This is a genomic window from Streptomyces sp. NPDC058741 (assembly GCF_042746715.1).
Taxonomy (GTDB): domain Bacteria; phylum Actinomycetota; class Actinomycetes; order Streptomycetales; family Streptomycetaceae; genus Streptomyces.
Map to the genome: position 1 here is coordinate 178,982 of NZ_JBHYQH010000006.1, position 40,491 is coordinate 219,472.

The 40,491-nt window shown below is 71.4% G+C and carries 40 protein-coding genes, 2 rRNA genes and 3 pseudogenes; 29 read left to right on the forward strand and 16 right to left on the reverse strand.

The window, feature by feature from the left end; all coding sequences use genetic code 11:
- Positions 1–45 precede the first annotated feature (45 nt).
- From ACFW6P_RS07575 to ACFW6P_RS07600, 6 genes are all read left to right on the forward strand, one after another.
- Positions 46–825, forward strand: coding sequence for a response regulator transcription factor (locus tag ACFW6P_RS07575; protein ID WP_386347315.1), 780 nt, complete (start codon positions 46–48; stop codon positions 823–825).
- A gap of 126 nt (positions 826–951) precedes the next feature.
- A complete protein-coding gene (locus ACFW6P_RS07580) occupies positions 952–1,974 on the forward strand; it encodes a LacI family DNA-binding transcriptional regulator (protein ID WP_386347317.1) in 1,023 nt (340 codons plus the stop codon).
- Positions 1,975–2,140: 166 nt separating this feature from the next.
- The gene (locus tag ACFW6P_RS07585) at positions 2,141–3,172 is read left to right on the forward strand and encodes a S1C family serine protease (protein ID WP_386423160.1); all 1,032 of its coding nucleotides are present in this window, start codon (positions 2,141–2,143) and stop codon (positions 3,170–3,172) included.
- Between the two features lie 20 nt (positions 3,173–3,192).
- The gene (locus ACFW6P_RS07590; RefSeq protein ID WP_386347321.1) at positions 3,193–3,381 is read left to right on the forward strand and encodes a hypothetical protein; all 189 of its coding nucleotides are present in this window, start codon (positions 3,193–3,195) and stop codon (positions 3,379–3,381) included.
- An 87-nt stretch (positions 3,382–3,468) separates the two neighbouring features.
- A complete protein-coding gene (locus tag ACFW6P_RS07595; protein WP_386347324.1) occupies positions 3,469–4,206 on the forward strand; it encodes a response regulator transcription factor in 738 nt (245 codons plus the stop codon).
- The gene (locus tag ACFW6P_RS07600; RefSeq protein WP_386347327.1) at positions 4,203–5,669 is read left to right on the forward strand and encodes a sensor histidine kinase; all 1,467 of its coding nucleotides are present in this window, start codon (positions 4,203–4,205) and stop codon (positions 5,667–5,669) included. The genes ACFW6P_RS07595 and ACFW6P_RS07600 overlap by 4 nt, the downstream gene beginning before the upstream one ends.
- A 68-nt stretch (positions 5,670–5,737) precedes the next feature.
- Here the strand turns inward: ACFW6P_RS07600 and ACFW6P_RS07605 are convergent, their stop codons facing one another.
- The 3 genes and pseudogenes from ACFW6P_RS07605 to ACFW6P_RS07615 all read right to left on the reverse strand — a co-directional run.
- Complete coding sequence (locus ACFW6P_RS07605; protein ID WP_386347330.1) at positions 5,738–6,580, reverse strand: tetratricopeptide repeat protein; 843 nt, start codon at positions 6,578–6,580, stop codon at positions 5,738–5,740.
- A gap of 88 nt (positions 6,581–6,668) precedes the next feature.
- A complete protein-coding gene (locus ACFW6P_RS07610; RefSeq protein WP_386347333.1) occupies positions 6,669–7,172 on the reverse strand; it encodes an N-acetyltransferase in 504 nt (167 codons plus the stop codon).
- A gap of 122 nt (positions 7,173–7,294) precedes the next feature.
- Positions 7,295–7,483, reverse strand: a pseudogene (locus tag ACFW6P_RS07615) (DUF397 domain-containing protein); the annotation flags it as partial.
- An 83-nt stretch (positions 7,484–7,566) separates the two neighbouring features.
- Here ACFW6P_RS07615 and ACFW6P_RS07620 point away from each other — a divergent pair.
- Together ACFW6P_RS07620 and ACFW6P_RS07625 are read left to right on the forward strand one after the other, a co-directional pair.
- A complete protein-coding gene (locus tag ACFW6P_RS07620; protein ID WP_386347336.1) occupies positions 7,567–7,773 on the forward strand; it encodes a hypothetical protein in 207 nt (68 codons plus the stop codon).
- Entirely contained in the window at positions 7,770–8,045 is a 276-nt protein-coding gene (locus tag ACFW6P_RS07625) for a hypothetical protein (RefSeq protein ID WP_386347338.1), read from the forward strand. Before ACFW6P_RS07620 ends, ACFW6P_RS07625 begins: the two co-directional genes overlap by 4 nt.
- Positions 8,046–8,049: 4 nt before the next feature.
- Here the strand turns inward: ACFW6P_RS07625 and ACFW6P_RS07630 are convergent, their stop codons facing one another.
- A complete protein-coding gene (locus ACFW6P_RS07630) occupies positions 8,050–8,220 on the reverse strand; it encodes a hypothetical protein (RefSeq protein WP_386347341.1) in 171 nt (56 codons plus the stop codon).
- Between the two features lie 2 nt (positions 8,221–8,222).
- Between ACFW6P_RS07630 and ACFW6P_RS07635 the strand changes: the two are divergent.
- Positions 8,223–8,628: pseudogene (locus ACFW6P_RS07635) on the forward strand (pectate lyase); the annotation flags it as partial.
- A gap of 111 nt (positions 8,629–8,739) precedes the next feature.
- On the opposite strand, the gene ACFW6P_RS07640 reads toward ACFW6P_RS07635, so the two are convergent.
- Positions 8,740–10,557: a bifunctional metallophosphatase/5'-nucleotidase gene (locus ACFW6P_RS07640; RefSeq protein WP_386347343.1), complete on the reverse strand. Its 1,818-nt coding sequence runs from the start codon at positions 10,555–10,557 to the stop codon at positions 8,740–8,742.
- Between the two features lie 145 nt (positions 10,558–10,702).
- On the opposite strand from ACFW6P_RS07640, the gene mshD reads away from it, so the two are divergent.
- Complete coding sequence (gene mshD, locus ACFW6P_RS07645; RefSeq protein WP_386347346.1) at positions 10,703–11,629, forward strand: mycothiol synthase; 927 nt, start codon at positions 10,703–10,705, stop codon at positions 11,627–11,629.
- Positions 11,626–12,180, forward strand: a complete 555-nt coding sequence (locus ACFW6P_RS07650) for a GNAT family N-acetyltransferase (protein ID WP_386347349.1) — start codon at positions 11,626–11,628, stop codon at positions 12,178–12,180. The genes mshD and ACFW6P_RS07650 overlap by 4 nt, the downstream gene beginning before the upstream one ends.
- On the opposite strand, the gene ACFW6P_RS07655 is transcribed toward ACFW6P_RS07650, so the two are convergent.
- Positions 12,146–12,517 carry a hypothetical protein gene (locus ACFW6P_RS07655; RefSeq protein ID WP_386347352.1) on the reverse strand — a complete coding sequence of 124 codons (372 nt, stop codon included), beginning with the start codon at positions 12,515–12,517 and terminating at the stop codon, positions 12,146–12,148. The genes ACFW6P_RS07650 and ACFW6P_RS07655 overlap by 35 nt on opposite strands.
- Positions 12,518–12,825: 308 nt before the next feature.
- On the opposite strand from ACFW6P_RS07655, the gene ACFW6P_RS07660 reads away from it, so the two are divergent.
- The 7 genes from ACFW6P_RS07660 (at position 12,826) to pstB (ending at position 20,978) form a co-directional block, all read left to right on the forward strand.
- Positions 12,826–15,057, forward strand: a complete 2,232-nt coding sequence (locus ACFW6P_RS07660; protein ID WP_386347355.1) for an RNA degradosome polyphosphate kinase — start codon at positions 12,826–12,828, stop codon at positions 15,055–15,057.
- A complete protein-coding gene (locus ACFW6P_RS07665; RefSeq protein ID WP_386347358.1) occupies positions 15,038–16,126 on the forward strand; it encodes a CHAD domain-containing protein in 1,089 nt (362 codons plus the stop codon). The genes ACFW6P_RS07660 and ACFW6P_RS07665 overlap by 20 nt, the downstream gene beginning before the upstream one ends.
- Positions 16,127–16,160: 34 nt before the next feature.
- The gene (locus tag ACFW6P_RS07670) at positions 16,161–16,604 is read left to right on the forward strand and encodes an NUDIX hydrolase (RefSeq protein ID WP_386347361.1); all 444 of its coding nucleotides are present in this window, start codon (positions 16,161–16,163) and stop codon (positions 16,602–16,604) included.
- A 253-nt stretch (positions 16,605–16,857) separates the two neighbouring features.
- Positions 16,858–17,982 (forward strand): phosphate ABC transporter substrate-binding protein PstS, encoded by a 1,125-nt coding sequence (gene pstS / locus ACFW6P_RS07675; protein WP_386347364.1) that lies wholly within the window; start codon positions 16,858–16,860, stop codon positions 17,980–17,982.
- A gap of 104 nt (positions 17,983–18,086) precedes the next feature.
- On the forward strand, positions 18,087–19,094 hold the full coding sequence (gene pstC, locus ACFW6P_RS07680) for a phosphate ABC transporter permease subunit PstC (protein ID WP_386347366.1): 1,008 nt from the start codon (positions 18,087–18,089) through the stop codon (positions 19,092–19,094).
- On the forward strand, positions 19,091–20,161 hold the full coding sequence (pstA, locus tag ACFW6P_RS07685) for a phosphate ABC transporter permease PstA (protein ID WP_386347369.1): 1,071 nt from the start codon (positions 19,091–19,093) through the stop codon (positions 20,159–20,161). Before pstC ends, pstA begins: the two co-directional genes overlap by 4 nt.
- Positions 20,162–20,201: 40 nt before the next feature.
- The gene (gene pstB, locus ACFW6P_RS07690; RefSeq protein WP_386347371.1) at positions 20,202–20,978 is read left to right on the forward strand and encodes a phosphate ABC transporter ATP-binding protein PstB; all 777 of its coding nucleotides are present in this window, start codon (positions 20,202–20,204) and stop codon (positions 20,976–20,978) included.
- Between the two features lie 107 nt (positions 20,979–21,085).
- On the opposite strand, the gene ACFW6P_RS07695 is transcribed toward pstB, so the two are convergent.
- Both ACFW6P_RS07695 and ACFW6P_RS07700 read right to left on the reverse strand, forming a co-directional pair.
- A complete protein-coding gene (locus ACFW6P_RS07695) occupies positions 21,086–22,084 on the reverse strand; it encodes an anion permease (protein ID WP_386347373.1) in 999 nt (332 codons plus the stop codon).
- Between the two features lie 7 nt (positions 22,085–22,091).
- Positions 22,092–22,712, reverse strand: coding sequence for a DUF47 domain-containing protein (locus ACFW6P_RS07700; protein WP_020269925.1), 621 nt, complete (start codon positions 22,710–22,712; stop codon positions 22,092–22,094).
- A gap of 203 nt (positions 22,713–22,915) precedes the next feature.
- Between ACFW6P_RS07700 and ACFW6P_RS07705 the strand changes: the two genes are divergently transcribed.
- Positions 22,916–23,293, forward strand: a complete 378-nt coding sequence (locus tag ACFW6P_RS07705) for a metal-sensitive transcriptional regulator (protein ID WP_386347376.1) — start codon at positions 22,916–22,918, stop codon at positions 23,291–23,293.
- Positions 23,294–23,301: 8 nt separating this feature from the next.
- On the opposite strand, the gene ACFW6P_RS07710 is transcribed toward ACFW6P_RS07705, so the two are convergent.
- Positions 23,302–23,469, reverse strand: coding sequence for a hypothetical protein (locus ACFW6P_RS07710; protein WP_386347492.1), 168 nt, complete (start codon positions 23,467–23,469; stop codon positions 23,302–23,304).
- A 91-nt stretch (positions 23,470–23,560) separates the two neighbouring features.
- Positions 23,561–24,412, reverse strand: coding sequence for a hypothetical protein (locus ACFW6P_RS07715; RefSeq protein ID WP_386347379.1), 852 nt, complete (start codon positions 24,410–24,412; stop codon positions 23,561–23,563).
- 412 nt (positions 24,413–24,824) lie between these two features.
- On the opposite strand from ACFW6P_RS07715, the gene ACFW6P_RS07720 reads away from it, so the two are divergent.
- Positions 24,825–26,378: an FAD-binding oxidoreductase gene (locus ACFW6P_RS07720; protein WP_386347382.1), complete on the forward strand. Its 1,554-nt coding sequence runs from the start codon at positions 24,825–24,827 to the stop codon at positions 26,376–26,378.
- Between the two features lie 18 nt (positions 26,379–26,396).
- Here the strand turns inward: ACFW6P_RS07720 and ACFW6P_RS07725 are convergent, their stop codons facing one another.
- The 3 genes from ACFW6P_RS07725 to ACFW6P_RS07735 form a co-directional block, all read right to left on the reverse strand.
- Complete coding sequence (locus ACFW6P_RS07725) at positions 26,397–27,098, reverse strand: phosphatase PAP2 family protein (protein WP_386347384.1); 702 nt, start codon at positions 27,096–27,098, stop codon at positions 26,397–26,399.
- Between the two features lie 246 nt (positions 27,099–27,344).
- Complete coding sequence (locus tag ACFW6P_RS07730; protein WP_386347387.1) at positions 27,345–28,352, reverse strand: NlpC/P60 family protein; 1,008 nt, start codon at positions 28,350–28,352, stop codon at positions 27,345–27,347.
- Between the two features lie 369 nt (positions 28,353–28,721).
- Positions 28,722–29,654, reverse strand: a complete 933-nt coding sequence (locus tag ACFW6P_RS07735) for an oxidoreductase (RefSeq protein ID WP_386347390.1) — start codon at positions 29,652–29,654, stop codon at positions 28,722–28,724.
- Between the two features lie 89 nt (positions 29,655–29,743).
- Between ACFW6P_RS07735 and ACFW6P_RS07740 the strand changes: the two genes are divergently transcribed.
- The 7 genes from ACFW6P_RS07740 (at position 29,744) to ACFW6P_RS07770 (ending at position 37,924) form a co-directional block, all read left to right on the forward strand.
- Positions 29,744–30,346: a TetR/AcrR family transcriptional regulator gene (locus tag ACFW6P_RS07740; protein ID WP_386347393.1), complete on the forward strand. Its 603-nt coding sequence runs from the start codon at positions 29,744–29,746 to the stop codon at positions 30,344–30,346.
- Between the two features lie 393 nt (positions 30,347–30,739).
- Positions 30,740–31,048 carry a hypothetical protein gene (locus ACFW6P_RS07745; protein ID WP_386347486.1) on the forward strand — a complete coding sequence of 103 codons (309 nt, stop codon included), beginning with the start codon at positions 30,740–30,742 and terminating at the stop codon, positions 31,046–31,048.
- Between the two features lie 193 nt (positions 31,049–31,241).
- Positions 31,242–32,075 carry a hypothetical protein gene (locus ACFW6P_RS07750; protein WP_386347396.1) on the forward strand — a complete coding sequence of 278 codons (834 nt, stop codon included), beginning with the start codon at positions 31,242–31,244 and terminating at the stop codon, positions 32,073–32,075.
- On the forward strand, positions 32,065–33,417 hold the full coding sequence (locus tag ACFW6P_RS07755; RefSeq protein ID WP_386347398.1) for a hypothetical protein: 1,353 nt from the start codon (positions 32,065–32,067) through the stop codon (positions 33,415–33,417). The genes ACFW6P_RS07750 and ACFW6P_RS07755 overlap by 11 nt, the downstream gene beginning before the upstream one ends.
- A complete protein-coding gene (locus ACFW6P_RS07760) occupies positions 33,414–34,970 on the forward strand; it encodes an SCO6880 family protein (protein WP_386347401.1) in 1,557 nt (518 codons plus the stop codon). The genes ACFW6P_RS07755 and ACFW6P_RS07760 overlap by 4 nt, the downstream gene beginning before the upstream one ends.
- A gap of 6 nt (positions 34,971–34,976) precedes the next feature.
- Positions 34,977–36,386, forward strand: a complete 1,410-nt coding sequence (locus ACFW6P_RS07765; RefSeq protein WP_386347404.1) for an ATP-binding protein — start codon at positions 34,977–34,979, stop codon at positions 36,384–36,386.
- A gap of 11 nt (positions 36,387–36,397) precedes the next feature.
- The gene (locus ACFW6P_RS07770; protein ID WP_386423161.1) at positions 36,398–37,924 is read left to right on the forward strand and encodes a type IV secretory system conjugative DNA transfer family protein; all 1,527 of its coding nucleotides are present in this window, start codon (positions 36,398–36,400) and stop codon (positions 37,922–37,924) included.
- A 35-nt stretch (positions 37,925–37,959) separates the two neighbouring features.
- Here ACFW6P_RS07770 and ACFW6P_RS07775 read toward each other — a convergent pair whose 3' ends face one another.
- Positions 37,960–38,502 carry a GNAT family N-acetyltransferase gene (locus ACFW6P_RS07775; RefSeq protein WP_386347409.1) on the reverse strand — a complete coding sequence of 181 codons (543 nt, stop codon included), beginning with the start codon at positions 38,500–38,502 and terminating at the stop codon, positions 37,960–37,962.
- A 94-nt stretch (positions 38,503–38,596) separates the two neighbouring features.
- On the opposite strand from ACFW6P_RS07775, the pseudogene ACFW6P_RS07780 reads away from it, so the two are divergent.
- Together ACFW6P_RS07780 and ACFW6P_RS07785 are read left to right on the forward strand one after the other, a co-directional pair.
- Positions 38,597–39,518, forward strand: a pseudogene (locus tag ACFW6P_RS07780) (ATP-binding cassette domain-containing protein).
- A complete protein-coding gene (locus ACFW6P_RS07785) occupies positions 39,515–40,168 on the forward strand; it encodes a response regulator transcription factor (protein ID WP_386347412.1) in 654 nt (217 codons plus the stop codon). Before ACFW6P_RS07780 ends, ACFW6P_RS07785 begins: the two are co-directional and overlap by 4 nt.
- 49 nt (positions 40,169–40,217) lie before the next feature.
- Here ACFW6P_RS07785 and rrf read toward each other — a convergent pair.
- Together rrf and ACFW6P_RS07795 are read right to left on the reverse strand one after the other, a co-directional pair.
- Positions 40,218–40,334, reverse strand: a 5S ribosomal RNA gene (gene rrf, locus ACFW6P_RS07790).
- Positions 40,335–40,418: 84 nt separating this feature from the next.
- Positions 40,419–40,491: ribosomal RNA gene (locus ACFW6P_RS07795) — 23S ribosomal RNA — on the reverse strand; the annotation flags it as partial.

The window sequence follows — 40,491 nt, forward strand, 5'->3', positions numbered from 1 at the left end:
TGTGCCAACAAACGTCCTCGCAGGGACCGAGGAGGAACCAGACATATGAGTTCTCTGCTGCTCCTGACCAACGCCCTCCAGCCGTCGACGGAGGTGCTCCCCGCCCTCGGACTGCTCCTGCACAACGTGCGTGTGGCCCCCGCGGAGGGGCCCGCCCTCGTCGACACCCCCGGCGCCGACGTCATCCTCGTCGACGGCCGGCGCGACCTTCCGCAGGTCCGCAGTCTGTGCCAGCTGCTGCGCTCCACCGGCCCCGGCTGCCCGCTGGTGCTCGTCGTCACGGAGGGCGGTCTCGCCGCCGTCACCGCCGACTGGGGCATCGACGACGTGCTGCTCGACACCGCCGGCCCCGCCGAGGTCGAGGCGCGGCTGCGGCTGGCCATGGGCCGCCAGCAGATCGTCACCGACGACTCCCCGATGGAGATCCGCAACGGCGACCTGTCGGTCGACGAGGCGACGTACTCCGCGAAACTCAAGGGCCGGGTCCTGGACCTGACCTTCAAGGAGTTCGAGCTCCTGAAGTACCTCGCGCAGCACCCCGGCCGCGTCTTCACGCGCGCCCAACTGCTGCAGGAGGTGTGGGGCTACGACTACTTCGGCGGTACGCGCACGGTCGACGTGCACGTACGGCGGCTGCGCGCCAAGCTCGGCCCGGAGCACGAGTCGCTCATCGGCACCGTCCGGAACGTCGGTTATCGATTCGTTACGCCGGAGAAGGTGGAGCGCGCCACCGAGGAGGCGAAGGCCAAGGCCGCCGCGGCAAAGCCGGATAAAGCGGACGAGTCGGCCGTCGTGGAGTCCTCCGAGGCCCGCGCCCGGGCGTGACGAGGCGCTGGGGGGCTCGGGCGGGCATCACTTTCCCGGCCGGCGCCCCCGGACGGCGGCCGGGGCATGGTACGGCACCTCCTTCACGCCCTGCCCAGAGCGGGTATATCCGCGTAGACTCCGCGCGTGGCCAAGGTGACTCGGGATGATGTGGCGCGGCTGGCAGGGACTTCCACTGCCGTGGTCAGCTATGTCATCAACAACGGACCCCGGCCGGTCGCCCCGGCCACGCGCGAGCGTGTCCTCGCCGCGATCAAGGAACTGGGGTACCGGCCCGACCGGGTGGCGCAGGCCATGGCCTCCCGGCGCACGGACCTCATAGGACTGATCATCCCGGACGCCCGCCAGCCCTTCTTCGGGGAGATGGCGCACGCGGTCGAGCAGGCCGCCTCCGAGCGCGGGAAGATGGTCCTCGTCGGCAACACGGACTACGTGGGCGAGCGCGAGGTCCACTACCTGCGGGCCTTCCTGGGCATGCGGGTCTCCGGCCTGATCCTGGTCAGCCACGCGCTGAACGACCTGGCGGCCGCCGAGATCGAGGCCTGGGACGCCCGGGTCGTGCTGCTGCACGAACGCCCCGAGGCCATCGACGACGTCGCCGTCACCACGGACGACCTGGGCGGAGCCGAGCTCGCCGTCCGCCACCTGCTGGAGCACGGTTACGAGTACGTCGCCTGCATGGGCGGCATAGCGGAGACGCCCGCGGTCGGCGACCCCGTCTCCGACCACGTCGAGGGCTGGCGCCGGGCCATGGACGAGGCCGGCGTCTCCACGGAGGGCCGCCTCTTCGAGGCGCTCTACAACCGCTACGACGCCTACCAGGCGGCCCTGAAGATCCTGTCCGGGCCCGAGCGTCCGCCGGCGATCTTCTGCTCCACCGACGACCAGGCGATCGGCCTGCTCCGCGCAGCCCGCGAGCTGCGCATCGACGTCCCCGGCGAGCTGGCGGTGGCCGGCTTCGACGACATCAAGGAAGCCGCCCTGACCGACCCGCCCCTGACGACGATCGCCTCCGACCGCCCGGCGATGGCCCGCGCGGCGGTGGACCTCGTCCTCGACGACGGGCTGCGGGTGGCGGGTTCCCGCCGCGAGCGGCTGAAGGTGTTCCCGTCACGGCTGGTGGTCCGCCGCTCCTGCGGCTGCGACTAGGACGGCCGCGCCCAGGCGGCGCGACCAGGTCCTCCGCGCCCCCTCCCGGGCCCGTCTTTGTCGCGCCCCCTCCCGGACCCGTCCTTATATCGGGCATACGAGGTTCTGTCGGGCTTCTCAGCCGGCCCTCAGGAAGCTCTCATGGTCGGGCGACAAGCTCGGTGGCATGACCGAGAGCTTCCACCGCAGTGGCGAACACCAGAACCCTCACGAGGGTCAGCAGCAGGCCCCGGTGAACCCCGAGTGGCCGCCTCCGCCGGCGCACGCCCCGGCGCAGGCTCCTCCGGCACAGGCTCCGGGGAAGCGCGGCCGCGCCCCCCTGGCCCTGATAGCGGCCGTGGCGATCGTCGCCGCGGCCGTCGGCGGCGGCACCGCCTACGGCATCCAGGAGCTGACCGGCGGCGCGACCGTCGCCTCCAGCTCCACCAGCACCCACGTGGTGCCGACCGGACAGAAGGGCACGGTCGCCGGGGTCGCCAAGGCGGTCAGCCCCAGCATCGTCGAGATCAGCGCCGACTCCAACGCGGGTTCCTCCACCGGCTCCGGCGTCATCATCACCGGCGACGGCGAGGTCGTCACCAACAACCACGTCGTCTCCGGGGCCTCGCAGATCAAGGTGACCACCAGCGACGGAAAGTCCTACAGCGCCGACGTCGTCGGCACCGACAGCAAGAAGGACCTCGCGCTGATCAAACTGAAGAACGCCGCCGGGCTGAAGGCCGCGACGCTCGGCGACTCCTCCGGTGTGCAGGTCGGCGACCAGGTCGTGGCGATCGGCTCCCCCGAGGGCCTGTCCGGCACCGTCACCAGCGGCATCGTCTCGGCCCTCGACCGGGACGTCACCGTCCCGACCGAGCCGGGCCAGGGCCAGGGCCAGGGCCAGGGCCAGCAGGGCCAGGGGCAGGGCGGCGGCCAGTGGCCGTTCGAGTTCGGCGGGCGCCAGTTCAACGGCGACACCGGCAGCAGCACCACGACGTACAAGGCGCTGCAGACCGACGCCTCCCTCAACCCGGGCAACTCCGGCGGTGCGCTGATCGACATGAACGGCAACATCATCGGCATCAACTCCGCGATGTACTCGCCGACGAGCCAGGCGTCCTCGTCCTCGGACGCGGGCAGCGTGGGCCTGGGCTTCGCGATCCCGATCAACACGGTGAAGGCCGACCTCGCGAAGCTGCGGGCCGGTTCCACCGACTGAGGCGACCGAGGAGCACAGCGATGATCCAGAAGATCGTGCACCCCGCGACGGACACGGGCCCGGCGGGGACCGGGCTGGCCCTGGCCGTGGCCTACGCGCTGCACCCGCCGGTGAGCCGGGCGGCCGAGGTGGCCGCCGGTCCGAAGGCCCGGGCGGCCCGGCGAGCGGCCCGGGCCAAGGCCTCCCGCCGCCGCACCGCACGGGGCTGACACTCCTGCCGGCTCACCCCGCCGGCGTGCGAGGCTGAGAGCGTCAGAGCACCCCGTCCGCCCCTTCACCCCCGAGGACCCCGACGCATGAGCCCCGCAGACGGCGACCGTGACCCCCAGCGCATCCTGATCGTCGACGACGAGCCGGCGGTGCGCGAAGCACTCCAGCGCAGCCTCGCCTTCGAGGGGTACGGGACGGAGGTCGCGGTCGACGGCGCGGACGCCCTGGAGAAGGCCGCGGCGTACCGGCCCGACCTGGTCGTCCTCGACATCCAGATGCCCCGCATGGACGGCCTGACCGCCGCGCGCCGCATCCGCGCGACGGGCGACACGACACCGATCCTGATGCTCACGGCCCGCGACACCGTCGGCGACCGGGTGACCGGCCTCGACGCGGGCGCCGACGACTACCTGGTCAAGCCCTTCGAGCTCGACGAACTGTTCGCCCGGATCCGGGCGCTGCTGCGCCGCAGCTCCTACGCGGCGGCCGTGGCCGCGGCCGACGCGGCCGACGACGACGCGCTCACCTTCGCCGACCTGCGCATGGACCTCGCGTCGCGCGAGGTCACCCGGGGCGGCCGCCGGGTGGAGCTGACCCGTACGGAGTTCACGCTGCTGGAGATGTTCATGGCCCACCCGCGCCAGGTCCTCACCCGGGAGCAGATCCTCAAGGCCGTCTGGGGCTTCGACTTCGAGCCGTCGTCGAACTCCCTCGACGTCTACGTCATGTACCTGCGCCGCAAGACCGAGGCGGGCGGCGAGCCGCGCCTGGTGCACACGGTGCGGGGCGTGGGCTACGTGTTGCGGCAGGGCGGCGCCGAGTGAACAGGCTCGTACGCCGGTTCCGCGCCCTGCCGATCCGCTCCCGGCTGGCCCTGCTGGTGGCGGCGGCGGTGGCGTTCGCTGTGGCGGCGGTGTCGGTGACGTGCTGGTTCATCGTGCAGGGCAAGCTGTACGACGAGATCGACAACGACCTGAGGTCGTCGGTGGGCACGCTGCGCGCGGACGACTTCCAGGCCCTGACGGACGACTGCCGCCACACGCCCTCCGACGCGCTGGGCATGGGGTCGCGGCCCAAGAGCTACGGGCAGCTGGTCCGTTCCGACGGCACGGTCTGCCTCTTCCCGAGCTCCACGGCCGAGGTGGAGGTCACCAGCGGGGACAAGGCCGTGGCCAAGCACCCCGACCCGAACCAGGACGACATCCGCGACGGCACCGACGGCCACGGCAACAAGCTGCGCGTCCTGGCCACGGCGGTCGTCATCAAGGACGGGCCCCTGACACAGGGCGTGGCCGCCGACTACTCCCTCGTCATCGCGCTGCCGCTCAAGGGCACCCAGTCCACGCTCAACGAGCTGGCCCTGATCCTCCTCCTGGTCTCCGGCGTGGGCGTCCTGGGCGCCGGAGCCGCCGGCCTGGCCGTCGCCCGGGCCGGCCTGCGCCCCGTCGACAAGCTGACCGAGGCCGTCGAGCACGTGGCCCGCACGGAGGACCTCGACATCCGCATCCCCGTGGAGGACGACAGCGAGGACGAGGTCGCCCGCCTGTCCCGCTCCTTCAACTCCATGACGTCGTCCCTGGCCAGCTCCCGCGACCTCCAGCAGCAGCTCATCGCGGACGCGGGCCACGAGCTGCGTACGCCGCTGACGTCTCTCAGAACGAACATCGAACTCCTCACCCGCAGCGAGGAGACGGGCCGCCCCCTCCCCGAATCCGACCGCAGGGCCCTTCTGGCGTCGGTGAAGGCGCAGATGACGGAACTGGCCGCCCTCATCGGCGACCTCCAGGAACTGTCCCGCCCGGACACGGACCAGCACGCGGCCCGGACCCAGATCGTGGCCTGGCAGGACGTCGTCGAATCGGCCCTGCGGCGGGCCCGGCTGCGCGGCCCGGAGCTGACGATCACCGCGGACGTCCACCCCTGGTTCGTCCGTGCGGAGCCCTCCGCGCTGGAACGGGCGGTGGTCAACGTCCTCGACAACGCCGTGAAGTTCAGCCCCGGCTCGGGCACGATCGACGTGCGTCTGGCCGACGGCACCCTCACCGTCCGCGACCACGGCCCGGGCATCCCCGCCGACGAACTCCCCCACGTCTTCGACCGCTTCTGGCGCTCCCCCGGCGCACGCGCCCTGCCGGGCTCGGGCCTGGGCCTGTCGATCGTGGCCCGCACGGTGCAGCAGGCGGGCGGCGAGGTGACCCTGTCCCCCGCGGAGGGGGGCGGCACGGTGGCGACCATCCGGCTGCCGGGGGCGTCGGTGCCACCGCCGGAGGAGCCTCCTCCTTCATGAGGTAGGTGAGGAAGGAGGCACAAGGGGCGGCCCCGGCGCGTCGACCTTGTCGCCTCCGGGCGCTGCGCTCAGGGTCGACTGCCGTCGATCTGCTCCAGCAGCGTTCGGGCTTCGACGGTGCGGCGGTGGTCCGGGCCGAAGGCGGCCAGGCAGGCATCGTGAGCGGTCGCAGCCCGGCGGCGGGCCTCGGGAGCGCGGCCCAGCCCCAACAGGGCGGCAGCGGAAACCAGGTCGACTGCGCCCGTTTCGGGAAGGTGCTGGTCTTCGGGCAGGGCGCGATACAGCTCGTCGGCGCCCTGCGCCTCGGTGAGGGCGTCTTGGTGGCGGGCCTGGCCGTTGAGGCTGCGGGCCAGGCCGAGTCGCAGGACGAGGGTCACCCGGTCCCGTACGCGATAGGCGGCCAGGGCCTCGCGGGCGAGTGCCTCGGCCTCCTGGTGGCGCCCCTGCGCGTTGAGGGCGAAGACCAGCCCGTTGCGGGCGGCCGCCGCCAGGGACGACATCTCCGGGCCGGTACCGCGGCCCGCGGCCTCGGCGACGGCCGCGCACTCCGCCTCGCACTCTGCGTACCGGCCGAGCGAGATCATCTGCTGGGCGCGGTCCGAGCGCAGCTTCAGGGTCAGCCAGTGATCGGCCCCGAATATCCTCCTGAAGGCAGGCAGGGCTTCGTCGTAGGTGGCGAGTGCCTCGGCGTGACGGCCTTGGGCGCCCGTCGCGAGCGCGGCGATGTTGAGCGCCACGGCCCCGTACTCGTCGTCGCGTGGCCGCGACCGGGCCACGGCGCGGGCCTCGGCCGCCGCCTCGGCGTAACGCCCGGCTTCGTAGAGGGCTTTGGCCTCAGCCACAGGCATGGCCGTCATGCGTCGGGCGTCGTTGCGGCGGCGCGGCCGGAAGAATTTCATGGCCGGGAGCATACGGATCACTCCGCCCGTGACGCCTCGACCCCTCCGACGAACTCAGTTTCGATCGACAGCCTTCGAGATCGGTACGGGCGACAACCACTTACGTGTCGGGATGCTCCGGCAGGGCGAGCCAGTCCGACCAGGAAATCTCACGGCCGAGGAAGCGCGGCTGCTCGAACGGCCAGTCGGCGGCGATCCACTGCGGCACCAGCGCGTCGAGGGCCTGCTCGACCTCGCTGCCCACCAGCTCGTCCACCACCCACCACGAGATCTCGCCGTCCGCGCCGACCCTCTCCGGCGGGTCGATGTAGACACAGCCGAGCAGAGCTGTCTCCGCCGCGTCGAACAGCGCGTAGTTGAAGGACCGGTGTGCGGCGATCTCCTTTTCGTGCCGCAACAGGCCGGCCTGGTCGGCCTCGTAGGTGATGGTGGCCGCGGGCCAGCCCCAGGCCGGGCCGAAGATGGTCCACAGCCGCTCGCGCGAACCCATCACAGCCGGATAGTCGAGCGGGGTGTCCGCCTCCCGGATCGGCCGCAGGTGATGACCACCGCCCGGCAGCGGTACCAGGACGGGGTGGACGAAGTCATCGGGAAGCCAGCTCATTGCGCCCGACCGTAGCAGCGCGCGGCCGTCCGCTCCCCTGGCTTGTCCTCGTATACCGCCAGGCCCTGCTCCCATGCCGGGCAGGGCCCGCGATCACACGGAAGGGCCTCCTCCTCCTTCTTGAGGTACGTGAGGAAGGACGCCCAGGAACTCGCGCCGAACACGAGTATCGGGCCGCCGGGGAGCTTGCTGTCGCGGACGGGGACGATGCCGGGGTGGTTGTCGGCGCACTCGACGCAGTTGGTCTGACCTCCATCGCTGTACGACGACTTGCGTCATGCGGCGGCAGTGAGGTCGAGGGCTCGGTTCATGGTCTGCACTCCTCCAAGAGACGTTTCACGAACGCTGTCGACTCCTCGCTCGTCAAACCCCGGCCCCGGAAGGGAACACGCCTGTGCGCCTACGCCTCGCCGAGTCCTGCGAGTCGGTCCTGCTCGCCCTCGTACGGCTGCTGCTGCCCGCCCGAGGGCGCCATCGGGCCACCGCGCCCGCCTGGCGAACACCGCCTCCGCCCGCCCGCGACCCCCTCCCTGTCGAACCCCTCCTCATGGACACCCCCCTCGTCCGCCCCTACCTCCGCGCCCTGGAGGTCTCCGCATGAGGCTGCTGCCCTGGACCGGTGCCGGCGGCAAGCCGTGCTACCTCAGCAGCGACGACGCCGACAGCCCGCTCTCCCGGCTCGCCGACGACATCGAGGCCGCCCAACTCGCCTGCGCGGAGCAGGTACTCGAAGGGGCCAGGGCCGTGCTCCACGACGCCGGGGCCGGTGAGCACGCCGTGCGTTTCGCCCTGGTCAGAGCCGTGGAGTCACTGGGGGACGTGCTGCGCGTCGCGGTCAGCCGGGGTGAGCGGATCCGCGGAGGGGGCGGGTGACGCGTCAGTAGAACCCGAGCATCCCGGGGGAGTCGATGTCCACGGTGACCACGCCCGGTGGATACGCGTCCTCCCGGTCCGTGAGAAGAATCGACATCCCCGTGAACTCGGCACGCGGCAGCGCGCAGTACAGGGCGTGACACCTGTCCGAACCGCCGTAGCCGTCTCTGCTCATGGGACCAGTCCGTCATCACGCTGAAGAAGCGCTGGAACGGCACCTCGGCCGGGTACATCACGGCGCCGAGCACCGCGGCGAGCCGCAAGGGCATCCTGATCGCCGACTCCACGGTGACGGGGACGTCTCGGCCGGGAGTTTCCACCTGGGGCGGCCCTGACACGCGGGCGGCGACGCCTCCCTCGACCCGCAGCCGACCTTCCGGAACACCGATCTCAGCGCCGCCGTGAAGTCCACGCCCCGGACCGACATCAGCGGGTTCTCGTGGAAGGACGACCGGTTCGCCGAGTACCGGAACAGCGGGGCACCGGGTCGGCGAGTGCGAACCGGCCCCAGCTGAGCGACACGCAGGCCGCCGGCCAGGAGGTCGCGGACTGGCTCGCCGGCTGGACGCCCTCGGCGTCCTGAAGGCACTTGAAGGCACCCGAAAGCACCTGAAGGCTCCCTTCCGGGTTCGGCTGACGACCGCCGCCGAACCCGGAAGGGCACCAATCCACCGAGTGGGCCCTGATGTGCGACCTACTTCACGACGGTGATCCGGTCCGCCTTCGGCGGGTCGATCGGGTCCGACGCCGAGGAGTTGGCCGTCAGGTACTGCTCCAGAGCGGTCAGGTCGTCGGCGCCGACGACGTCGTTCGTGCCCTGGCCCAGCGTCGGGAAGCCGTCGCCGCCGCCCGCGAGGAAGCTGTTCGTCGCGACGCGGTAGGTGGCGGCCGGGTCGACGGCCGAGCCGTTCAGCTTGATGCTGTCCGTGACCACCCGGTCCGCGCCGGACTTGGTGAGGTCCAGCGTGTAGGTCAGGCCGGCCGAGACCTGGAGCACCTTCGGGGAGGCGGCGTTCGCGCCGGACACCTGCTCCTTGAGCACCTGGATCAGCTGCGCGCCCGTGAAGTCTTGCAGGTTCACGGTGTTGGCGAACGGCTGGACCGTGAAGCCCTCGGCGTAGGTCACGACACCGTCGCCCTCACCGGCCTTGGCCGTGTACGTCAGCGGGGCCCGGATGCCGCCCGGGTTCATCAGCGCCAGGTCCGTCTCCGGATCGAGCTGCCTGCCGTGGGCGAGCTGGGCGTCGGCGATGAGGTCGCCGAGCGGGGACTCGGTGCCGGTGTTGCCGATGTCGCCGGAGATGCGGCCGATCGCGCGGTTGCCGATGGGCGCGGCCAGCGTGTTCCACTTGCCGATCAGCTCGGTCATGTCGGGCGCCTTGGGGACGTCCCGGGTGACCACGCGGTTGGCGGACTCGACCGCCGTACGGGCGATGTCGCCCGTCTTCCGGTCGTAGGTCAGCGTCGTGTCGGTGTACAGGCGGCCGAAGGACGCGGCCGAGGTGACCATGCGGGGGTTGCCCGCCGGGTCGTCGATGCTGCACACGTACGCGCTGTGCGTGTGACCGGTGACCAGCGCGTCCACCTGCGGCGTGACGTTCTTGGCGATGTCGACGATCGGCCCGGAGACGCCGTCGCCCGCACCCGGCGCGTCACAGTCGTAGTTGTACGACGTCGACGCCGGGAAGCCGCCCTCGTGGATGAGCGCGACGATGGACTTCACGCCCTGGCGCTGCAGCACCTTGGCGTACTTGTTGATCGTCTCGACCTCGTCCTTGAAGGACAGGCCCTTCACGCCCTCGGCGGACACGATGTTCGGGGTGCCCTCCAGGGTCACGCCGATGAAGCCGACCTTGACGCCCTTCTTCTTCCACACCCAGTAGGGCTTGAGGATCGGCTTGTTCGTCTTCTCGTCGAGGACGTTCGCCGCCAGGTAGGGGAAGTCCGCGCCCTCGAACCCGTCGTTCGTGTAGCAGCCGTCCTTCGGGTGACAGCCGCCGTTCTGGAGCCGGCTCAGCTCCTTGGCGCCCTCGTCGAACTCGTGGTTGCCGACCGAGGTGACGTCGAGGTCCAGCTCGTTCAGCGCCTCGATGGTCGGCTCGTCGTGGAAGAGGCCGGAGATGAGCGGGGAGGCCCCGACCATGTCGCCGCCGGCGGCGGTGATGGAGTACCGCTGGCCCTCACGGGCCTTGCGCAGATGGGTCGCCAGGTACTCGACACCGCCCGCGTCGATGGTCTTCGTCGTGCCGTCGTGCTGCTGCTCCGTGACACGGCCGGAGGAACCGGCCGGCGGCTCCAGGTTGCCGTGCAGGTCGTTGAAGGACAGCAGCTGCACGTCCTGGTAGCGCCCGGGCCAGTGCCCGCCCTTGGCGTGCTCCTCACCTGCGGTCGCGGACCCCGGCAGTGCCGCCGCGCCCAGCGCGCCGACGGTGACGACACCGGCGGCGAGCGCGACGAATCGGTGCGTACGGCGTCTCCGGCGTTCCGGATGCGCCGCTGAAGTGGCTGGCATACGCCCCCCTGTGTTTCTGCTGGGACATGGATGTCGTCCGGCGCAGCCTAGAGTCAACGCGCGTAGCGCGACAGGTGTTTCGTGGTTACATCTGGGTTGCTTCTTTGCTGCCGATTCGCCGGTCGCTCCCCGTACCCTCGTACGCATGACCAGCGACGACACCGTACGGCCCGGCCGCCCCCGCTCCATCGAGACCCTCGCCGCGCTGACGCCCGAGCAGACCGAGGCCGTGTTCGGGCTGCTCGACGCGGCCGCCCGGACCGACGGTCAGCAGGCGGTGTCCGAACAGGGGCGGTTGCAACTGCGGGGCGGGGAACGCGAGGGTGTGTCCCACCTCCTGCTCACCGCCGGTGGGGAACTCGTCGGCTATGCCCAGCTGGAGGACACGGACGAGGTGGAGCCGCCGGCGGCCGAGCTGGTGGTGCACCCCGGTCACCGGGGGCACGGGCACGGGCGCGCGCTCGGGTCGGCCCTGCTGGCCGCGTCCGGCAAGCGGCTGCGGGTGTGGGCGCACGGCGGGCACTCCGCCGCCCGGCACCTCGCCCAGGTCCTGGGGCTGACGCTGTTCCGGGAACTGCGTCAGATGCGGCGTCCGCTGGCCGACTTCGACGCGCCCGAGCCGGTGCTGCCCGAGGGCGTCACCGTGCGCACCTTCGTGCCCGGCCAGGACGACGCGGCCTGGCTCGCCGTCAACGCCGCCGCCTTCGCCCATCATCCCGAGCAGGGCTCCCTCACCCAGCGCGACCTCGACGACCGCAAGGCCGAGCCGTGGTTCGACCCGGCGGGCTTCTTCCTCGCCTTCCGCGGCGACGAACTCGTCGGCTTCCACTGGACCAAGGTGCACGCCGAGGAGGGCCTGGGCGAGGTGTACGTCCTCGGCGTCGCCCCCGGCACACAGGGCGGCGGCCTCGGCAAGGCCCTCACCACGATCGGCCTGCGGCACCTGGCGGGGCGGGGGCTGCCGACCGCGATGCTGTACGTCGACGCCGACAACACGGCGGCGGTGTCGGTGTACGAGCGGCTGGGGTTCGTCACGCACGAGGTGGACCTGATGTACCGGACGGAGACGTGAGCCCCGCCCACGCGGCCGCTGCCTCGCCGCTGGCGTCCGGCCTCCGCGTCCGCCCCGCCACCGCCTCCGACCTGTCCGCCCTCGTGCGTCTCCGTGACGAGGCCGCCCGCTGGATGCGGGCGCGTGGTGTCACCGGGCAGTGGCAGCCGGGCGAGCTGGACGAGGACCACTTCCGCCGGGTCATGGCCCGCGGCGAGGTCTGGCTCGCGGAGGCGGGCGGGCGCACGGCGGGGGCGTGGGAGCTGTGGTGGGAGGACGAGGAGGCCTGGGGGCCGCAGCCGCCCGTGGCCGGGTACGTGCACCGGCTGATGGTGGACCGGGCCGCCGCCACGCCCGGCACGGGGCGGTTGCTGCTGGAGGCCGCCGAACGCCGTGTTGCCGAGGCGGGGCGCGGCCGGGTGCGCCTGGACTGCCTGGCGGGCAACGCGCGGCTGAACGCCTACTACGTGAGGGCCGGTTACCGGGTGGTGGGCCGCACGGAGGGCAAGCCGCAGCCCGGCGGGGCGCCGAGGTCCTTCACACTGCTGGAGAAGCGGCTCGGCCCGGCGTGAGCTCCGCCCAGGACGGCCGCCACAGCTCGCCCTCCGGCGGTCGCGGCCGGGTGGCCACCAGGTGGTCGCGGAGCGCCGTGAGGCCGGGATGCGCGTCGTCCGCGCGCCACAGCAGGAAGTGCGGGTAGACCGGGGTGGGATCGCGCAGCGGGAAGAAGTGGGAGGCCGGGTGGTGGTCCGCGTAGTAGTGGGTGATGTCGTGCCGGGCCGTGCACCCGGGCTCGCCCGAGCAGTGGCCGTCGCCGCCCTGGCGGCCGGCACCGCGTTCGTCCTGCTGCGCCGCCGCACGGGAGCCTGATCGCCGCCTTTCCCGAATCCGGTCCGCGCGTCCCTCCACGGGGGGAGGGGCGCGCGGGCCGCCGGGCCGGATCCCTGGGAGTTCTTCCACAACCTGTGGGCGGCGGGGCGGCCCGTCCTCACCACCCCAGGACCCCCGCGGGCCGCCCCCCGCTATCCCGCACGTCATGTCTTCGTAACCGTCGATTCAGACGGGCTTGCGACGCTCGGCCAATGAATCCCGCCGCGCCAGAGCCTCCATCGCCCCGCGAGGGTCGGGAGGGAAACGGGAGCACTCATGTGACACCCCCGCTCCCGCCCGCGCTTTCCGACGCGCCCGTGATGCTCGCGGCGCGGAAGAATGGGTACATGAGCCAGCCGAAGCCCCAGGCGCAGGTCCCGCACACGCAGCCCTCCGTAGGCTCCATCGCGGCCCACCGGCCGCACACGATCGCCGCGGCCGTCTCCGACCTGGAACCCGACATCGACGCCGACCTCGACGTGTACGAGGAGTCCCAGGCCGACGGCGTCCAGCTGCCGCAGGGGCGTTTCCTCGACCGGGAGCGCAGCTGGCTCGCGTTCAACGAACGCGTCCTCGAACTCGCCGAGGACCCGAACACGCCCCTGCTGGAGCGGGCCAACTTCCTCGCGATCTTCGCCAGCAACCTGGACGAGTTCTTCATGGTCCGGGTGGCCGGGCTGAAGCGCCGTATCGCCACCGGCGTCGCCACCCGCTCCGCCTCCGGGCTCCAGCCCCGCGAGGTGCTGGAGATGATCTGGGCCCGCTCGCGCGAGCTCATGGCCCGGCACGCCGCCTGCTACCACGAGGACGTCGCCCCCGCCCTCGCGGAGGAGGGCATCCACCTGGTCCGCTGGAACGAACTGCAGGAGAAGGAGCAGGCCCGCCTGTTCACCCTGTTCCGGCACCAGATCTTCCCCGTGCTGACCCCGCTGGCGGTCGACCCGGCGCACCCCTTCCCGTACATCTCCGGCCTGTCCCTTAACCTGGCCGTCGTCGTGCGGAACCCGGTCACGGGCCACAAGCACTTCGCCCGCGTGAAGGTGCCGCCGCTGCTGTCGCGGTTCCTGGAGAGCTCCCCGGGCCGCTACGTCCCCATCGAGGACGTCATCGCCGCGCACCTGGAGGAGCTGTTCCCGGGCATGGAGGTGCTGCAGCACCACGCCTTCCGCCTGACCAGGAACGAGGACCTGGAGGTCGAGGAGGACGACGCGGAGAACCTGCTCCAGGCGCTGGAGAAGGAGCTCATGCGCCGCCGCTTCGGGCCGCCGGTGCGCCTGGAGGTCGAGGAGTCCATCGACCGCGAGGTGCTGGACCTCCTCGTGCGCGAGCTGAAGGTCAGCGAGGCCGAGGTGTACCCGCTGCCCGGACCGCTGGACCTCACGGGCCTCTTCCGCATCGCGTCCCTGGACCGGCCGGAGCTGAAGTACCGCAAGTTCGTCGCCGGCACCCACCGCGACCTGGCCGAGGTGGAGTCGGCGACCCCGCCGGACATCTTCGCCGCGCTGCGCGAGCGGGACGTGCTGCTGCACCACCCCTACGACTCGTTCTCCACGTCCGTGCAGGCCTTCCTGGAGCAGGCCGCCGGCGACCCGGACGTCCTCGCCATCAAGCAGACGCTGTACCGCACCTCGGGCGACTCCCCCATAGTCGACGCCCTCATCGAGGCCGCCGAGTCCGGCAAGCAGGTGCTGGTGCTGGTCGAGATCAAGGCCCGCTTCGACGAGCACGCCAACATCAAGTGGGCGCGCAAACTGGAGGAGGCCGGTTGCCACGTGGTCTACGGTCTGGTCGGGCTGAAGACCCACTGCAAGCTGTCGCTGGTGGTCCGCCAGGAGGGCGAGACGCTGCGCCGCTACAGCCACGTCGGCACCGGCAACTACCACCCGAAGACGGCCCGCCTCTACGAGGACCTCGGCCTGCTCACGGCCGACCCGCAGGTCGGCGCGGACCTCTCGGACCTCTTCAACCGCCTCTCCGGCTACTCACGCCGCGAGACCTACCGCCGCCTGCTCGTGGCCCCCAAGTCGCTGCGCGACGGGCTGGTCTCGCGGATCATCAAGGAGATCCAGCACCACCGCGCCGGACGCCCCGCGCACGTCCGCATCAAGGTCAACTCGATGGTCGACGAGGCCGTCATCGACGCCTGCTACCGCGCCTCCCAGGCGGGTGTGCCGGTGGACATCTGGGTGCGCGGCATCTGCGCGGTGCGCCCGGGCGTGACGGGCCTGTCGGAGAACATCCGGGTCCGCTCCATCCTCGGCCGCTTCCTGGAGCACTCCCGGGTCTTCGGCTTCGGCAACGGCGGCGAGCCCGAGGTGTGGATCGGCAGCGCCGACATGATGCACCGCAACCTCGACCGCCGGATAGAGGCCCTCGTCCGGGTCACCGACCCGGCCCACCGGGCGGCCCTGAACCGGCTGCTGGAGACCGGCATGTCCGGCACCACCGCCTCCTGGCACCTCGGCCCGGACGGTGAATGGACCCGGCACGCGACCGACGCGGACGGCCAGCCCCTGCGCAACATCCAGGAGATGCTCATAGACGCCCGGAGGCGCCGGCGTGGCACAGCGACACCCTGACCCGACGGACCCCCGGTCCGGGCACGCCGGGCCCGCCCCCACGGGGGACACCCTCGCGGGCTACCTGCGGGCCCAGGCCACGGAGTTCCTCCGGGCGCTGCGCCTGCACCGGGAGACGGGGTCGGGCGCGAACGGCCCGGACGGGTCCGCCGACGCGGCCCGCGCCCTGCGCCGCTCGGCCCGCCGCGTCAGCGCCAGCCTGCACACCTTCCAGTCCCTCCTGGACGCGGAGTGGTCCGACGCGATGCGCCCGGAACTGGCCTGGGTGTCGGGCACCCTGGCGATGGAGCACGCGTACACGGCACGTCTGGAACGGCTGCTGACGGCCCTGCACCGCCTGTCGGGCTCGACGGCGCTCCCGTCCCAGGGCCCCGTCCCGGCGGCGGGCCGGCCCGCCGCCGGACCGCGCACGCCCCCGGCCCCGGGTGCGGAACGCGGCAACCTGACCGTGGGAGCCGCCAAGGCCGGCGCCCTCCTGGACCGCCAGCTGACCCTGGCCCGCACCCGGGCCCACTCCACGGCCCTGCAGGCCCTGGGCTCCAGCCGCTTCCACGCCGTCGCGGACAGGGTCGCGGTCCTCGCCAGCGAGGTCCCCCTGACGGCGACCGCGACCGCCACCGACCTGCGCCCCCTCGCCGCGGCGGCCGAGGACCGCCTCAGGGACGCCGTGACCGCCCTCCCCCTCGTCACCGCGGGGAACCCGTACAACGCGGCGGCCCTGATCCACGGCCTCGCCCCGGACACCGCCCCGCACCCGCAGGACGCGCCCTGGCACCAGGTCCGCCTGCTGCTGCGCCTGCACCGCTACGCGCGCGAGGCGGTGCGCGGGGAAGGTACCGGCGAGACGGCCGCCGACCCGCGCCTGCGCGCCGCCGGCCTGGCCCTGAACCGGCACCGGGACGCCTCGGAGGCCGCGGCCGCGGCGGCCCAGGCGGCCCGCACCCCCCGGATCGCCCCGGCGACGGCGTACGCCCTCGGCGTGCTCCACGCCGACCAGCGGCACGAGGTGGAGGCGGCCCGGTTCGCCTTCCAGCAGGCGTGGCAGGAGGAGACCGTCTGCGCGTCATGACCAGGCACGGCCCCCAGGAGGTGGAGAGCATCCGGTGAGCATCCCCGAGGACACCACCGTCCAGGCCGCGGGCTGCATCCTGTGGCGCCGCTCCGCCGGCACCGGTGAACTGGAGCTCTGTCTCGTCCACCGGCCGAAATACGACGACTGGTCGTGGCCGAAGGGCAAACTCAAGCGCGGCGAGGACGCACGCGACGGCGCCCTGCGCGAGGTGGCCGAGGAGACGGGCTGCCGTGCCGTGCCGGGCGCCGAGCTGCCGACGGTGCGCTACACGGCGAACGGCCGCCCCAAGCGGGTGCGCTACTGGGCAGCCGAGGCTCTGAGCTGCGCTTTCACACCGACGAGCGAGGTGGACCGGGTGCTGTGGCTGCCACCGGCCGAGGCCCGGGCCCACCTCACCCAGGCGCACGACCGCCTCTACGTCGACGCCCTGCTCACCGTGCTGCACCGGCCCCGGCCGGCCGGGGCACCGGACTAGCACGGTCCGCCGTCACACGGCGCGACACACCCGCCGACCGGAATCCCCACGTGTTCTCCCCGTGAGCATTCCGTGACCTAACCACACCGTCGGCAGGGGTTCACCCCTCGTTCATGTGCGGCCATCGACGGCTTCACCTGATCTGCCTAATTTCGGCCTTACGACGCGAGCCGCCCGCTGGGAGGGCCCACGTCCGCGACACCCAGACTTCGCACGCCGCCGATCAGGACGGCGGCTCCTGGAAGGAACTCAAGTGAAGCTTCAGCGCATGAACCGGCGGGCCCTCGCTCTCGGTGCTCTCGCCGTCTCCGGCGCCCTGGCCCTCACGGCGTGCGGCTCCGACGACACCGGCGGCAAGAGCGGTGGCGACTCCACGAACGCGGCGCCGAGCAACATCAAGTGCGACGACGCCAAGGGCCAGCTGCAGGCCTCTGGCTCCTCGGCGCAGAAGAACGCCATCGACGCCTGGGTCAAGCAGTACACCGCGGCCTGCAAGAACGTGCAGGTCAACTACAACCCGACCGGCTCGGGCGCGGGCATCACCGCCTTCCTGCAGGGCCAGACGGCCTTCGCCGGCTCGGACTCGGCGCTGAAGCCCGAAGAGGTCGAGCAGTCCAAGAAGGTCTGCTCCGGCGGCCAGGCCATCGACCTTCCGATGGTCGGCGGACCGATCGCCATCGGCTTCAACGTCCCGGGCGTCGACAGCCTCGTCCTGGACGCCTCCACCCTGGCCAAGATCTTCGACAACAAGATCACCCAGTGGAACGACCCGGCGATCGCCAAGCTCAACCCCGACGCCAAGCTGCCCGACCTCAAGATCCAGGCCTTCCACCGCTCGGACGAGTCCGGCACCACGGACAACCTCACCAAGTACCTGAAGGCCGCCGCGCCGAACGACTGGAAGTACGAGCCGGGCAAGGCCTGGGAGGCCAAGGGCGGCCAGTCCGCGCAGGGCTCCTCCGGTCTGGCCCAGCAGGTGAAGCAGACCCAGGGCGCGATCTCCTACTTCGAGCTGTCCTACGCCAAGGACGGCATGAAGACGGTCAGCATCGACACCGGCGCCTCCGAGCCGGTCGAGGCCACCCTGGACAACGCCACCAAGGCCATCGCCGCGGCCGAGCAGGTCGGCACCGGCAAGGACCTCGCGCTGAAGCTCGACTACGCGACCAAGGCCGAGGGCGCCTACCCGATCACGCTGGTGACCTACGAGATCGTCTGCGACAAGGGCAACAAGGCCGACACCCTGCCCGCCGTCAAGTCCTTCCTGGGCTACATGGCGTCCGAGGACGGCCAGGGAGTGCTGACCGACGCCGCCTACGCCCCGATGCCCGACGAGGTCATCGCCAAGGTCCGCGAGACCGTCAACGGTCTGAGCTGACGCAGCGTGCGGCCCGGCCCCGACCGGGGACGGGCCGCACCGTCCGGTGCACCGCCGCCACGAGCCCTCCGGACCACGGACGGCTCCGCAGACCGGAGAACCCGATGGACACCACCACACAGAACCCCAGTTCGCCCCCGACGTCCCCCCTGCCCGGCACGGCCGAGCAGCAGCGCGCCGCGCGCGGCGCCACCCGCCCCGGAGACCGGATCTTCCTCGGACTCTCCCGCGGGTCCGGCATCTTCGTGCTGGTGATCATGGCCGCCATCGCGGCCTTCCTCACCTACCGCGCCGTCCTCGCGATCAGCAAGGACGAGGCCAACTTCTTCACCACCTTCGAGTGGAACCCCAGCGGTGCCCCGCCGGTGTTCGGCATCGCGGTCCTGGCCTTCGGCACCGTCGTGTCGTCGATCATCGCCATGGTCATCGCCGTCCCGATCGCGGTCGGCATCGCCCTGTTCATCACGCACTACGCCCCGCGCAGGCTCGGCGGCCCGATCGCCTACGTGGTCGACCTGCTCGCCGCGGTACCGTCCATCGTCTACGGCCTGTGGGGCGCCCTCGTCCTCGTGCCGCACATGGACGGGCTCTACGGCTGGCTGGACGACTACCTCGGCTGGACCGGCGTCTTCCAGTGGAACGGCGGCGCCGCCCGCTCGCTGTTCACCGTCGGCATCCTGCTCGCGATCATGATCCTGCCGATCATCACCAACGTGAGCCGCGAGGTCTTCCGCCAGGTCCCCCAGATGCACGAGGAAGCCGCCCTGGCCCTCGGCGCCACGCGCTGGGAGGTCATCAAGATGTCCGTGCTGCCCTTCGGCCGCTCCGGCGTCATCTCCGCCTCGATGCTCGGCCTCGGCCGCGCCCTCGGCGAGACCATGGCCGTCGCGATGGTCCTCTCGCCGACCTTCGACATCACCACCAGCCTGCTCAACCCGGGCGGTGGCACCTTCGCCCAGAACATCGCCAGCAAGTTCAACGAGGCCACCGAGCTGGGCCGGGACGCGCTGATCGCCTCCGGCCTCGTGCTCTTCGTCATCACCCTGCTGGTCAACGGCGCGGCCCGCCTCATCATCGCCCGCCGCAAGGAGTACTCGGGGGCCAACGCATGAGCAACGCATCCCTCGCCGGCAAGCCGGCCAAGAACCCCGGCTCCCTGCGCGGCGCGAGCCTGCCCAAGTGGTTCGCCTGGGCGGTCGCCGCCGGCTCGGCGGCCCTCGGCTACGGCATCAGCGCCGCGGCCGGTCTGCAGAGCGACATCCAGTGGGCCCTGATCGCCGCGCTCCTCTTCGTCGTCGGGTCGTACGCCGTCTCCGCGGGCGTCGAGGGCAAGCGCCAGGCCAAGGACCGGACGGCCACCAGCATGATGTGGGTCGCGTTCCTCCTCGCCGTCATCCCGCTGGCGTCCCTGATCTGGGAGACCGTGCAGCGCGGTGTGAAGGTCTTCGACATGTACTTCCTCACCCACTCGATGGGTGTGGTCGCCGACAGCGAGCCCGGCGGCGGTATCTACCACGCCATCCTCGGCACGCTGGAGCAGGTGGGCATCGCCACCCTGATCTCCGTGCCCGTCGGCGTGCTGACCGCGGTCTACCTCGTCGAGTACGGACGCGGCAGGCTCGCCCAGGCCGTCACCTTCTTCGTCGACGTCATGACGGGCATCCCGTCGATCGTCGCGGGTCTGTTCATCCTCAGCATCGTCCTGATGTTCGACCTGGGTCCGTCCGGCTTCGCCGGCTCGCTCGCCCTGTGCATCCTGATGATCCCCGTGGTGGTCCGCTCCACCGAGGAGATGCTCAAGCTCGTCCCGAACGAGCTGCGCGAGGCGTCGCTGGCGCTGGGCGTGCCGAAGTGGCGCACCATCCTGAAGGTCGTCATCCCGACCTCCGTCGGCGGCATCACCACCGGCGTCATGCTCGCCATCGCGCGCATCACCGGTGAGACCGCCCCCGTACTGCTGCTGGTGTGGGGCACGAACTTCATCAACGCCAACCCGTTCAGCGACCCGCAGGCCTCGCTGCCGATGTACATCTACCTGCAGTACGCCAACAGCGGCGGCTCGGGCGCGGCGTACGACCGGGCGTGGGCGGCGGCCCTGACGCTCATCGCGTTCATCATGGTCCTGAACCTGGCGGCCCGCGGCATCGCCCGCTGGAAGGCCCCGAAGACCGGTCGCTGAAGCGGCCACAGCGACTGATCTGACTGGAAGTGAAGCAATCATGGCCAAGCGAATCGACGTGAGCGGACTGACCGCCTACTACGGCTCCCACAAGGCGATCGAGGACATCTCGATGACCGTCGAGCCGCGCTCGGTGACGGCGTTCATCGGCCCGTCCGGCTGCGGCAAGTCCACGTTCCTGCGCACCCTGAACCGGATGCACGAGGTCACCCCGGGCGGCCGTGTCGAGGGCAAGGTCCTGCTGGACGACGAGGACCTGTACGGCACCGGCATCGACCCGGTGTCGGTGCGCCGCGAGGTCGGCATGGTGTTCCAGCGGCCCAACCCGTTCCCGACCATGTCGATCTTCGACAACGTGGCGGCGGGCCTGCGCCTGAACGGCACCTACAAGAAGAGCGAGCTCTCCGACATCGTCGAGCGGTCACTCAAGGGCGCGAACCTCTGGAACGAGGTGAAGGACCGTCTGAACAAGCCCGGCTCGGGCCTGTCCGGCGGTCAGCAGCAGCGCCTGTGCATCGCCCGGGCGATCGCCGTCGAGCCGAACGTCCTGCTCATGGACGAGCCCTGCTCCGCCCTCGACCCGATCTCCACGCTGGCGATCGAGGACCTGATCGGCGAGCTGAAGGAGCGCTTCACGATCGTCATCGTGACGCACAACATGCAGCAGGCCGCCCGCGTCTCCGACCGCACGGCGTTCTTCAACCTCGCGGCGGTCGGCCAGCCGGGCCGGCTCATCGAGATCGACGACACGGAGCGCATCTTCTCCAACCCGTCGGTCCAGGCCACGGAGGACTACATCTCCGGCCGCTTCGGCTGATCGGCGCCGGCCGCGACTCCTCGCGGTGCTGCATGGCGGTGCCACCGCGAGGCCGAAAAGGGCCCGCCCCTGCTCCCAGGGGCGGGCCTTTTCGTGTGCTCGGGTGCTTACAGGAACGCCAGGTTCACGAGCCCGAAGGACGCCCCGGCCACGAGCGCCGCGGCCGGCATCGTGATGAACCACCCCAGGATGATGTTCTTGGCGACGCCCCACCGCACGGCGTTGACGCGCTTGGTCGCCCCGACGCCCATGATGGCCGAGGTGATCACGTGCGTGGTGGAGATCGGCGCCTTGAAGAGGAACGCCGTAATGAACATGATCGAGGCGCCCGTGGTCTCCGCCGCGAAGCCCTGCGGCGGGTCCAGCTCGATGATCTTGCGGCCGAGGGTCCGCATGATGCGCCACCCGCCGGCGTAGGTGCCCAGCGACAGCATCACCGCGCAGGCGACCTTCACCCACACCGGGATCGGGTCGCCGTAGTCCTCGACGTCCGCGATGACGAGGGCCATGACCACGATGCCCATCGTCTTCTGCGCGTCCTGCAGACCGTGCCCGAGGGCCATACCGGCCGCCGAGACGGTCTGCGCTATCCGGAATCCGCGCTTGGCCCTGTGCGGGTTGGCCTTGCGGAAGATCCACATGATCGCGGTCATCACCAGGTAACCGGCGATCAGACCGACCACCGGCGAGATGAACATGGGGATGACGACCTTCTCCAGCACCCCGTCCCAGTAGACCGTCGTCCCGCCGGCCAGCGCCGCCCCGACCATGCCTCCGAACAGCGCGTGGGAGGAGGACGAGGGCAGCCCGAAGTACCAGGTGATGAGGTTCCAGACGATGGCGCCCACCAGCGCGGCGAAGAGGATGCCCATCCCCTTCGAACCCTCCGGTGTCTGGATCAGCCCCTCGCTGACGGTCTTGGCGACCCCCGAGCCCAGGAAGGCGCCGGCGAGGTTCATCACCGCGGCCATCGCCAGCGCGGCCCGCGGCGTCAGCGCGCGGGTCGAGACGGACGTGGCGATCGCGTTCGCCGAGTCGTGGAAACCGTTGGTGTACGTGAAGAACAGCGCGACCGCGATGGTCACGACCAGAGCGAAGGTGTCCATGAAGAGGTCAGGACTCCTTGACGGCGATGGTCTCCACCGTGTTCGCCACGTGCTCGAACGCGTCCGCCGCCTCCTCCAGCACATCCACGATCTGCTTGAGCTTGAGGACCTCGATGGCGTCGTACTTGCCGTTGAAGAGGTGCGCCAGCAGCTTGCGGTGGATCTGGTCGGCCTGGTTCTCCAGCCGGTTGACCTCGATCCAGTACTCGGTGAGGTTCTCCATGGTCCGCAGGTGCGGCATCGCCTCGGCCGTGAGCTCGGCCGCGCGCGCCAGCACCTCGATCTGCTGCTCGACGCCCTTGGGCAGTTCCTCGACGTTGTAGAGGACGACCAGGTCGACGGCCTCCTCCATGAAGTCCATGATGTCGTCGAGGGACGAGGCGAGGGAGTAGATGTCCTCGCGGTCGAACGGTGTGATGAAGGAGGAGTTCAGCTGGTGGAAGATCGCGTGCGTGGCATCGTCACCTGCGTGTTCCGCTGCCCTCATACGCTCCGCGATCTCGGCCCGGGCGGATGCGTCCGCCCCGAGCAGTTCCATCAGGAGCTTCGAGCCCGTGACGATGTTGTCCGCGGAGGCGGCGAACATGTCGTAGAAGCTCGTCTCCCTGGGGGTCAGACGAAAGCGCACGTGGGGTCCTCGGGGTGCTTCGGTTTCGGTCAGGCTGATGCTAGGCGCATCATCCGGCCACGGCTATCGGGCCGCCCACCAGTGTCGCCCATCGGGCACAGTGGTGAGCAGGGGGGCGGCCCGAGGGCCGTATACCCCGAAAAATTCGGTACCATATACCCACCAGGGGTATCCATCGGTTGGCCGCACACCAGGAGGAAGCGATGACGGACGTGACCGACACCACAGATGTCGCGCAGGTCACCACCGGCACCGCCGACACCGCGGGTGCGGAGATCGTGACGGAGCACGACCACGGGGTGCACGGGTACCACCAGCAGAAGGACGAACACCTCAAGCGCCTGCGCCGCATCGAGGGCCAGATCCGCGGTCTGCAGCGCATGGTCGACGAGGACGTCTACTGCATCGACATACTCACGCAGGTCTCCGCCTCCACCAAGGCCCTGCAGTCCTTCGCCCTGCAGCTGCTGGAGGAGCACCTGCGGCACTGCGTCGCCGACGCGGCCGTCAAGGGTGGTGACGAGATCGACGCGAAGGTCAAGGAGGCGACCCAGGCGATCGCCCGCATGCTGCGGACCTGAGCCCCGGGTCAGCCGCCGCAGGCGTCGCGCTCCTCGGCGACCTTCAGCACCTCGTCGATGCTCTCCAGGCTGAGCCGCTCCTGCGCGGCCGAGGCCGCGATGATCAGGTCCCCGCACAGCTCGATCTCGGCGAGGGCCACGTGGTCCTGAACTGCCGTACCGCCGAGCGGAGCCACGTGCGTCACCTCGTCCCTGCCGTCACCGGCTTCCTAGAGTAGGGAGCGGGCCACGCACCGCGCATGGCACGGACGGGCTAGTTCAGGCCGGTCACTCCTCGGCGATCCGGCCCGCGTAGATGTCGTCCTCGTCCGGCAGCCGCACCCGGACCGGGGCCCCGAAGTCGTAGAGCAGCGTGGTCGAGGCGACGGCGACCGGGCTCTTCTGCCGCCCGTTGACGAAGCTGAACCGGTGGCGGACCTTGCGGATGCGCCCCTCGTCGTCGAGGTAGGCGTCGAACGGCACCCGTGCCGTGGCGAATCCCTTCGCGGCCGCGCGCAGCGCCCCCGCGTTCCCCTTCGAGGCCCGACCGGCCGCGTCCCCCAGGTCGGCCGTCCCGCGGTAGTGCCGCACGCCGGCTCCCGCGACCTCGGTGCGGCCCACGTACGTCGCCGAGCGCGTCCCGCGCAGCACTTCCGCCGCCGTGAACGGGTCGGTGGCCCCGCCGGTGACCAGGTTGCCGTCGGACAGCGTCCCCGTCTCCAGCCGCACCCACTTGTCCGGGGGCACGCCCGCGCCCCGGTTCTTCATGAACAGGGCGCCTGGCGCGAGCAGTTCGGTGATGGGCCGGTGGCCGGCGGTGCCGGCGGGGTCCTGCGGCAGCAGCACCCGGAGCCGCCCGAGCCGCTCCCGGTAGTCGTAGACCCCGGCGCCCCGGATGGTCACCCGGGTCCCTCCGGCGGCCATCTCCATCGACGTCCGGGCCTGGGAACTCCCCGCCTCCACCAGCCGGTCGGCGGCCTCGCGCAGGGCGACGACGGCGTCCCCGCCCCGTGCGTCCCCGGCGACGGCGGCCCCGCCCGCGCACCCTCCGGCCCCGATCCCCACCGCGGTCGCGACCCCCGCCGCGGCGACCGCCGCACCCGTCCGCCCGCGCCACCTCTCGCGCTGCCGCCCAGTCATCGCCTGCCTACCCCCAGCCGGTACGTCCGTCACGGGCACCCCTCGTCGCCCCGCTTAACGACGGGCGGGTGACCCCGTCACGCGGGCGCGGGCCACCGGCGCACCCGCCGTTCACCCGCGCCGGTTACGGTGGTCGGCGTGGCGCAGATGGACGGGCTGGAACCTCCCCCCAACCTCCCGGAACACCGCACGACGACAACGGAGAAGGGCCGCTTCTGCGTGGCCCGGTGCAGCTGCGGCTGGTACGGCCCGGCCAGACGCGCGAGAAGCCAGGCCCGCACCGACGCGGAGAGACACGCGACGGGCTGAGGAAACCGGCGGACGGGGGACCCTCCCCACCGGGAACCCCCGGCGTCATGGAACCTCCGCCCCCACCACCCCGTCTCCCCCGACGCAACGACCGGGAGGCCCCATGGAACGCCGCACACTCCTCACCGCCGGCGCGGCAGCCGCCGCCGCGGCCCCCTTCACCACCACCGCCTGCACCACGCCGGGCGGCGGCCCCCACTCCGGGGCCCCGGCCACCACCACGCGGACCACCACGACGGCGAACTCCGCGGCCGCCGACTGGAAGGCGCTCGCCCGCGACCTCGACGGCCCCCTGGTCAGCCCCGGCGACCGTGCCTGGCAGACGGCCCGGCAGCTCTACAACACCCGTTTCGACACCCTCAAGCCGGCCGCGGTGGCGTACGTGGCCCACCCGGACGACATCCGCACGGTCCTGGCCTACGCCCGCGCCCACGCCCTGCGCGTGGCGATCCGCAACGGCGGCCACTCCTATGCCGGGTGGTCGTCCGGCGACGGCCGGCTGATCATCGACGTCTCGGAACTCGCCCGGGTCCGGGCCTCCGGCGACACCGCCGTGGTCGGCGCGGGCGCCAAGCTGATCGACGTCTACCGGGCTCTCGCCGCCAAGGGCGTCACCATCCCGGCCGGTTCCTGCCCCACCGTCGGCGTCTCCGGCCTCACCCTCGGCGGCGGGCACGGCGTGGTCTCCCGCGCCTACGGCCTGACCTGCGACAGCCTCACCCGGGCCACACTGATCACCGCCGACGGCAGGCAGCTCACCGCCGACGCCCGGGAGAACAAGGACCTCTTCTGGGCCCTGCGCGGCGCGGGCAACGGCACCTTCGGCGTCGTGACGGAACTGCAGTTCACGACCCACCCGGCTCCCCAGGGTGTCTCGGCGTACCTGTCCTGGCCCTGGTCGAAGGCCGCCGCGGTGGTGACGGCCTGGCAGGAGTGGGGCCCGGCGCAGCCCGACGAGATCTGGTCCTCCCTGCACCTGGCGAGCGCCGCCGGCTCCACCCCGACCGTCTCCGTCGCGGCGTTCTCCCTGGGCACCCAGGGCGAGCTCCGGAACGCCGTGGACCGCCTCGCCGACCGCGTGGGCGCCCCGGCGCGCAGTGTCTCCCTCAGGCGCCGCTCGTACGAGGAGTCGATGGAGGTGTACGCGGGCTGCTCCTCGTTCCCGACGGACGCCCAGTGCCATCTGCCGGGCTCGACCCCGGGCCGCTCCCCGCAGGGCGCCCTGGGCCGTGAGACCTACGCCGCCGCGTCGGACTTCTTCGACCGGTCCCTGTCCGCGGCCGGCATCCGCGCGCTGCTGTCCGGCATCGGCTCGGTGCGCGGCGGCACGGGGAGCATCGCCCTCACGGCCCTCGGCGGAGCGGTCAACCGCGTCCCGCCGACCGCGACGGCCTTCGTGCACCGCCGTTCACGGATGCTCGCCCAGTACATCGCCGCCTGGCGGGCCGGCACGAGCGGCACGGCGGCTCGCGACTGGCTGGCGGAGGCCCACCGGGCGATGCGCCCGCACGCCTCGGGGGCGGCCTACCAGAACTACACCGACCCCACGCTGTCCGACTGGCGCACGGCGTACTACGGGGAAGCGGCGACGCGTCTGGCCCGGCTGAAGAAGCAGTACGACCCGAACCGCTTCTTCAGCCACCCGCAGGCGCTGTGAGCCGCCCGGCGCCGGGCCCTACGCGGCGAGGTCCCGCTCGGAGGCCCGCTCGTCGCGCGACTCGGGGATCACCGCGTCGTCCTCGTCCTCGGCACGCCCTGCGGCCCGCACCAGCCACCCGGCCCGGGGCGAGCGCTCCACCGCCTTCACCACCGGCGTCAGCAGGGCCATGGCCACCGGCGACAGCAGCAGCGCCACGGCCGTGCCCAGCGCGAACCCGCCGACCACGTCCGTCGGGTAGTGCACGCCCATGTAGACCCGGATGAACCCGCCGAACAGGGCCAGCACGAGCGCGACGAGCCCGAACCTGCGGTGGGCGACGAACAGCCCGACCGCCAGCGCCATGACGATCGTCGCGTGGTCGCTGACGAACGAGTAGTCGGTCTTGCCCTGGACGAGCACCTCGAGGCCCTGGTGGTCCAGGAACGGCCGCGGCCGCTCGACGAAGCCCCGTATCGGCACGTTCACCAGCACGGCGAGACCGGCGGCCAGCGGCGCCCAGGCCAGGGCCGCGACGGTGGACGCCGCGTCCTCGCCGCCGCGCCTGCGCACGGACCACCAGCACCACACCACGAGCAGCACGATGGCGAGCAACAGCCCGTACTCGCCCACGTACTCCATGACCCGGTCGAACCACGGTGGGGCGGCCTTGGCCAGGCCGTTGATGTCGTACAGCAGATCGACGTCGGGGTTCGACCCGGAATCGGCGAGTCCAGCCATGGTGCTGCGGCCCCTTCGTCGTCTCTCCCGGCGCACCCGTGCGTGCGCCGCTCCTGCCACCCCCGTGGTGGTGGATCCGCTGCCGACGCATGTGCCCACGGCACGTGATTCCTGACGGTTGCTCGGCTACGTCATCCAGGAACGCATGGTCCCCGCTGATACGTTCCACAATCCACCGAACGATCACGCAGACGTTATCGAAGAGAGACACGTCATCGCAGCTCAGGGGGTGGGTTCACAGACGGTTCACACCGTCGTGGGCAGCGCTTTCGCGCCATCTTCGGTCACTCTGGTGGCTCCGAAGTAGTCGGGGGTGTCGATCGGGTCGAACCGGATGACGGCACCGGTCCGCGGCGCGTCGATCATGTACCCGCCCCCCACGTAGATGCCGACATGCCGGATGGCCCGTGAATTGGTGAGGTCGTCCGAGAAGAACACGAGGTCACCGGGCAGGAGCTCGTCCCGCGCGGGGTGCGGCCCGGCGTTGTACTGGTCGTTGGCGACACGCGGGAGCGTGATGCCCACGCTCGCGTAGGCGGCCTGGGTCAGACCGGAACAGTCGAAGCGTCCGCCCTGCTCAGCGGTGCCGGTACCGCCCCAGAGGTAGGGCGTGCCGAGCTTCTTCTGCGCGTACTCGATGGCGCCGGCGGCCTGCTTCGAGGGATCGACCCGGCCGACGGGCGCCGCGAAGCTCTCCGAGAGCGCGGTGATCCTCTTCACGTAGTTCCGGGTCTCGCTGTACGGCGGCACGCCCCCGTACTTGATCACCGCGTACGCGCCCGCGTTGTACGCGGCCAGCATGTTCTCGGTCGGGTTTCCGCCAACCTTCTTCACGTACGAGGCGAGTTCGCAGTCGTACGACGCGGCGGAGGGGATCGCGTCCTGCGGGTCCCACACGTCGCGGTCGCCGTCGCCGTCGCCGTCGATGCCGTGGGTGGCCCAGGTGCCGGGGATGAACTGCGCTATGCCCTGCGCGGCGGCGTGGCTCTGCGCCCTGGGGTTGAAGCCGCTCTCCTGGTAGAGCTGGGCGGCGAGCAGGGCCGGGCTGATGGCGGGGCACAGGTTGCCCCACTTCTGCACGAGGGCCGCGTACGCGGCGGGCACCGACCCCTTGGCCAGCGCCTTCGCCCCGCCGCTGACGCCGTTGACCAGGTTCCCGGCGACGAGGTAGACCCCGACGACGAGCAGCATGACGAAGGCCAGGGCGGAACTGATCGCAACGCTCGCCACGATCCACGCCTTACGCACCGTCAACCGCCCCTCGCCGCATAGGAGTCCGCCGCTCAGTGTAGAGGCGGGCGGCCCGCTCGGGAATGATCACGCGGAGGAGAGTCGGGGCGGAAGCGGAACGGACCGCCGCACCGGCGGCGCGGCGGGAGCACGGCGGGAGCACGGGAGGCGCCCCCGGCGCACGGAAGCACCCGCGGCTCACCCACCGCCGCCCCGCTTGGATGGGCGGGGCGGCGTGGCGGATGGCTTTGGTGACCAGTTCACTGACGACGAGTTCGGTGACGAAGGCCGTCTCGTCCAGTCCCCAGGCGTTGAGCCGGTCAGTGGCGGCCTGGCGGGTGGCGGCCACCTGCCCCGCGCCCCGGCGGGCACGACCCCCGGCGCCGGGGATCGTCAGACGCCCGCCTGCCCGTTCCCGCCCAGGGGGAAGGACGTCCCCGTCAGCTCCTCCGACACCCGCCACAGCCGACGGGCCGTCAGCGGGTCGGCGGCAGCCCGGGAACGGCCCACCAGGGTCGGGGCGCCGCGCATCTCGCCGAAGCCGTCGGGACCGGCGTAGCTGCCGCCGGGCAGGTCCTGGGTGGCGGCGTACAGGGTGGGCAGGGCGCCCGCCCTGTCGTCCTGCGCGAGCAGCCTGTTGCCCAGGCGCATGAAGGCGCGGGCCACCGGGCTGGCCGCGTGGCTCTGGAGGTTGGTGGCGGCGTAGCCGGGGTGGGCGGCCAGCGCGCGGACCGTGGAGCCGGCCTCGGTCAGCCTGCGCTGGAGCTCCAGGGTGAACAGCAGATTGGCCAGCTTGGACTGGGCGTAGGCGCGCTGCGGGGTGTAGGCGCCGGCCAGGTCCAGGTCGTCGAAGCGGATCCGGGCGCGGCCCCAGCGGTGGGCGCCCGAGGAGACGGTGACGACCCGGCCGGTGATGTGCGGCAGCAGCAGGTTCGTCAGGGCGAAGTGACCGAGGTGGTTCGTGCCGAACTGCATCTCGAAGCCGTCCTTGGTGCGCCGCCTCGGGATCATCATCACGCCGGCGTTGTTGACCAGCAGGTGCAGCGGCCCCTGCCAGGACTCGGCGAAGGCCCGCACGGAGGACAGGTCCGCCAGGTCCAGCCGGCGCACCTCGGTGCTGCCGCGCACGGTCGCGGCCGCGGCCCGCCCGCGCCCGGTGTCCCGTACGGCGAGCACGACGTGTGCCCCCGCCCGGGCCAGCGCGTCGGCCGTGGTGAGCCCGATGCCGCTGTTGGCGCCGGTGACCACCACGGTGTGCCCGCCGAGGCCGGGAAGGCGCTCGGCGCTCCACTTCTCGTCGCTCTGCGTGTTCGTCTGGTCGGCCATGACCCGAATGTAGACGTCGCCAACAATGCTGTCAACGACAACAAAGCTGTCATCATCAGCAAAGCTGACACTGCCAACATCGGGATACGATGACCGGCATGTCAGCCAGCCGCCCCTACCACCACGGAGACCTGCGCTCGGCCCTCCTCGCCGGCGCCGAGCGCACCCTGCGAGAGAAGGGGGCGGCCGCGCTCTCACTGCGCGAACTGGCTCGCGAGGCCGGCGTCAGCCACGCCGCCCCCGGCCGGCACTTCAAGGACAAGCAGGCCCTGCTCGACGCCCTGGCGCTCACCGGGTACGACCGGCTGGCCCAGGCCCTCACGGACGCCGACGCCCCCGCCCTCCCGCTGCAGCAGCGGCTCACCGGCCTCGCCCGGGCCTACCTCGCCTTCGCACTCGACAACCCCGAGCTGCTGGAACTGATGTACGCCCGCAAGCACGACCCCGGCGCCTCGGAGCAGATGGCGGCGGCCGTCGACCGGACGGTGGGCTCCCTCGAACGGGTGCTCGCCGACGCCCAGGAACGCGGCGAGATCGTCGCGGGCGATCCGCAACGCCTCACCCTGCTGACCGGCGCCACCCTCCAGGGCGTCGCCGGCTTCGCGGCGGCCGGCATGCTCGCCCCCGACGCGGCCCTCGACGGCATCGAGGGCCTCGTCCACCTGCTGCTGCACGGCCTCAAGCCCCGCTGAGCACGAGGGGCACCACCGGGTTGGGTAGCCTTCACCCGGAGAACACCGGCACGATCCGGTGCGCCCCCACACCCGATCGACCGTCAGCAACGGGATGCGAAGGTGACATTGGCCATAAGAGGGCTTAACGACGGAGCCGCACGACAGGTTTCGCTCAGGCCTCATTGCCCGGCGTGACCTGCCGTGATACACAGAGTGACCATACGATCCCCTCGCACGCCGTCCGGCGCCTCCCTCGGGTCCCGACACCGAACGATGGCAAGGTATTCGTACGAAACCCGCCAATGAATGACGCCAAGTCGACATACGACAGCGTCATTGTCGGCGAGAATGAGCCTGACCTCTGCACGACCGCAGAGGATGCGGAACTACCCAATTGGGGCGGTGACTTACATGCTCTTTGCGGCCGACAAGGGAGACATCAACACGATCATCGGCGGGATCGCTCCGGACTGGGGCCCCTTCGGCAGCCTGGGCAACGAGGCCAAGGTGATGATCGAGGTCGTGATGGCGGTGGCCATCCTCGTCTGCCTGGGCATCGCCATCTGGGGCGCCGCCAAGCAGCGCATCGGCGCCACGGCCCTGCGCGACACCTTCAGCGCGGAGCAGGGCAAGGGCCTCATCATCGCCGGCCTCACAGGAGTCTTCATCATCGGCTCCCTCGGCACGCTCTTCACCATCGTGTACGGCATGGCCGTGTAGGCCGGGCACCGTCCGTCCCGGCCGGGCACGCCCCCGGCTCCTCCTCCATCCCACCCGCCCGTCGTGCCCACCGGCTGAGGTTGCGTCTCCCTGATGTCGAGTCACCACACCGCGCCCGCGCGCGAACCAGCACGGCTACCGTCGTACCAGGAGTCGAAGTGTCTCCGCACGACGTGGAGGGGGCGTACGCGGCATGAGTCCCGGTGACGAGCACGAGTCGTCCGGCGGCTACGGCGGCACGGGCCAGACCCGCACCCGCCTCCCCGACCCGACCACCGACCCCTACGGCACCCCGCGCCGCGGCTCCCGCTCCTCGTCCCGCGGCCTGGTGACGGTGGTCGGCGTGGTGGTCCTCCTGATCGCGGCGATCGCCTTCGCCAATCGGGGTGGGGGCGACTCGCCCTCCAAGGACACCACGGGCGACAAACCGGAGACCTCCTCCACGGCACCCTCCGGCCAACGCCCCGTCAAGACCAAGTCCGACGCGGGCATCCCCTCGGGCTTCGCCCAGAACCAGGAGGGGGCGGAGAGCGCGGCGGCGAACTTCGCCGTGGTGCTCGTCTCGGCCGACATCCTCAAGCCCGCGCGCCGGCCCGAGATCGTCCGCCAGGTCTTCGACGCCTACGGAGCCGCCAAGTTGGAGAGCACCCTCGACCGGGTGTACGACAAGGCGTTCCTGGACAAGGTCGGCCTGGACGAGAACGGCGACGCGCCGAAGGGCAGCACATACGTCTCACGGACCATGCCGGTCGGCACCAAGACGCTCGACTACTCGGGCGGCACAGCCACCGTCGAGGTCTGGTGCACAGGTGTGTTCGGGATGACAGGAGAGACCTCGCAGAACCCCGTCACCAGCGACTGGTTCACCATGACCCTCCAGCTGCGCTGGAGCGACGGCGACTGGAAGGTCGACAGCTTCTCCCAGAAGGAAGGCCCCGCGCCGGTCAACGGCGACAACAGGGTGTCGACATCGGACGACATCTCCAAGGCCGTCGAGGAGTTCGGAGGGTTCACTTATGCCCGGTAGCGCGCGCCGCGCGGTGAAGGTCGCCGCAACCCTCACCGCCGTGCAGACCGCCCTCGTCCTGCTCGCCTCCCGAGCGGTCGCGGCCCCCACGCCGTCGCCCACGCCCACCCCGTCACCCTCGCCCAGCAGCGACAACTGCTCCCTGCTCTCAGGCCGGGCCAGGGAGATCTGCGAAGGAGACACCGGCAGCGGAAGCGGTACGGGCGGGGGCAACCCGTCCCTCGACCCCACCTCCACCCTCGACCCCCTCTCCTCCCTCGCCAAGGGCTGTGCCGACGCCGCCGCATGGACCGTCGACAAGCTCAGCGACGCCGTGCGGGAGACCGCCAACGTCGACTTCACCAACCCCGAGTTCCTTAAGCAGTACGCGGTCGTCTTCGCCGCCTCGACGATCCTCACGCTGCTGCTCTGGCTGCTGGCCGTCGCCAAGCGGGCGGTGCGCGGCGTCCCCCTCACCACCGCCCTGTCCGAAGCCATCGGCTTCCTCTGGCTGACGGTGCTGGCCTCCGCCTTCACCCCCCTGATCCTCTACACCGTCGTCTCCGCCACCGACGGCATCACCGAGGTCCTCGCCAAAGCCACCGGCGACCAGACCGACGCCTTCTTCGGCACCTTCTCCGAGGCCCTCAAGAAGGGCGAGGACATCGGCGGCGGCCCCATCATGCTGATCGTCGTCTCCCTCGTCAGCATCCTCGCCGCCGGCGTGCTCTGGCTGGAGCTCGTCATCCGGGCGGCGCTCCTCTACGTCGGCGCCCTCCTCGGCACCGTCGTCTACGCCGGCCTCGTCGACAAGAACCTCTGGGGCCACGTCCGCCGCTGGGCGGGCATCATGATCGCGGTGATCCTGATCAAGCCCGTCATCGTGATCGTCCTCGGGCTCGCCGGCGCGCTCTCCGCGGGCGACGGCCCCGACGCCTTCTCCGCCGTCGTCTCCGGCCTCGCCATCATCCTGCTCGCCATCTTCGCCAGCGCGATGATCTACCGCTTCGTCCCCGGCTTCGGCGACGAGATCGCCGGCTCCCGCAACAACCGCCTCATGCAGGGCGCGGAGAGCAAGGCCGCCGCGGTCATCAGCTCCCCCGCCAGCCTCGTCGCGCAGGGCATCAAGACCCACAGCTCCCGCGCCGACAACAACGGCGGAGGCAGCCAGTCCTCCGCCGCCCGCCCCAGCAACCCCGCCTCCGGCGGAGTCGCCGCACACAGCGGGCGCACCCCGAACGGCGGCGGCGGACCCGTCCCCTCCGCCGCACCCGCACCCCGTTCGAGCAGCCCCGTCAACACACCCCACGCCAGCAGCACCCGCAACAGCAGTACCAACCGCACGGGAGGTGAAGGGCGTTGACGACCGAGTCCCACGTGTCCCATCCGGTCACGCCCCGCCGTACGTATCTGATCGGCCGCGCCCGGCCGAACGCGATCATCGGCCGCAACCGCGAGACCGGCGAGATCGCCCTGATCGTCGTGGGCGCGTTCCTCGGCATGATGTGCGGCCTGCTCGTCCCGGTGCTCTCCGTGCGCATCGTGCTGCTCGCCGGCTTCCCGATGCTGGCCCTGGCCGCCGTGTACGTGCCGTACAAGCACCGCACCTTCTACAAGTGGTTCGAGATCAACCGCAGCTACAAGCGCACCCTCAAGCAGGGCACCACCTACCGCTCCACCGCCGTCGAGGCCGGCACCCGGCTGGACGGCAAGGAGGTCGAGGTCGGCCCGCCCCCGGGCATCGGCCGCATCACCTGGCTGTCCGCCCCCTTCGGCCCCGACGAGATCGCCGTGCTCCTGCACGCCGACCGCAAGACCGTCACCGCCGCCATCGAGATCGAGGGCCCCGGCGTCGGCCTGCGCGACAGCGAGGACCAGGAAGCCCTCGTCGACCGCTTCGGCACCCTGCTCAAGCACGTGGCCAACGGCGACGGGTTCGTCACCCGCCTGCAGATGCTCGCCCGCACCCTGCCCGCCGACCCCGACGCCCACGCCAAGGACGTCGCCGTCCGCGGCGACGACAAGGCACCGCCGTGGCTGCAGCAGTCCTACGAGCAGCTCCAGTCGATGGTGTCCACCAGCAGCGAGCAGCACCGCGCCTACCTCGTCGCCTGCATGCACTACACGCGCGACCTCGCCGCCGAGGCCAACGCCATGGCCCGCGCCGCCCGCGCCCACGGCGGCAAGGTCGACCGCGACGCCGGACTCGCCGTCGTCATGGCCCGCGAACTCACCGACATCTGCTCGCGCCTGCAGGAAGCCGACATCCGCGTCCGCCAGCCCCTCGGCCAGAGCCGGCTGTCCTCGCTGATCCACTCCATGTACGACCCGGACCACCCCATCGACCACATCCAGGCGATGACCAAACGCAACGCCTGGCCGGCCGAGCTGGACGCCATGGAACCCACCTACCTCCAGGCCAAGACCCGCGAGTCCTCCACCCGCGCCCCCTGGTGCCACGCCACGGCCTGGGTGAAGGAGTGGCCGATGACCCCCGTCGGCGTCAACTTCCTCGCCCCGCTCCTCGTCCACACCCCGGACGTCATCCGCACCGTCGCCGTCACCATGGACCTCGAACCCACCGAGGTCGCCATCGAGCGCATGCTCACCGAGAAGACCAACGACGAGGCCGAGGCGTCCCGCGCCGCCAAGATGAACCGCACCGTCGACCCGCGCGACGTCGCCGCCCACTCCCGGCTCGACCAGCGCGGCGAGGACCTCGCCAGCGGCGCCGCCGGCGTCAACCTCGTCGGCTACATCACCGTCTCCAGCCGCAACCCCGACGCCCTCGCCCGCGACAAGCGGACGATCAGGGCCTCGGCCGGAAAGTCGTACCTGAAACTCGAGTGGTGCGACCGCGAGCACCACCGCGCCTTCGTGAACACCCTTCCCTTCGCCACCGGCATTCGGAGGTAGGACCTGATGCGGGATCCGCTGTCCGTCCTCACCGACGCCTTCACCTCCTTCCTCTTCGGGAAGGTGGAGACGACCAGGCTCCCGGTGCGCACGTCCACGGGCCAGGCCCAGGCGGTCTACCTCCCGACCGCCGCCCCCGGCCTCGGCGACTCCGGCGTCATCATCGGCCGCGAGGTGTACTCCGGCAAGGGCTACATCTACGACCCCTTCCAGCTCTACGGCCAGCAGCTCCCCGCCCCCCACTGGCTGGTCCTCGGCGAGTCCGGCAACGGCAAGTCCGCGCTGGAGAAGACGTACGTGCTGCGCCAGCTCCGCTTCAAGGACCGCCAGGTCGTCGTCCTGGACGCCCAGGGCGAGGACGGCGTCGGCGAATGGAACCTCGTCGCCGAGGAGCTGGGCATCACTCCCATCCGCCTGGACCCGATGGCCGCCCTCGACCACGGCATCCGCCTCAACCCCCTCGACCCCGCGATCACCACCACAGGACAGCTGGCGCTGCTGCGGACGATCATCGAGGTCGCGATGGGCCACGGCCTGGACGAACGCTCCGGCTTCGCCCTCAAGGTCGCGCACGCCTACGTCAACGAGACCATCGTCGAACGCCAGCCGGTCCTCTCCGACATCGTCGAGCGACTGCGCCACCCCGAACCCGAGTCGGCCGAGGCGATGAACGTCGCCATAGACGACGTACGCGCCTGGGGCCTCGACGTCGCCCTGGTCCTGGACCGCCTCGTCGACGGCGACCTGCGCGGCATGTTCGACGGGCCCACCACGGTCGGCATCGACCTCGACGCCCCGCTGATCGTCTTCGACCTGTCCCACATCGACCGCAACTCCATCGCCATGCCCATCCTCATGGCGATCGTCGGCGTCTGGCTGGAGCACACCTGGATCCGCCCCGACCGGAAGAAGCGCATCTTCCTGGTCGAGGAGGCCTGGCACATCATCAACAGCCCCTTCGTGGCACAGCTGTTCCAGCGCCTGCTGAAGTTCGGCCGGCGGCTCGGCCTGTCGTTCGTGGCGGTGGTCCACCACCTCTCGGACGTCGTGGACGGCGCCGCCGCGAAGGAAGCCGCGGCCATCCTCAAGATGGCCTCGACCAGGACCATCTACGCCCAGAAGGCGGACGAGGCCAGGGCCACCGGCCGCGTCCTCGGCCTGCCCCGCTGGGCGGTCGAGATCATCCCGAGCCTCACCCCGGGCATCGCCGTCTGGGACGTCAACGGCAACGTCCAGGTCGTCAAACACCTCGTCACCGAGACCGAACGCCCCCTGGTCTTCACCGACCGCGCGATGACCGAGTCCTCCGCCGACCTCGCGGACGACGCCCTGCACGCCGCCGAGATCGAGGCGGAGGAACGGGCCGCCGCCTTCGTGGAACACCACCTGGGCGACGCCGAATCGACGGTGGCGTAGGGGAGGGACACGTGAGACCCGACCACCACCGCACCCGGCGGGACCACCAAGGAGGCATCCCCGACGGCCTGCTGGTCGGCCTGCTCGCGTTCCTCCTCGGCATGACCCTGCTGGTGTGGACGGCCACCGGCCTCGCCGCCTGGTTCGCCCACGGCTCCTGGCCGTCCGGCGTCACCTTCGCCCGCACGCCCCTCGCCATGCGCGACCTCATCGCCCGGCCCCACGACATCCCCGGTGCCTGGCCCGCCACACCCGCCGGCGAACTCTCCGGCTACGGCCTGTTCTGGGGCCTGTTCATCGGCCAGCTGATGATCCTCTTCGTCCTGACGGTGTTCGTGATCGGCACGGTCGCCCGCTGGAGGGCGGGACGGGCACGACGCCGGGCCCAAGGGCCCGCGCACGGACACCACGAGGTACCGGAACCGGCCGCAGCCCCCGAACCGGCACGGCACCAGGCACCGGCGCCCGCGGCGAGTCCTCAGCACGAGGTCCCCACCGCCCGCCGCGCGACCCCCGAGCCCGCCGCCACTCCTCCCGTGGAGCCGACGACACCGCCCCCGGCCCTCGTTCCCCCCACCCCGGCCCCCCTGTTCGGGCAGGGCGGCACGGGCGGATGGGAGAAGATCCTCGTGGCACCGAAAGAAGCCCGCCGGACCACCGCCGCCCAGGCGGTGCGCGACGCGGAAGGCCCCGCCCTCGTCGTCACCTCCGACCCCACCCTGTGGCAGGAGACGAAGGACGCCCGGTCGAAGCTGGGCCCCACCCACCTCTACGACCCCACGCACCTCTGCAGCACCCCCGCCCGCCTTCACTGGTCCCCCCTCGCCGGCTGCGAGGACCAGGCGACGGCGACCGCACGCGCCACGGCCCTGCTCAACCCCGTACGCCCCACCGCCACACTCGACCGGGCCGTCAGCGACACCGCCGCCACCCTCCTGCGCAGCTACCTGCACGCCGCCGCCGTCGACGGCCGCACCGTCCGCCACGTCCACCGCTGGGCCCAGGGCACCCAGATCCAGGACGCCGTACGCATCCTCCGCACCAGTCCCAAGGCGGCCCCCGGTTCCGCCGGCGAACTGGAAGGCGCCCTCACCGCCCACCCCGAACGCCGCGACATCGCCCATCAGTTGACGAGCCGTGCGCTGGCCTCGCTCTCCACGGTCAACATCCGCGAAGCCTGCACTCCCAACCGAACTGATGCCCTCGCATTGGATTCCTTCGTCCACGAAGGGGGCACGCTCTATGTGGTGGGGGAATCCATCGAGGACCCCAGGACGCACCCGGGCGCGATGCCCCTCCTGACGGCCCTCGTCTCCAGCGTGGTCGAGCGCGGCCGGCGCATGGCCGAACGGTCATCCTCCGGTCGCCTCGACCCACCACTGACGCTCGTCCTGGACGACGTCGCGGCCGTGGCCCCGCTCCCCCAGCTCCCGGAGCTGCTGGCCACCGGAGCGGACCGCGGCCTGCCGACCCTGGCCCTGCTCAGGTCCCGCGAACAGGGCCGCGCCCGCTGGCCGCACGACGAGCTACCGGTCTGACACCGAACCACCGGTCCGGCCGCCGGCCGCGCCCCTCACTCCCGCTCGAGCACGAACTCCAACTCCAGCTGCCCGGCGTCCCCCAGCGGCACGGTCACCCCGCTCGGCACGAACCCCACCCGCCGGTAGAACCGCTGCGCCCGACCGTTCTCCTCGTGCACGAACAGCCGCACCCGCTCGAGCCCGCGCCCCCACGCCCACTCCAGCCCGGCATCGAACAGCACTTCCGTCAGCCCGCTCCCCCGCTCCTCGGGCCGCACGAACACACCGACCAGATGCCCCTGCTTGCGCTCCACGGCGCACCCGGCCCAATCGGTCGTCCCCGGCTCCTCCACGAGCACGGTCAGCGACCCCACCCACCGCCCGTCCGGCCCCTCGGCGATGATCTGCTGGGCCGCGTCCGCCCCCTCGGCGGCCCGCTGCGTCCGCTCCCGCCAGTAGGATTCGGGCTTGGCCACCGCCTGCTCGTACGTCTCCAGGAACGCCAGGTGCGCCACCGGGTCCCGCAGCGCCACGAGCCGCAGCTCCTTCACAGCAGCCCACTCATCGGCGCGGACGGACCGGATCACATAGCTCATGCGGGCCACCGTAGTACCCCGGTACGACGCCCCTCACCTCGATTACCGCCGCCGGTCCGACGTCCGCGGGCCCCGCGCGGACGAGCATCGAAGCATGCTGACCGCACACGAACTGACCAACCGCTACGGCGACCGGACCGTCGTCACCGACCTCTCCTTCACCGTCCGCCCCGGCTCCGTCACCGGCTTCCTCGGCCCAACGGCGCCGGCAAATCCACCACCATGCGCATGCTCCTCGGCCTCGACACCCCCACCCGCGGCCACGCCACCGTGAACGGACGCCCCTACGCCGCCCACCCCGCGCCCCTCCCCGAGGTCGGCGCCCTGCCAGGCCCGCTCCGTCCACCCCGGCCGCACCGCCCACCAGCACCTGTGCGTCCTCGCCCTCACCCACGGCATCCCCCCGCTCCCGCGTCGAGCACGTCCTCGCCCTCACCGGCGGCCTCACCGACGTCGCCCACCGCCGTGTCAAGGGCTTCTCCCTCGGCATGGGCCAGCGCCTCGGCGTCGCCGCCGCCCTCCTCGGCGACCCGGCGACCCTCGTCCTCGACGAACCGGTCAACGGCCTCGATCCCGAGGGCGTCCTGTGGATCCGCACCCTCCTGAAGTCCCTCGCCGCCGAGGGCCGTACGGTCCTCGGCGCCTCCCACCCGATGAGCGAGACGGCCCTCACCGCCGACCACCTCGTCGTCATCGGCCGCGGCCGCCTCCTCGCCGACACCACCGTCACCGACTTCGTCCGCGACTCGGGCGCCGGCACCACCAAGGTCGTCACCCCGCGCGCCCCCGACCTCGTGCGCCTGCTCACCGCAGCCGGCGTCGACATCACCACCGACACCCCCGGCACCCCGACGGTCCGCGGCACGGCCGCCCAGCACATCGGCCGCACGGCCGCGGCCCACGGCATCCCCCTCTACGAACTCACCCCCGGCACCGCCTCCCTGGAAGAGGCCTTCATGGACCTCACCCGCGACGCCCTCGAGTACCCGGCGACCCTGGAAGGGGCAACGGCATGACCACCACCACGACCCTGCCACCCCACCGCGTCACCCCGGCGCGCGTCCTGCGCGCCGAGTGGCACAAGCTCTGGACCCTGCGCTCCACCTGGATCACCCTCGTCGCCACGACCCCGCTGACCGCGGCGATGGGCGCGGGCCTCGGCGCGGCCTACGACGGCACCGGCGAAGGCGGCATGGACGGCGTCGTCTTCGCACTCCTGGGCACCCAGTTCGCCACCGTCAACCTCGGCATCCTCGGCGTCCTGGCCACCGCCGGCGAGTACTCCACCGGCCAGATCCGCGCCAAGGACGCGCAGCCCGAGGAACTCCTGGCCGGCGTCCGCGCGGTGGCCACCGGCGACGCGGTCGTGGCGCCCAGCCTGACCCGCCGCCTCCTCGACGCCTACGTCCACCACCTGCCGACGGATCCCGGCACAGGCGACGCGGCGGAGGAGGACCCCCGCCTGACCACACTGACCGACCGGGAACGCGAGATCCTCACGGTCATCGGCAAGGGCCGGACGAACACGGAGATCGCGAGCCGCCTCCACCTGGCGGAGTCGACGGTGAAGACCCACGTGGGACGCATTCTCGCGAAGACCGGCTCCCACGACCGCATCCAGGCGGTCATCCTGGCGTACGACGCCAAGCTGGTGGAACCGTCGTAAGAAACAGAGAACCCCCGCATCACCAGATGCGGGGGTTCTCCCAATAATTGTTCGGCGGCGTCCTACTCTCCCACAGGGTCCCCCCTGCAGTACCATCGGCGCTGTAAGGCTTAGCTTCCGGGTTCGGAATGTAACCGGGCGTTTCCCCTACGCTATAACCACCGAAACACTATGAAACCGCCAGCCGCACCACACGTGGCACGTGGGGCTGTTCGTGGTTTCAGAACCAACACAGTGGACGCGAGCAACTGAGGACAAGCCCTCGGCCTATTAGTACCGGTCAACTCCACACGTTACCGTGCTTCCATATCCGGCCTATCAAC

Excerpts from the sequence above, each read along its gene's own strand:
- ACFW6P_RS07575 (WP_386347315.1), top strand. The coding sequence starts at position 46 with ATGAGTTCTCTGCTGCTCCTGACCAACGCCCTCCAGCCGTCGACGGAG.
- ACFW6P_RS07585 (WP_386423160.1), top strand. The coding sequence starts at position 2,141 with ATGACCGAGAGCTTCCACCGCAGTGGCGAACACCAGAACCCTCACGAG.
- ACFW6P_RS07590 (WP_386347321.1), top strand. The coding sequence starts at position 3,193 with ATGATCCAGAAGATCGTGCACCCCGCGACGGACACGGGCCCGGCGGGG.
- ACFW6P_RS07595 (WP_386347324.1), top strand. The coding sequence starts at position 3,469 with ATGAGCCCCGCAGACGGCGACCGTGACCCCCAGCGCATCCTGATCGTC.
- ACFW6P_RS07605 (WP_386347330.1), bottom strand. The coding sequence starts at position 6,580 with ATGCTCCCGGCCATGAAATTCTTCCGGCCGCGCCGCCGCAACGACGCC.
- ACFW6P_RS07610 (WP_386347333.1), bottom strand. The coding sequence starts at position 7,172 with ATGAGCTGGCTTCCCGATGACTTCGTCCACCCCGTCCTGGTACCGCTG.
- ACFW6P_RS07625 (WP_386347338.1), top strand. The coding sequence starts at position 7,770 with ATGAGGCTGCTGCCCTGGACCGGTGCCGGCGGCAAGCCGTGCTACCTC.
- ACFW6P_RS07630 (WP_386347341.1), bottom strand. The coding sequence starts at position 8,220 with ATGAGCAGAGACGGCTACGGCGGTTCGGACAGGTGTCACGCCCTGTAC.
- ACFW6P_RS07640 (WP_386347343.1), bottom strand. The coding sequence starts at position 10,557 with ATGCCAGCCACTTCAGCGGCGCATCCGGAACGCCGGAGACGCCGTACG.
- mshD (WP_386347346.1), top strand. The coding sequence starts at position 10,703 with ATGACCAGCGACGACACCGTACGGCCCGGCCGCCCCCGCTCCATCGAG.
- ACFW6P_RS07660 (WP_386347355.1), top strand. The coding sequence starts at position 12,826 with ATGAGCCAGCCGAAGCCCCAGGCGCAGGTCCCGCACACGCAGCCCTCC.
- pstC (WP_386347366.1), top strand. The coding sequence starts at position 18,087 with ATGGACACCACCACACAGAACCCCAGTTCGCCCCCGACGTCCCCCCTG.
- pstA (WP_386347369.1), top strand. The coding sequence starts at position 19,091 with ATGAGCAACGCATCCCTCGCCGGCAAGCCGGCCAAGAACCCCGGCTCC.
- pstB (WP_386347371.1), top strand. The coding sequence starts at position 20,202 with ATGGCCAAGCGAATCGACGTGAGCGGACTGACCGCCTACTACGGCTCC.
- ACFW6P_RS07695 (WP_386347373.1), bottom strand. The coding sequence starts at position 22,084 with ATGGACACCTTCGCTCTGGTCGTGACCATCGCGGTCGCGCTGTTCTTC.
- ACFW6P_RS07705 (WP_386347376.1), top strand. The coding sequence starts at position 22,916 with ATGACGGACGTGACCGACACCACAGATGTCGCGCAGGTCACCACCGGC.
- ACFW6P_RS07715 (WP_386347379.1), bottom strand. The coding sequence starts at position 24,412 with ATGACTGGGCGGCAGCGCGAGAGGTGGCGCGGGCGGACGGGTGCGGCG.
- ACFW6P_RS07720 (WP_386347382.1), top strand. The coding sequence starts at position 24,825 with ATGGAACGCCGCACACTCCTCACCGCCGGCGCGGCAGCCGCCGCCGCG.
- ACFW6P_RS07725 (WP_386347384.1), bottom strand. The coding sequence starts at position 27,098 with ATGGCTGGACTCGCCGATTCCGGGTCGAACCCCGACGTCGATCTGCTG.
- ACFW6P_RS07735 (WP_386347390.1), bottom strand. The coding sequence starts at position 29,654 with ATGGCCGACCAGACGAACACGCAGAGCGACGAGAAGTGGAGCGCCGAG.
- ACFW6P_RS07740 (WP_386347393.1), top strand. The coding sequence starts at position 29,744 with ATGACCGGCATGTCAGCCAGCCGCCCCTACCACCACGGAGACCTGCGC.
- ACFW6P_RS07745 (WP_386347486.1), top strand. The coding sequence starts at position 30,740 with ATGCTCTTTGCGGCCGACAAGGGAGACATCAACACGATCATCGGCGGG.
- ACFW6P_RS07750 (WP_386347396.1), top strand. The coding sequence starts at position 31,242 with ATGAGTCCCGGTGACGAGCACGAGTCGTCCGGCGGCTACGGCGGCACG.
- ACFW6P_RS07755 (WP_386347398.1), top strand. The coding sequence starts at position 32,065 with ATGCCCGGTAGCGCGCGCCGCGCGGTGAAGGTCGCCGCAACCCTCACC.
- ACFW6P_RS07765 (WP_386347404.1), top strand. The coding sequence starts at position 34,977 with ATGCGGGATCCGCTGTCCGTCCTCACCGACGCCTTCACCTCCTTCCTC.
- ACFW6P_RS07775 (WP_386347409.1), bottom strand. The coding sequence starts at position 38,502 with ATGAGCTATGTGATCCGGTCCGTCCGCGCCGATGAGTGGGCTGCTGTG.
- ACFW6P_RS07785 (WP_386347412.1), top strand. The coding sequence starts at position 39,515 with ATGACCACCACCACGACCCTGCCACCCCACCGCGTCACCCCGGCGCGC.